The sequence below is a fragment of the Desertivibrio insolitus genome, assembly GCF_017355965.1.
Lineage (GTDB): Bacteria > Actinomycetota > Actinomycetes > Actinomycetales > Microbacteriaceae > JAFIQW01.
The window spans coordinates 56,122-112,968 of record NZ_JAFIQW010000006.1 but is presented as its reverse complement, the minus strand read 5'-3'; the positions used below and the strand labels follow the sequence as shown (position 1 = coordinate 112,968).

Genomic DNA, 56,847 nt, shown 5'->3' with positions numbered 1-56,847 from the left:
TCTCGTGTTCGACCAGCCGGACGGTGGTCGAGGCGGTGGGGCGGCCGAGGGCGCGGTACTCCCAACCGGCCGCGCGGTAGCGGTCGGCGTCGAGGGCGTGGCGACCGTCGACCACGGCGCGGTTCGCAACAAGGGCGCCGAGATGCTCCGGGTCGGCGTCGCGGAACTGCTGCCATTCGGTGAGGAGCACGACGACCTGCGCACCGGACACCGCCTCCGCGAGGGAGTCGGCGTAGTCGAGGTCGGGGTACGCCTTGTGCGCGTTCTCGTTGGCCTCGGGGTCGTACACGACGACAGAGGCTTCCTCCAGGTAGAGCAGCCTGGCGACGTCGAGCGCGGGGGCGTCGCGCACGTCGTCGGAGTTGGGCTTGAACGCGGCTCCGAGGGCGGCGACGCGGACGCCCTTGAGCGATCCGCCCGCGAGCTCGCGGACCAGGTCTACGGTGCGGGTGCGCCGGCGCGTGTTGATCGCATCGACCTCGCCGAGGAACGCGACCGCCTGCCCGACTCCGAGCTCTTCTGCGCGGTGCTTGAACGCACGGATGTCCTTCGGCAGGCAGCCGCCACCGAAGCCGAGGCCCGGCTTGAGGAAGCGTGAGCCGATGCGGTCGTCGTAGCCCAATGCCTGCGCGAGCACCTGCACGTCGGCACCGGTCGCCTCGCAGACCTCGGCCATCGCGTTGATGTAGGAGATCTTGGTGGCGAGGAAGGAGTTGGCCGCGACCTTCACCAGCTCCGCGGATGCGAGGTCCGCGACGACGAGCGGCGTTCCGGCCTCGAGGATCGGCGAGAACGCTGCGCGCAGCTGCGCCTCGGCCCACGCGGAGGCGACGCCGAACACCAGGCGATCCGGGTGCAGAGTGTCCTTGACCGCGAACCCCTCGCGCAGGAACTCGGGGTTCCAGGCGAGCTCGAGCTCCTGCCCGATCGGGGAGAGTCCGTGCACCATCTCGGTCAGGCGCTCCGCGGTGCCGATCGGGACGGTGGACTTGCCGATCAGCAGCGCCTTGCGATCGATGCGCTTCGCGAGCTCCGCGAATGCGGACTCGACGTAGCGGAGATCGGCGGCGTGCGAGCCCGGCGCCTGCGGAGTGCCGACGCACACGAAGTGCACGTCGCCGAAGGCGGCCGCCTCGTCGAACGAGGTCGTGAAGCGGAGCCGGCCGGACTCGAGAGCCTCGGTGAGCTTCTCGGGCAGGCCGGGCTCGTAGAACGGAACGGCGCCGGAGGCGAGGGCCTCCACCTTCCGAGGGTCGACGTCGACGCCGAGTACCTCGTAGCCGAGCACGGCCATGCAGATGGCATGCGTCGCGCCGAGATATCCGGTTCCGATCACGGTCATACGGGGGTGCGCCACGATGGGCGCGGGAAGAGCTGCGGTGCCAGGGAGCGGGTTCGCCACGAGGGCCTCCAAGCGGGTTGTGGTGTTTATCGGGTGAGCGCACGACCGTCGATCGGGTTACGGGCGTGCGCCCTCTCACTCGGGTCGTCGGCCGGGGCGGGCCCGGCCGGCTTCCGTCGCAGAGGTCTGTGCGTCTGAGCGCGACGGGCGGCCAGACGGAGTCGGGGTGAGGACCTCGGACGGTGTTTCGAGCAATCGCGCGACGACGCCACGCCGCACCGCGATAGCGGGATGCTGCGTGTGGGCGACCGGAACAGGGCGCGCTGAAGCAAGAGAGGACATGACCGGGTTTCCTCGGGGAGAAAGTGCAGGCGTGGTGCGGGATGACGCGATGGTCGTCGAAGGCTGTACGGGCACGGCGGATCGGCGACCGGCAGCCTCTCGTCGGATCGGGTTCCGAGCGGCCGGGGGAGCAACGGTTCTGTTCGGACGCTATGGGCTCCCCCGACCGGGGGTCAACGAACTTCCAAGCATTCATCAAGGAATTTACCGGCCGTTCACACGGGGTGCCCTAGCACGTAACAAAGGGGGCGCGGTCGCCGTGGCGTCCGCGCCCCCTTCGCGCTCTGCTGGGGCGTCGGCTCCCGATCAGCTGAACGCCCCAGCAGAGGTCTCGGTCACGAGAGCGTCAGCCGGGTGGCATCGGCCTCGTGTTCGACCAGCTGATGCGTGGCCGAGCCGTGAGGGCGACCGAGCGCGCGGTACTCCCAGCCGGCTGCGCGGTAGCGGTCGGCGTCGAGGGCGTGACGCCCGTCGACGACGGCGCGGGCGGCCACGAGCCGTCCGAGCGCCGCAGGGTCGGCGTCGCGGAACTGCTGCCACTCGGTCAGGAGCACGACGACGTCCGCTCCCACTACCGCCTGCTCGAGGGAGTCGGCGTAGTCGAGGTCGGGGTAGGCCCGATGCGCGTTGACGTTGGCCTCCGGGTCGAACACGACCACCGACGCTTCCTCGAGGTACAGCAGCCTGGCGACGTCGAGCGCGGGGGCGTCGCGCACGTCGTCGGAGTTCGGCTTGAACGCGGCTCCGAGCGCCGCGATCCTCTTGCCTCGCAGCGCGCCGCCGGCGAGTTCGCGGACGAGATCGACGGTGCGGGTGCGCCGGCGCGTGTTGATCGCGTCCACCTCGCCCAGGAACGCGACCGCCTGCCCGACACCCAGCTCTTCGGCACGGTGCTTGAACGCACGGATGTCCTTCGGCAGGCATCCACCGCCGAAGCCGAGACCCGGCTTGAGGAAGCGCGAGCCGATGCGGTCGTCGAACCCCAGCGCCTTCGCGAGCACCTGCACATCGGCACCGGTCGCCTCGCACACCTCCGCCATCGCGTTGATGTAGGAGATCTTGGTGGCGAGGAAGGAGTTCGCAGCCACCTTGACCAGCTCCGCGGAGGCCAGGTCCGCCACGACGAGCGGTGTCCCGGCGTCGAGGATCGGCGAGAACGCTGCGCGCAGCTGCGCCTCGGCCCACGCGGAGGCGACGCCGAACACCAGGCGATCCGGGTGCAGAGTGTCCTTGACCGCGAACCCCTCGCGCAGGAACTCGGGGTTCCAGGCGAGCTCGAGCTCCTGCCCGATCGGGGAGAGTTCGTGCACCATCTCGGTCAGGCGCTCCGCGGTGCCGATCGGGACGGTGGACTTGCCGATCAGCAGCGCCTTGCGATCGATGCGCTTCGCGAGCTCCGCGAATGCGGACTCGACGTAGCGGAGATCGGCGGCGTGCGAGCCCGGCGCCTGCGGAGTGCCGACGCACACGAAGTGCACGTCACCGAAGGCGGCCGCCTCGTCGAACGAGGTCGTGAAACGGAGCCGCCCGGACTCGAGAGCCTCGGCGAGCTTCTCCGGCAGTCCCGGCTCGAAGAAGGGAACCTCACCGGAGGCGAGGGCCTCCACCTTCCGAGGGTCGACGTCGACGCCGAGTACCTCGTAGCCGAGCACGGCCATGCAGATGGCATGGGTCGCGCCGAGGTATCCGGTCCCGATCACGGTCATACGGGGGTGCGCCACGATCGGCGCGGGGAGGGCGGCGGTGCTGGGGAGTGCGTTAGCCACGAGGGCCTCCATCAGGGTCGTTGTTCCTATCGGGTCACGTCGCGCGCGGGGATCGGGTTCCGCGGTCGGCGTCCTGTCGGTCATGGAGTGCAGTCGGTGTTCGCCGACCCCTCCCCCGCCGACGAGGTCTTATTGCTGCAGGAGACGACGTTGTCGCGCAGGGGGGTCAGGCTGAACCCGAAACCGGGTCCGTTGACGACGGCGGTGTTGCCTGCGAAGTGATTGCGGGTACCCCAGCCGTCGAGGATCTCGTGGGTCTGGAAGCCGTCGAGGGGCGAGTGCTCTCCGATGTTGGCCTCGATGAGCCAGTCGTTGCCCTTGACGTCGACCCATGAGTCGGCCTCGACGATCGCCGTTCCGTCGAAGGAGTTGCCTCGGAGCACTCCTCCGCTCGTGCCCTCCTTGATGTCGACGCTCTCGGCGGTCGTTCCGGAGATGACGTTGCCCTCGATGGTGTTCCCGTCGCTGCGGTCGGGCTCGCAGTCGGAGATGTCGCACCAGTTCGACTCCGCCGTGCCGATGTAGATGCCCTCGCCGAACTGCGGCTTCCGCAGCCCCGTGTCACTGATCGTCGAAGAACTGACGATGTTGCCGGTCGAGAACCGCCGCAGATGCAGGGCCTCGTCGCCGACGTGCGAGATCGCGAGGTCGTGGAAGACGCTGTCGACGGTGGCATCGGCCATCACGCCCTTCTGGCCGTTGCGGACGCTGAACCCGGAGAGGATCCAGTTGGACACCCCGTCGAGGTGCAACACGTATCCCTTCGAGATGTCGCCTCCGTCGAGCACGCTGTCCTCCGAGCCGCAGAGGCGGATCGGCTGGTCGGACGTGCCGCTCGCCGTGATGGTGAAGCGTCCGACGTAGTGGCCCGGGGCGAGTTCGATCGCGGAGCCGGGAGTCGCTGTGTCGAGGGCGGCCTGCAGCTGGCCCGACGTGGAGACGCCGGTGGCGCCGGCGGGGCAGCCGTACTCCCCGGGCGTGCCCGAGGCTACGGGCGACGGCGTCGCTTCCGCGGCCTCGGCCGTGGGGACAGCGCTCGGTGAGACAGCCTGGGGCGAACCGAGCAGACGAGTCGCAGCGAGGGCTGCGACGGCCAGCACGAGCGCAGCAGCGACGGTCACCACGACGAGGACGGGGCGGGGTAGCGCGCGCATCAGGAGGCCACCCGTCCCAGCGACTCGCGGGACACGACTCCGGGGGTGAGGGTCGTCAGGGGCGCGTGGTCCGCGTACGGGTTGCGCACGCCGGTGAATTGGCGGCCGCGACGAGTGAGCGCCGTGACGACGAGCACGAGGGCCAGCGTCAACCAGATGACGGTGAGCGGCTGGAACACGTCGCCCAGAACGCGGGTCACGGTCGCGGCCGGCAGCCAGTCCTCGAGGTCGTTGGCGACGACGCGGGCGCCCTCGGAGTCCTCGGTCCAGATCGCGATGGAACCGGAGCCGCCGATCGTGTTGGCTCTGACCACGACGTCGGAGGCGTCGCCCACGACGGTCACCCCGTGATTCATGATGTCGGCGAGTCGGTTGTCCTCCACCGTCGCGGCCGCGTTCCGCACGTAGACGCCGGTATCCCCACCCGCGATGGTGTTGTCGCGGATCTCGACGCCGCGCACGCCGTCGCGGATCGCGATGCCCTGGGTCACGTTGCCCACGAGCTCGTTTCCGGTGAGCAGCACGCTGTCGGCGTCCTGACCCACCACGATGCCGTTGTCGTTCGCCTCGATGAGGGCGTCACGCACCCGGGTGTCCACGCCGCCGTTGACCTCGACGCCGTACCGCCCGTTGTCGCGGAAGACGCCGCCGGAAATCTCGTTGTCCCCGAACTCCTCCACCGTGGTGCCGATCGCGCTGGGCCCGTCGGCGAGCGGCTGGGCGTCGAGGGAGACGCCGTTTCGGCCGTTTCCGGTCGCGACGACCCCGTCGAAGAGCACCTGCCGCGATGAACGTGCGAGGCTCAGCCCGTCGACCGCGTTGTCCTGCGACGTCGTGCCGGTCACTCGCGAGTCGGTGACGTGCCGATGGAAGGCGATGCCGTCGACGAGGCTGCCGGCGACGAGGGAGTCGGCGATCGTGACGTTCGTGGCGTTCGCGACGAAGACTCCGTAGGCGTTGCCGGTCGCGGTGACATCCGAGAGCTCCGCGGAGACCGTGGACAGGTCGACGGAGTCCGCGACGGCGACCTCGGTGAACTCCTCGGGAAGGGTCTGCGCCCCCGCGACCGGGGACGGAGCGACCCTGGCAGGGTCTCCGGCGAGCTCGACCTCGCCGCCGGTGCCCGTGAGGGCGAAGCCACCGGTGTTCCCGCTCCAGAATCCGAGGTCCGTGAGTTCGACGGACTGGACGGCGGCGTACCCTCCGAGCACCCGCAGGTAGGCCCGCCCGTCGACGGTGTTCGTGTCGGGCCCGGATGCGGCGGGGTCCCAACTGGTGATCGACACCGGGCGTTGCCCCGTTCCGGCGAGGTCGAGCGTGCCGCCGAGGCCGACGACGGAGGTGAAGCGCTCGGGCGTGCTCAGCAGGCGCAGTACGGTGCCCTCGGCGAGTGCGAGGGTCGCCCCGCTGGAGACCACCAGGTTCTCGGTGAGGAGGAACACGCCGGGTTCCTCCTCGACGAAGGTGTCAGGGGCGAGGGCCCGGAGATCCGCGACGGTGTACGGCTCCGGCCGGGCGGGGAGCACGAGCGTGTACTCGCCGTCGACGGTCATCCGGAACGGTCCGGCGACGATGAGGTCGTTCCAGGGCGCGGTCGACGCGACCGCCCGGACCGCCTCGATGCGGTCGTCCTCTTGCGCGACGAGGACGGCCTCGGCGACGGGATCGCCGGGGTAGAGCTCGCCCTGCACGGCGCCGTTGGCGGCGATTTCGTTCCGCCCACGGGCATCGGGTCCGCTCTCGCCGCTGGGAGCGAAGGTGATGAAGAGACCGGCGGCGAGCGTGGCCCCGGTGAGCAGCATGACGACGCAGAGCGCCGCGACGAGCCGTCCGCTCATGCCGCCACCGCCCTCGAGTCGCCGGCGAGACCGGCGGTTCCGGCGAGCGTCCGCGAGTCCTGCCCGTCGCCGCCCACCTGGTCCGCGTGCCGGGTCAGCCAGCCCTGCTTGTTCATCGTCGCGAACGCGTAGAGCTTGATGGGCAGCGCGACGAGGATCACCGTGAGCGCCAGCAGGGGCAGCAGCACGATGTCGCGCGGATGACGCCGCAGGTGCGAGATCCCGCGGACGCCGCGACCCAGCAGGAGCCACCCGACGGCCAGCGCGACGCCGAGCACGCTGAGCTCCAGCCGACTGAAGATCAGGTAGAAGATCGTGAGCCCCATGGTGACGGGCGTCAGCAGGATCTGAAGCACCGTGATCTTCGTGATGAAGGGCATCCGCCATAGCCATCCCTTGCCGATCGCGGTGAGGTAGCACCGGTACGAGTTGCGGCTCCAGCGCACGCGCTGCTTGACGAAGGCGCGGAAGCTCGACGGGAACATCGAGATCGCCTTCGCGGACGACTGGTGCACGGTCTTGTAGCCCGAAGCGAGGACGAGCCAGGTGAGCCGCCCGTCGTCGCCGGAGATGCAACGTTTGCCGAGGAAGAACTCGTTCTCGAGCTGCTCCAGCACCGGCATCACCGCGGAGCGGCGGTAGACCGCCGTCCGGCCCGAGACGCAGGGGACGGCGCCCGCCCGGCCCATCGCCGGCACGTAGTCGTAGTAGCGGAGGTTCACGAGCCAGTCGGCGATGCGCCGCCACACGCTCGTCTCGCGCTGGAAGACGTTCTGCTGGGTGCTGGTCGCGCCCACGAGGGGGTCGATGAACGGCTTCTGGACGTTCTCGAGCAGCCCCGGCGTCCAGGAGGTGTCGGAGTCGGTGAGCACGAGGATTTCGCTCGTCGCCAGACGGATGCCGGCGCCGAGAGCGGAACGCTTGCCCGCGTGATGGAACAGGATCGGCCGCACCTGCGGGTCGTCGAGGGCGCTGATCCTGTCGTACGCCTCGATGTCGGCGACGTCGAGCACAACGATGATCTCGGTGGGGTTCTGGGAGCGCCACGATTCGAGGCAGTCGAGCAGGATGTCGGGGTCCTCGTGGAACGAGGGCACGATCACCGACGTGGTGGTGCGGAAGTCGCTCTCGATCGGCTTCGCACGGCGGGACAGGACGAAGCGGTAGATCCAGAGAGCCCAGACGACGGTGCCGGCGATCGCCAGCGGGAAATAGACCTGCAGATCGCGGGCGACGAGTTGCAGGTGCTCCCACTCGGCCTGCACAGCGAGCGGCAGGTAGGGGAACCAGTCGGGTAGACGGCCCTCGGAGAGGCCTTCGAAATCGGAAACGAGCGCGACAAGGCGCGCCGAAGCGGCGGAGGACATGATCGGGAACCTCGGGAGACAGCAGCAGTGCGGGGGACGACGCACGCTCGGCCGACGAGGGTGTGGAGCTCGGTCGGCCGGTGCGGGAGGAACCACTCGTCTGATCGGGTCGGAGCGGCTGCGGGGAGCAACGGTTCTATTTCGGACCGTACGGACCCCTCGAACGGGGGTCAACCGATCGCCCCGAAGCTCAGGCCGATTTAACCCGCCGTTTACACGGGCCCGATAGCACCGCGCCGGCGACTACCGCTTCCTCAGAACGCGCGCGTGCCACACCCCGCCCGCGCCGTCAACGGGGCGTGCATTCAGACACGCCCGAGGGACCGCCCGTGTCCCCCGTTCCGGCGACCAGAAGAGTTGCCGTGGGGTCCGCGGCTCAGATCAGGCCGGCGTCCAGGCGCTGCTTCACGATCGCGCGCTCGTCGAGCGCAGGGACGGCGCAGACGTCGCCCTCGCAGACGACCGCGTCGGGGTCGCCGAGGAGGGTGAGCGCCGGGCGCTCGTCGCGTGCGGCATCCGTCATGTCAGGCGTCCGCCCCGGCCGGCACGACCTCGTCGCGCTGCGCGGCGACCTGCTGGAGCACGTTCGCGAACGTCGCGGCCTCCTGGGCGCCGGAGACGCCGAAGCGTCCCTCGAACACGAAGAACGGGACCCCGTTGATGCCCAGGTCACGAGCGGTTTTCTGGTCCTCGCGCACGTCGGCGAGGTGGCGCTCCTCGGTGAGGGCGGCGAGGGCTTCTGCGCGGTCGAGCCCGATCTCAGCGGCGAGGTCGGCGAGGTCCTCCACGCGACCGACGTGGCCGCCTTCGATGAAGTAGGCGCGCAGGAGGCGCCCCTTCATCTCGAGCTGCTTGCCGTGCGTCTTCGCGAAGTGCAGCAGCTCGTGCGCCTTCACGGTGTTGGTCTGACGGAGGGCGTCGTAGTCGTAGTCGAGTCCGACGGAGCGGGCGATCGTGACGACCCGCTCGATCATCTGCTCGACCTGAGCGAGGGGCAGCCCCTTGTACCCCGAGAGGAAGTCGGCGGCCGAGCCGTCGAAGTCGACGGGGGTGTCAGGCGAGAGCTCGAAGGAGTGGTACTCGACCTCGACCTCACCGCCGTACGCGGCCACCCCGGCCTCGAACTTGCGCTTGCCGATGTAGCACCAGGGGCAGGCGATGTCGGACCAGATGTCGACCTTGATGGGAGTCACCCCGAGGCCAACCCCCGCGGCCGCGGGCGTATTCCCGGGCCGCGCGGCATCCGCTCCGGTCACGCGCCGACGAGCTGCTCCGCGAGGTAACCGCGGAGCCGGTCGAGGGAGACGCGCTCCTGCTGCATCGTGTCGCGCTCGCGCACGGTGACGGCCTTGTCCTCGAGGGTGTCGAAGTCGACCGTGATCGCGAACGGGGTGCCGATCTCGTCCTGGCGGCGGTAGCGGCGACCGATCGCTCCGGCGTCGTCGAAGTCGACGTTCCACACCTTGCGCAGGTCGTCGGCAAGACCGCGGGCGACGGGCGAGAGCTGCTCGTTGCGCGACAGGGGCAGCACCGCGGCCTTGACCGGGGCGAGCCGGCGGTCGAGGCGCAGCACCGTGCGCTTGTCGACGCCACCCTTCGTGTTGGGCGCCTCGTCTTCGGCGTACGCCGCGACGAGGAACGCCATCAGGGCGCGGGTGAGACCGAAGGACGGCTCGATGACGTAGGGCACGTAGCGCTCGCCCGACGCCTGGTCGAAGTAGCGCAGGTCGGCGCCCGACTCGCGGATGTGGTTCGACAGGTCGAAGTCCGTGCGGTTCGCGATGCCCATGAGCTCCCCCCAGCCGTCGCCCGAGGCGAAGCCGAAGTCGAACTCGATGTCGGCGGTCGCCGCCGAGTAGTGGGCGCGCTCGCCGTCGGGCACGTCGAAGCGGCGGATGCTCGACTCCGGCAGCCCCAGGTCGAGGAACCAGTTGATCGACGCATCGACCCAATGGTCGAACCACTCCGGCGCCTCCTCCGGCGGGGTGAAGAACTCGATCTCCATCTGCTCGAACTCGCGGGTGCGGAAGATGAAGTTGCCGGGGGTGATCTCGTTGCGGAACGCCTTGCCCACCTGGCCGATGCCGAACGGGGGCTTCATGCGGCTCGCGGTGAGCACGTTGGCGAAGTCGACGAAGATGCCCTGGGCGGTCTCCGGACGGAGGAAGTGCAGGCCCTCCTCGTTGTCGACCGGCCCGAGGAAGGTCTTGAGCATGCCGGAGAAGTTCTGCGGCTCGGTCCACTGACCGCGCACACCGCAGTTGGGGCAGGCGACCTCGGCGAGACCGCCCTCGGGGGCGCGGCCCTTCTTCGCCTGGAACTCCTCGGTGAGGTGGTCGGCGCGGAAGCGCTTGTGGCAGTTCTGGCACTCCGTCAGCGGGTCCGTGAAGGTCGCGACGTGACCGGATGCCTCCCAGACCCGCTTCGGCAGGATGATCGCCGAGTCGAGGCCGACCATGTCGCCACGGCCGCGCACGAACGTCTGCCACCACTGGCGCTTGATGTTCTCCTTGAGCTCGACGCCGAGCGGCCCGTAGTCCCAGGCGGAGCGGGATCCGCCGTAGATCTCTCCGGATTGGAAGACGAAGCCGCGACGCTTCGCGAGGGAGATGACGGAATCGAGGGCTGAGTTGGCCACAGGTGCTCCAGGGGTCGGGCCGAGCTGGGTGCCCGGTCGAGGTTCGACAGGCAAGCTTAGTGAACGCGGCCGAGGGGGCGGCGCCGAGGCATCCGTCGGTCGGTTTTTGGTCGTTTATGTCGCGCCGGGGCCGACGCGTCAGGCGGTCGGGGCGTCGATCGCGCCGCCGAAGCGGCGGTCTCGCGATCCGTAGATGCGGATGGCGTCCCACAGGTGCGCGCGACGGAAGTCGGGCCACAGCGTGTCGAGGAAGACCATCTCGGCGTAGGCGCTCTGCCAGAGCAGGAAGTTCGAGGTGCGCTGCTCCCCCGAGCTACGCAGGAACAGGTCCACGTCGGGCAGCTCCGGCGTGTAGAGCCGCTTCGCGATCGTCTTCTCCGTCACGGCCGAGGGGCGCAGCCGGCCGGATGCCGCGTCGTCGGCGATCGAGCGCACGGCATCCGCGATCTCGGTGCGACCGCCGTAGTTCACGCACATCGTCAGCGTGAGCACGTCGTTGTGCGAGGTCATCCGCTCGGCGAACTGCAACTCCTTGATGACGCTCGTCCAGAGCCGGGGCTTGCGGCCCGCCCAGCGGATGCGGACGCCCCACTCGTTGAGCTGATCGCGGCGTCGGTGCAGCACCTCGCGGTTGAAGCCCATGAGGAAGCGCACCTCGTCGGGCGAGCGCACCCAGTTCTCGGTCGAGAACGCGTACACCGACAGGTGCTTGACCCCGATCTGGATCGCGCCGGCGACGACGTCGAGGAGGCTCGCCTCGCCCGCGCGGTGCCCCTCGATGCGGGTGAGCCCGCGCGCGTTGGCCCAGCGGCCGTTGCCGTCCATGACGATCGCGACGTGCTCGGGGATCTTCGGCAGCTGCGGCGGCTGCTCGCCGGTCCAGTCGAGCGGGCGGAACTCCGCGGCGTCCTTATGGGTCTTGGGCACAGTCGATTATCGCCGGTGCGGGCTAACCCGCTCCTCAGCGGACGGCGGCGGAGCGGTCGACGTGCTCGAGGCTGCGGAGCCCGCGCTCGAGGTGCCACTGCGTGTAGGCGGCGACGACTCCGGATGCCTGGTTGAGCGTGCGCTCGGCCGCGGCCTCGGCCACGGGCCAGTCGCCGGCGAGGAGGGAGGCGAGCAGCCGGAGCGTGTCGGCGTCGAGCCGCGGCGCCCCGGGAGGCGCGGCCTCGTCGCAGACGACGCCGCCCATCTGCACGACGAACGCGGAGTGCGGCCCCGGGACACCCGTGACGGCGCAGTCGACGAAGCTCGGCGCCCAGCCCGCGATCGACAGGGCGCGCAGCAGGTAGGAGTCGAGCGTCAGCCGCGGGGCGTGCTCGTGCCGCGACAGGGAGCGGAGGGCCCCCACGAGCAGCAGGTACTGCTGCAGGCTCGCGTCGGCATCCGTCAGCCGGTCCGCGGTCTCGACCATCGCGGACGCCGCGGTGTACGCGGCGTAGTCGGCCACGATCTCCGCCCCGTACGCGCCGAGCGACTCGACCTGCTGCACCGTGTGCAGCTGCGAGCGCCCCTCGTAGAACTGCACCTCGGCCACCATGAACGGCTCGAGCCGCGACCCGATCCGGCTGGCCGTCCGACGTACGCCCTTGGCGACGGCACGGATCTTGCCGTGCTGCCGGGACAGGCAGGTGACGATGCGGTCGGCCTCCCCCAGCTTGTGGGTGCGGAGGACGACGACTTCGTCCTTGTAGGTGCGCACGATCCATTATCGGCGGCGCGGGGCTCCGGATGCCGGGAGGCGCGGGCGTTAAGAAAAGGAGCCGGACCGATCCCGGCCCGGCTCCTTCCTTCCACCGCTACGCGTTGGCCTTGGCTGCCTTCTCCCGCTCCGCGATCTCCGCGAGGTGCGCGTCACGGGCGGCGCCCGGCGTCCACCCGCGGTCGACGACGCGACGCTGGAACACCGAGGCGGCGACGACCAGCACGACCGCGATCACGATGCTCAGCACGACGCCGATGGCCGGGCCGCCGAGCAGGCTGACGCCGATCAGCGTGCCGAACCAGCCGAAGTCGGCGTCGCCGAAGGTCGAGTTGGCGAAGCCGAACTCGCCGAGCACCAGCAGCAGCACGGCCGGCAGGATCGTGATGATCACGCCGTTGACGAAACCGCCGACCATCGCTCCGATGCGGCCGCCCGTCGCGTTGCCGAAGACGCCCGCGCCACCACCGGTGAAGAAGTGGGGCACCATGCCCGGCAGGATCAGCGCGAGCCCGAACACCGGGTTCAGCCAGATGGCGAGCACGGCGAGGGCGATGAGGCCGCCCGCGAAGGAGGAGAGGAAGCCGATCAGCACGGCGTTCGCACCGAACGGGAAGACGATCGGGATGTCCAGCGCGGGCTTGGCTCCCGGCACGACCTTCTCCGCGATGCCCTGGAAGGCGGGAACGAGCTCACCGAGCACGGTGCGCACACCGAACAGGATGACGGCGACACCGACACCGAACTGGAGGGCCAGCGCGAAGGCGTCCATGATGTACGCCCCGGCGTCCTCACTGCCGAAGAAGCCGAGCGCCTCCTCGAGAGGAAGAGCGATGAGACCCCAGATCGCGAAGACCAGGTAGATCAGCACCATCGACAGCGCGGTGGCGACCATCGAGTCGCGCAGGAACTTCATGCCCTGCGGGAAGCGGATCTCCTCGGTCGAGCGGCTGCGGCGACCGAGCGCCTGACCACTGGCACCGGCGGCGATGTAGCCGAGGGTGCCGAAGTGACCGATCGCGAGGCTGTCGTCACCGGTGATCTTGCGCATCCACGGCTGGGCGAATGCCGGCATCACGACCATGATGACGCCGAGCAGCAGCGCACCCACGAGCACGACGAGCCAGCCCAGCTCCTCGCCGAAGCCCACCGAGAGCACCACCGTCAGCAGCAGAGCCATGAACACCATGTGGTGACCGGTGAGGAAGATGTACTTCAGAGGCGTGAACCGCGCGAGCAGCAGCATCACGATGAAGCCGAGCACGAGCACGTAGGCGCTCTGCGCGCCGTACTGCTCGGAAGCGATGGCCGTGATCACCTCGTTAGTGGGGATGACGCCCTGCGCGCCCGTGACCGCGAGGATCAGGTTGCCGAGCGGCTCGAGCGACGCGACGACCACGCCGGCGCCGGCACCGAGGATCAGGAAGCCGAGGGCCGCCTTCAGGCCACCGCCGATCACCTGCCCCGCGGAGCGCTTGAGCGCGATGAGGCCGATCGCGGTGATGATGCCGATGAGGTACGCGGGCACGTTGAGGATCTGCTGCCCGATGAAGTTCAGGACGGCGACGAACCACTCCATTGAGGTCTCCTTCGTTGTCGTGTGGTGTGGCGGGTCAGGCGATGCTGCTCTGCAGCGCCTCGGTGATCTCGTTGACGTCGGTGAAGTTCTTGATGACGATGACCTTCGCCGGCACCTCCCCGATCTCCGGGGCGAGCTCGTCGGAGGTGAGCACGACGTCGGCGGTGCGCGCAGCGCCCCTGGCCGTCCCGATGTCGGCGGCCTCCACGTCGGCGTCGACTCCCATCGCGCGGAGCGCCTTCTCGGCGTTCATCTTGAGGAGCACCGAGGTGCCGATCCCCATGCCGCAGACTGCGACGATCTTCATTTCTCGCCCTTCCTGGCTCTTACTCGGTTTCGAGCTCGGCGAGACGTGCCCGCACCTGCTCTGGGGTTTCCGCCGCGATGAGTTCGCGGAGGACGTTCTCGTCCGCCAGCACGCCGGCGAGCGACGACATGACGGCGAGGTGGCTGTCGTGGTCCTGCGCCGCGAGCCCGACCACGAGGGTGACGGGGTCGTTGGCGGCGCTGCCGAAGGCGACGGGCTCCGCGAGCCCGACCCAGCTGATGCCGGTGCCGAGCACGGCGGGCGACGGCCGCGAGTGCGCGAGCGCGAAGCCGGGTGCGACGACGATGTAGGGCCCGTGCTTCTCGACGGCTTCGATCATCTCCGTCGTGTACTGCTCCGTCGCGACCCCGCCCGCGACGAGGCCGTCGCCGGCGAGGCGGATGGCCTCGCGCCAGTCCTTCGCCACCGCCTTCGTGGCGATGGTCCCTTCGGGCAGCTGGTCGGCCAGGCTCACGTCGTCTCCTTCGTCAGGTCGCTTGCGGCCTCAGCCTAGGGTCAGCGACCCCCTTTTGACCAACTCTGATCGAAAGACTACGGCGTGTCGAGGGGGGTTGCAGGAGCCTTGCTGAGGGCACTGACCCGCTCTGCGTCGAACAGCCGGTCCTGCGCCAGGAGCGACGCCCCGCGTACGCCCGCCTTGTCGCCGAGCCGTGCACGTTCGACGACGAGGCCCCGCCGGGTGAACTCGTGGGTGTTGGACAGCAGGGCCGAGCGGATGCCGGCCGTGAGCCGCTCCCCCGTCTCCGCGAGCGTGCCGCCGACGATGACGGCCTGTGGGTTCAGCAGCCCGGCGACATCCGCGAGGGCCTCGCCGATCTCCCGGCCGATCTCCTCCAGCATGCGGAGCACTCCTGGGTGGTGCTCCCGGGCGAGTCTCACGATGTCGGCGCTCGTGCGCACCTCGACACCGGACTCCTCGAGCTGCGACTGGATGATGCGGCCGCTCGCGATCGCCTCGAGCCGTTGAAGGGGTTGCCCGTTCGAGCGCGGGGCGCTCAGCTGTCCTGCTCCGCCTCGGCTCCCCCGGTAGATCCGCCCGTCGAGCACGAATGCGCAGCCGAGGCCCATGCCGACCTTGACGACGGTGAGGTCCCGGTACTCCGGCCAACTGAGCCGCGTCTCGCCGAGGGCCAGGATGTTGACGTCGCGATCGACCGCGAAGACCGCGTCGAAGCCCTTGAAGTAGTCGTCGACCCGCACCTCCTCCCAGCGGTGGTCGAGCTGGGGGCTGCCGAGTCGCCCGGTGACGGCGTCCACCGGACCGGGCACTCCCACCCCGATCGCCCTGACGTCGCTGCGGTCGCGGTCGAGGGCGTCGAGCAGGAAGTCGAAGACCTGGAGCGCCCATTCGAAGATGTCGTCGGGGCCGTCGTACAGACCGATGTCCGCCTCGTCCTCGCGCAGGACGTTCGACATGAGGTCGGTGATGCCGAGCCGTGTGTGGGAGCCGCCGATGTCCATCGCGAGGATCAGCCCGGCGTCCTTGTTGACCGCGAACTCCTCCGGAGGGCGGCCGCCGCTGGAGCTCAACTGGCCCGCGCGCACGATCAGACCGTGGGCGAGCAGCTCGTCCAGGCGCCGCGAGAGCGTGACCCGCGACCACCCCAGATGCTCGATCAGGTCCGATCTGGTCTTCGCCTCGCCACGGCGGATGAGCTCCAGTACGACACCGGAACCGGTGGTCGGCGTTCTCGGCACCGCGCCTCACCTTCGATTGACTTAGGGATATTTATATACCAAAGTGTCGGGCATGGCCATCGACGTCTTCTCCTCCTCGTCCGCCGCCGAGCACCGGGCGGTCGCCGCCGCCGTCGCCATCCCCGCGCACGTCGTGCAGGCCAAGGGACACGGGCACGCCGGCACCGCGATGGCCCTCGCTCCCCTCGCGCACGTGCTGTTCCAGCGGGTGCTCCGCCACGACCCCACCCGGCCCGACTGGGAGGGACGAGACCGCTTCATCCTGTCGGCCGGACACGCGAGCCTTCTGCTGTACACGCAGCTCCACCTGACCGGCTACGACCTCCAGCTCGAGGAACTCATGAAGAGCCGCAGCCTCGGCTCGCGCACCCCCGGTCATCCGGAACTCCACCACACCGCGGGAGTCGAGATGAGCACGGGACCGCTCGGGCAGGGAGTCGCGAGCGCCGTCGGCCTCGCGCTCGCGGCCCGTCGCGACAGCGCCCTGCACGGCGCCGGCACGGACGTCTTCGACCCGACCGTGTGGGTCGTCGCCGGAGACGGCTGCCTGCAGGAGGGCGTGTCGGCGGAGGCGTCGAGCTTCGCGGGGACCCAGGGCCTCGACAACCTCGTCGTGATCTGGGACGACAACCGGATCACGATCGACGGCCCCACCGGGATCACCTTCGGCGAGGACGTCCGCGCCCGCTACCGCGCCTACGGCTGGCGGGTGCTCGAGGCGCCCGACTTCCGCGACCTGGACGGGCTGGAGCGCGTGCTGCTCGAGGCCCGGTCGCGCACCGGCGCGCCGACCCTCGTGGCACTGCGCACCACGATCGGCTGGCCCTCCCCCTCCAAGCAGGCGACGCCGGCCGCGCACGCGGGCGGCTTCGGTGAGGAGGACGTGGCCGCGATCAAGAGCGGACTGGGCTTCGCACCGGATGCCGCGCTCGAGCAGCTCGTGCCGGACGAGGTGCTCGCGGTGACGCGGGCCGCGCTCGACCGTGGTCGCGCCCTCCGCGAGGACTGGGAGGAACGGCACGCGAGATGGCAGCAGGAGCACGCGGAACATGCCGAGCGCCGGAGGTCCATCGCCGTGGCCGACGGATCGGTGCTGGACGCGCTCGAGCTGCCCGCCGAGGGCGCCGCGGTGGCCACCCGGAAGACGAGCGGCGCAGCCCTCAAGGCGCTGCACGGCGCTGGAGTCCTCTTCGGGGGCTCCGCGGACCTGTCCGAGTCGACGAACGTCGCCGTGCCGGGCGTCGCGGTGTCGGCGGAGCATCCGGGCGGCGCGTTCATCCCCTTCGGCATTCGGGAGCACGCGATGGCCGCGATGCTCAGCGGGATCGCGCTGCACGGCCTCTGGCGCCCGTACGGCTCCACCTACCTCGTCTTCAGCGACTACCTGCGGCCGAGCCTGCGGCTCGCCGCCCTGATGGGGCTGCCGGTCGTCTACGTCTTCACCCACGACTCGGTCGCCGTCGGAGAGGACGGGCCGACGCACCAGCCGGTCGAGCAGGTGGCCTCGCTGCGGACGGTACCCGGACTCACGGTGCTCCGGCCCGCCGACGCGCACGAGGTCGTCGCCGCCTGGCGCGGCATCCTCGAACATCGAACGGGTCCGGTCGCCCTCGTGCTGTCGCGACAGGACGTGCCCGTGCTCCCCGTGCGCGACGACCTCGACCGGCGCGTGCGGGAGGGCGGCTACGTCGTGTGGCAGCACGGCGAGGGACGCGACCTCGCGCTGCTGGCCACCGGCAGTGAGGTGGCGCTCGCTCTCGAGGCCGGCCGACGGCTCGCGGAGGACGGCGTCGAGGTACGCGTGATCTCCGTGCCGAGCGTCGAGTGGTTCGCCGCGGCGGACGACGCGGTGCGCGAGGAGGTGTTGCCGCGCGGCATCCGTTCCCGCGTCGCGGTCGAAGCGGGGCGGGGCGACGCCTGGTACCGCTGGGTCGGACTCGAGGGGCGCGTAGTCTCGGTCGAGGAGTTCGGCGAGTCGGGGGCAGGGAAGGACATCCTGCGGCTGCGCGGGATCTCGCTCGACGCGGTGCTCAAGGCGGCGCGTGACACGCTGTCGGCGGAGCTGCCCGCTCGGTGATATGACTTCGGGGTGACCGAGCCCTTCCTCGTGCCGCTCTGGGCGGACGCCCTCGCCGTGGCCATCGGCGCGCTGCAGGGCGCGACCTTCGCCGCGGGATACCGCGACCGACGGCTCGACCTGCTCGGGGTCGGGATCATCGGCATCGCGACCGGCCTCGGCGGCGGTCTGCTGCGCGACCTGTTCCTCAACGTGACCCCGGCCGCGTTCTCGTCGAACTGGTTCCTGCTGTCGGCGACCCTCGCCGCCCTCGCGGGCATGGCGCTCGAGCGGCTGGTGCGCCGACTCGACACGGTCATCACGGTTCTCGACGCGCTCACGATCGGGTTGTTCTGCGCGATCGGAACGTCGAAGGCGCTCGCCGCCGGGCTGCCGGAGGTGCCCGCCGTGTTCATCGGGGTGCTCTCCGCCGTGGGCGGGAGCGTCATGCGCGACCTGCTGCTGAACTCCCCCATCGCGCTCATGCACGTCGGCTCGCTCTACGCGGTGGCGGCGGGCATCGGCGCGGTCATCGCGGTGACGCTGCCGGCCCTCGGCGCCGACCCCGTGTCGACCGCGATCGCGTGCGTGGCGGTCACGATGCTCGTGCGCCTGCTCGCGGTGCGCTTCGGATGGAGCCTGCCGGAGCAGCGCGCGTTCGGGCGGCCGCGGTTCCGGCGGCGGCGGTCGTCGGCGCAGTAGGTGCGCCGAGAGTGCGCGAACCGACCTAAGGCAGTTCGTTTGCGTCGATCTGCGCGCTCTCGCCGTACTGGGCGGCGCGGCGGAGGTAGCGCGCGCGGATGCGCTCGGCGGTGGCATCCGGCTCGAGCAGCAGGCCGCGACTTCTGATTCGGATGGTGTCGTAACCTTCGTCGGCGAAGGACTCGAGGCGACGGATGTCCCGCTCGTACTGCGTCAGGTCGCTGCGGTGCTGATCTCCGTCGTACTCGAGGATGAGGCGAAGCGTCGGCCACATCAGATCCGCGTAGCCGAGGAGACGCCCCCGGACCACGATCGGCACTCCGGGAAGCGGCTCCGGGAGTCCATCGCGGACGACGAGTAGTCTCAGCCTCGTCTCCATCGGAGACTCCACCCCTTCCCTGACCAGGGCGACGGCCTGTCGCGCCGTACGGCAACCGCGACTGCCCGACGCGGACGCCACCGCCTCGTGCAGGCGGGTCAACCGAACCATCGGACGCTGTCGGTTGCCGCTCGGCAGACGAGCCGAGAGCACGAGCGCGTCGCCTACGGCGACCAGGTCGTCCGGACTGAGCAGCGTCGCCAGCTCGCAGAACAGGGCGGTTGGAGAGGACACCGGGAGACCTTGGCGGTAGCGGATCTCGCTGTTCGCGTTTCGGCGCGAGCGGACATTGGGGCGTCTGACCTGAGTGAGTCCGACAGGAGCAGTGATGTCGACGATCGGATCCGGTGGCTCGAGCGGCAATGGAAGCCCGTACAGCGCGGCCGCGCTCACGTGCGAGAACCGCTCGCCGGGACGAAGCAGTGGTGCGTAGGCGCGACACAACTCCGCCAGCCGCGCGACCGCGGACTCGGGCGCGCCCCCGCGGACCTGTCGCACGCCGTGGAAGGTTCTGTCGAGATCGCGGCTCCGCAGCCGCCCTTCCCCCACTTGCGAGTCGTGCGCCTCCCGCACGAGAAAGGGTCTAGCCGAGAGCGTGGCCGGCAGGGAAACTCGACGTGGCACCCCATCACGATGCATCCGCAGGGCGCCCCAAGGGCTCTCGCCCTCCACAGGGGACGGCGAGAGCGCGCAAATCGACGCAACGGGGAGAGGTTGAGTCGATTCGCGCGCTCTCGGCGAAGCGTCGCGGGTGCCGCGGGGCTACACCGACGCGGCCAGCAGCTCCGCCTCGTCGACGGGGGCGCGCACCGCGCGGTTCACCGCTGACACGATGGCCTTGAGCGACGCCGTGGAGATGTCCGCGTCGATGCCGACACCCCACAGGCGGCGGCCGGCGACCTCGAGGTCGACGTACGCGGCGGCGAGGGCGTCACCGGAGGCGCTGAGCGCGTGCTCCACGTAGTCGAAGAGGCGCACCTCGATGCCGCGCTCCTGCAGGATCGCGAGGAATGCCGCGATGGGGCCGTTGCCGGTGGCCGTCTCGGGCGAGACCGACTCGCCGTCGCGGAGGTCCACCGTGAGGTGCACCTCTCCCCCGAGGTCGCTCGAGGTGCGGGTCGAGGTGATCTCGAACCGGCCCCACTTGTCCTCCACGTCACGGGCGGGCAGGTACTCGTCCTGGAAGATCCGCCAGATCTCGTCGCTCGTGACCTCGCCGCCCTCGGCATCCGTCTTCGCCTGCACGACGCCGGAGAACTCGATCTGCAGCTTGCGGGGTAGGTCGAGCGCGTGGTCGGTCTTCAGCAGGTAGGCGACGCCGCCCTTGCCCGACTGCGAGTTGACGCGGATGACGGCCTCGTACGTGCGGCCGAGGTCCTTCGGGTCGACGGGCAGGTACGGCACGGCCCAGACGAGATCCGAGAGCGGTTTGCCCGTGGCATCCGCCTCGGCCTGCATCGCCTCGAAGCCCTTCTTGATGGCGTCCTGGTGCGAGCCGCTGAAGGCGGTGTAGACGAGGTCGCCGGCCCAGGGGCTGCGCTCGTGCACCTTGAGCTGGTTGCAGTACTCCGCGGTGCGACGGATGCCGTCGAGGTCGGAGAAGTCGATCTGCGGGTCGATGCCCTGCGTGAACAGGTTGATGCCCAGCGCGACGAGGTCGACGTTGCCGGTGCGCTCGCCGTTGCCGAAGAGGCAGCCCTCGATGCGGTCGGCGCCGGCCAGGTAGCCGAGCTCGGCCGCGGCGATCGCGGTGCCGCGGTCGTTGTGCGGGTGCAGCGAGAGCAGCACGTTCTCGCGGTGGTTCAGGTGCCGCGACATCCACTCGATCGAGTCAGCGTAGACGTTGGGCGTCGCCATCTCGACGGTCGCGGGCAGGTTGATGATGACCTTGCGCTCGGGCGTCGGCTCGAAGACCTCGAGCACCTGGTTGCAGACGTCGACGGCGAACTCGAGCTCGGTGCCGGTGTAGCTCTCGGGCGAGTACTCGTGGTAGATCGCGGTGCCGGGCACGAGGGCTTCCATCTCACGGCACTTGCGCGCGCCGGCGAGGGCGATGTCGATGACGCCCTGGCGGTCGGTGCGGAACACGACCTCGCGCTGCAGGGTCGAGGTCGAGTTGTAGAGGTGCACGATCGCCTGCTTGGCGCCGCGCAGCGACTCGTAGGTGCGCTCGATCAGGTGGTCGCGCGCCTGCGTTAGCACCTGGATCGTGACGTCGTCGGGGATCGCGTCCTCTTCGATCAGCTGGCGCACGAAGTCGAAGTCGGTCTGGCTCGCGCTCGGGAAGCCGACCTCGATCTCCTTGAAGCCCATGCGCACGAGCAGGTCGAACATGATGCGCTTGCGCTCGGGGCTCATCGGGTCGATGAGCGCCTGGTTGCCGTCGCGCAGATCGACCGCGCACCAGCGCGGGGCCGTCTCGATGCGCTTCGTCGGCCAGGTGCGGTCGGGCAGCTCCACGCGGAACTGCTCGTGGTACGGGCGGTACCGGTGGATCGGCATGCCCGAGGGCTGCTGCTGGTTCTTCACTATCTCTCTCCTTGTCGCTTGCGTGTCAGCCGATGACGAAACTCCGCGACGAGGGAGGCCTGGATCTAGGACTCGTCGCGGCGACTAAGGAGAAGCGCACCGAACAGCACGAGTCGAGGGTAGCAAAGGCTCCCGGATGACGGGAACGGCCGCCCCCGGAAAGGGAGCGGCCGTTCGGTTGGCCCGGCGTTGCGGGCGCTGGCTCAGTCCACCGCGAGCGCGGTCACCGGCGAGACTGTCGTCGCGCGGCGGGCGGGGGTGACGGATGCCGCGATGGTCAGCACCGCGGCGGCGACCGCTATCACCGCGACGAGCGGCCACGGCACGGCCGGCACGAGGGCGGCGAGATCGACGCTGCCGAGGAGCGACGCGGCGCCCGCCCAGCCGAAGACGATGCCGAGCAGGAGGCCGACCGCGATCGCGGCGAACGTGAGCTGCGCGGCCTCCGCCACGATCATGAGGCGGATCTGACGGCGAGTGAAGCCGAGCGCCCGCAGCAGGCCGAGCTCGCGGGTGCGCTGCAGCACGGTCATCGAAAGGTTGTTCACCATGCCGATCGCGGCGATGACGGCGCTGTAGCCGACGAGCACCGCGAAGACGGCGACGGTCGAGCCGAACGCCACGTCGACGGCCTGCCGCACGACCGGGCTGTCGCCGACGGAGGCGAGCACCGTGGCGCGGTAGCCCTCCATCGCGACCGCGAGCGTCGTGATGAGGGTGACCCCGATCACGAGGCCGATCGTGGTGCGGGTGCTGCGCTCCGGGTTGCGGAGCGCGTTCTCGGCGGCGAGCCGCGCGGCGGCGGAGGAGCCGAAGGCGCGCCCGATGAGGCGGAGCGCCCGCGGCATGACGAGGTGCGCGCCGAGGACGACGCCCGTGAACGCGAGCAGCCCGCCGGGGAACGCGATGAGCACCCCGAGCGGCGTGAGCAGACCGACCGCGACGCCGACGCCGAGCAGCAGGAGCCCGAGCACGGCGAGGCCGAGCGCGAGCGCCGTACGGACCGGGCGACGGGTGAGGTCGTCGATGCCCCGCTCGGCGGAGCCGCCGAGCGCCTGCACGGGCGTCACGGCGAGCACCCGCCGGGAGCCGGCCCACGCGGCGAGCCAGGTGCTCAGCACGACGGCGACGATCGGCACGAGCAGCACCGGGTCGGCCCAGCCGTGCGGTACGGCCTCGAGCAGGCCGGACGCGTCGCCGGCGACCTCGAGCCCCCAGGCCGCGGCGGTGCCGAGGACCGTGCCGATGAGGGCGCCGGCCGCGCCGGCCACGAGGCCCTCCTTCGCGATGGCGCGCCGCTCCGCGACCGCGCTCGAGCCCAGCAGCCGCATGAGCGCGATCGTGCGGACGCGGCCCGCGACGACGGTCGCCACCGTGTTGGCGGTGACGATGGAGCCCACGTACGTCGCGAGCAGCAGGAACACGATGGAGAGCGCCTGCAGCATCGTCTGCACCGTCGCGAACTCCGACACGTCGTCGGCGGCGATCATCGCCGTGATCATCCCGCTGACCTGGAGCAGGAACACCCCGAAAGCGCTCGCGAGCACGGCGACGAGGAGGGTCGAGGCGAGGTCGCGGAGCTTCGAGCGGGTCACGCGACCGTCTCCATGGCGAGCATGCGGGTGGCGACGTCGGCGGCGGCCATGCGGCCGGTGTCCTCGACGACGGAGCCGTCGGCGAGGAACACGATGCGGTCGGCGTGGCTCGCCGCGACGGGGTCGTGCGTGACCATCGCGATGCTCTGGCCGGACTCGCGGACGCTCGCGGCGAGGATGCCGAGCACCTCGCGGCTCGTGCGCGAGTCGAGGTTGCCCGTGGGTTCGTCGGCGAAGATCAGGTCGGGCCGGGTGGCGAGGGCGCGGGCGATCGCGACGCGCTGCTGCTGGCCGCCGGAGAGCTCGTGCGGGCGGTGCGTGAGGCGCTGCCGCAGCCCGAGGGCGTCGATCAGCTGCTCGATGCGCCTCGAGTCGTCCGCGGTCGGGCGGCGGCCGTCGAGGTCGAACGGCAGCAGGATGTTCGCCCTGACGTCGAGGGTCGGCACGAGGTTGAACGCCTGGAAGACGAAGCCGATCCGCCGGCGGCGGAGCACCGTGAGCTCCGCGTCGCTCATGCCCGTGATCTCGGTGTCGCCGACGAAGGCACGGCCGGAAGTCGGCGAGTCGAGGCCGGCCATGATGTGCATGAGCGTGCTCTTGCCGGAGCCGGACGGGCCCATGATCGCGGTGAACTCGCCCTCGCGCAGGCCGAGCGTCACCCCGTCGAGGGCGACGACGCGGGAGGCGCCCTCTCCGTAGGACTTCGCGAGGTCGGTGACGCGGGCGACGAACCCGCGGGTCGTGGTGGTTGTCATGCCTCCAGCCTCGCGAGGCACCGGCGGAGGCGGATCGGGCCGCGGGCTGAACCGGGTGCGACGAGCGGATGACTCCGTGTCATCCGCCCGGCGCGGGGATCAGCGCGTGGGCAGCAGCCCGTGCTCGAACGCGAAGACGACGAGCTGCACGCGGTCGCGCAGGCCGAGCTTGCCGAGCACGCGGCTGACGTGGGTCTTGACCGTCGCCTCGCTCAGGAACTCCTTCTCGGCGATCTCTGCGTTGCTGAGCCCCTTCGCGGCGAGGGTGAAGATCTCGCGCTCGCGGGCCGTGAGCTCGGCGAACTGCGCCGGGAGCTCCCGGCGGGGCTCGCCGCCGGCGAAGTGCTCGAACAGCTCGGCGGTGGCGCTCGCGGCGATGACGGATGCCCCGGAGTGCACCGTACGGATCGCGGCGAGCAGGAACTCGGGGTCGGCGTCCTTCAGCACGAAGCCGCTCGCCCCGCCGCGGATCGCCCGCGTCGCGGCGGCGTCGAGGTCGAACGTCGTGAGCACGATGATGCGGGGAGGGCGGCGCGCGGCGGCATCCGCGGCCCGCAGGATCTGCTCCGTCGCGGCGATGCCGTCCATGACCGGCATCCGGATGTCCATGAGGACGACGTCGGGCCGCGCCTTCTCGACCATCGCGATCGCCTCGCGCCCGTCGCCCGCCTCGCCCACGAACTCGAGGTCGGGCTGCGAGGAGAGCAGCATGCGCAGGCCGGTGCGGAAGAGGGCCTGATCGTCGACGAGGGCGACGCGGATGGGTTCGGTCACGGGTTGACGACCTCCAGGACGCCCGTGGGCGTGTTCGTGCGGGGCAGGGCGAAGTGGACGCGGAACGAGCCGTCGGACTCGCCCGCCCAGAGCCGGCCGCCGACGAGGGCGGCGCGCTCGGTCATGCCGGGGAGGCCGTGGCCGAGGGTGTTGGGCTGCGGACTGTCGGGCGCGATGGCGTTGACGACCTCGACGACGAGCTCGTCGGGGCGCCAGTCGAAGAGGGCGGTCGCCGGATGGGCGGGGTCGCCGTGCCGGAGCGCGTTCGTGAGCGCCTCCTGCACGATGCGGTAGACGGCGAGCTGACGGGCGGGCCCGAGCGGGAAGGGCTCCCCCGCCTGCTGCAGGTCGACGTGCAGTCCGGATGCGGCGAGACTCGCGACGAGCTGCGGGATGTCGGCCATGACCGGCTGGGGGCGCTCGCCGTCGCTGTGCCGGAGCCCGGCGAGCAGCGACCGCACCTCGGCGAGCGACTGCCGGGCGGTGTCGGAGATCGTCGCGAACGCGTCCTCGGCGACCGCGGGATCGACGCGGGAGGCGTAGCGGGCGCCGTCGGCCTGCGCGATCACGACGGCGAGCGAGTGCGCGACGACGTCGTGCACCTCACGCGCGATCCGATTGCGCTCCTGCTCGACGACGACGTCGCGCTCGGCCCGGGCGGCGCCGAGTTCGGCGACGGCCCGCGCCTCCGCGCTCGCCGCCGCCTGCACCCGGGCTCGCACCGCGAGCCCCGCGAGCCACGGCAGGCCGAGGATCGCGGCGAGCATGACGAACGTGACGACGGCGGCGAGGAAGCCGAACGCGACCGCGGGCACTCCCCCGTTGGAGAACGAGATCGAGAAGCCCTGCACGGTGATGTAGAGCGCACCGATCGCGGCGCCGGCGCCGACCGAGATGAGTCCCGCCCAGCGCACGCGGCTCGTGCCGTACGCGGCCGTGCAGTAGAGCACGCCGCAGATCGCGAGGTTGGCCGGTTGCGGCTGCGCGAGCGTCGCCATCTGGACGAGGGCGGTGATCCAGGCGAGGGAGAGCGCGGGGCCAGGGGCGAGCCGGCGCAGGGCGAGCGGCACGACCATCCCGAGGACGATCAGCAGGTCGAGCGGGAACACCATCGACACGGTGGCCGCGGGCAGCACGACGAGGCCGAAGACGACCGCGACGAGCACGTCGACGGCGATCTGGTACCGCTGCAGCGGGCGCACCGACGAGCGCAGCCACGCCGTCACCAGCTCCACCCCTCTGCGCATGGCGTCAAGGGTACGGGCGTGGGGGTGTCGCGCTCAGCGGCGGGAGCGGAGATCACTCCGAGGCCGCACCCCGTGTCATCCGCTGGATGTACGTCGTCAGAAGCCGAGGCGGCCGAGCTGCTTCGGGTCGCGCTGCCAGTCCTTCGCGACCTTCACCCGGAGCGAGAGGAAGACCTTCTTGCCGACGAGCGGCTCGATCTGCTCGCGGGCGGCGGCGCCCACCTCGCGCAGGCGGGAGCCGCCCTTGCCGATGATGATGCCGCGCTGGCTGTCGCGCTCGACGAAGAGGTTCGCGTAGATCTCGACGAGCTCCTTGTCGTCGCGCTCGATCATGTCGTCGACCGTGACGGCGAGCGAGTGCGGCAGCTCGTCCTGCACGCCCTCGAGCGCGGCCTCGCGGATGAACTCGGAGATGCGGTCCTCGAGGCCCTCCTCGGTCACCGCCTCGTCGGGGTAGAGCTTCGGCGACACGGGCAGCAGCTTGATGAGCTCGCTCGTCAGCACGTCGAGCTGGATCGCGCTCGCGGCCGAGACCGGGATGATCGTCTCCCACTCGCGCAGCTGGCTCACGGCGAGCAACTGCTCGGCGACGGCGGGCCGCGACGCGGCGTCGATCTTCGTGACGATCGCGACCTTCTTCGCCCGCGGGAACTGGTCGAGCTGCTCGTTGATGAACCGGTCACCGGGGCCGAGCTTCTCGTTGGCCGGCACGCAGAAGCCGATGACGTCGACGTCGCCGAGCGTCGCCGTGACGACCTCGTTGAGCCGCTCGCCGAGCAGCGTGCGGGGGCGGTGGATGCCGGGGGTGTCGACGAGCACGAGCTGCCCCGCCTTCTGGTGCACGATGCCCCGGATGGCCCGGCGGGTGGTCTGCGGCTTCGAGGAGGTGATCGCCACCTTCTCGCCGACGAGCGCGTTCGTCAGGGTCGACTTGCCCACGTTGGGGCGGCCGACGAAGGAGACGAAGCCTGCGCGGTGCTCGGGTTCGGTCATCGGGTCCTCCCGGTGGTTCGGTGGGCGGGGGTGCCGTCCTCTGAGGGGATAGTGCCCGCCGGGTCGGCGGCGTCGGCGTCGACGGTCGTCGCGATGACGGCCGCGTTCGACCCGATGCGGGTCGGGCCGGTCGACGTGCTCTCGGCGCTCTCGTCCTCGGGCTCGGGCGCGCGCTCGACGAGCACGGTGCGCAGCCGCTTGCGGCGGCCCTCGACGCGCTCGGCGGTGAGCACGAGGCCGGAGACCGTGGCGGAGTCGCCCTTCTCCGGCAGGCGGTCGAGCGCCTTGCCGAGCAGGCCGCCGACGCTGTCGACGTCGTCGTCGTCGAGCTCGATGTCGAAGAGGTCGCCGAGCTCGTCGGTGGGCAGGCGCGCGCTGACCCGCCAGATGCCGTCGGCGATCTGCTCGTGCTCGACGACGCTGCGGTCGTACTCGTCGCTGATGTCGCCGACGAGCTCCTCGATCACGTCCTCGAGGGTCACGAGGCCCGCGATGCCGCCGTACTCGTCGACGACCATCGCGAGGTGGTTCGACTCGAGCTGCATCTGGCGCAGCAGGCTGTCGACCTTCTGCGACTCCGGCACGAAGACGGCGGGACGGGCGAGGTCCGCGGCCGTGACGGTCGTCAGGCGGTCGGGCTGCTCGTGGTTCAGCCGGGCGACGTCGCGCAGGTAGGCGATGCCGAGAATGTCGTCGGTGTCGCGTCCGAGCACGGGCACGCGCGAGACGCCGCGGCCGAGGAACACGGCGAGCACCTCCTCGGCGGTGTCCGACGCGTCGACCGTGATCATGTCGGTGCGGGGCAGCATGACCTCGCGCACGACCGTGTCGTTGAACTCGAAGATCGAGTGGATGAGCTCGCGGTCGTCCTCCTCGAGCAGGTCGAGCTCGGTCGCCTCGTCGACCATGCTGAGCAGCTGCTCCTCGGAGGTGAAGACCGCCGCCTCGGGCCGGCCGGGGGTGACGCGGTTGCCGATCAGCACGAGCGCGTCGGCGAGCGGACCGAGGAGCACCCGGATGGCTCGCACGAGCGGCGCCGCGAACGCGAGCACGCCGCGGGCGTGGGCCCGGCCGACGCTGCGGGGGCTCGACCCGACGAGCACGAACGACACCGCGGTCATGATGAGCGCGGAGACGAGGAGGGTCAGCCACCAGGGCTCGAGCAGGCTGACGAGGCTCAGCGTGACGAGCACGGCCGCGGTCGTCTCGGCGACGATGCGCATGAAGTTCGTCGCGTTGACGTGCGCGCCGACGTCCTCCGAGATCGCGACGAGCGACTTCTTGGCGCGCGAGGTCGTCGCGAGCTCGCCGATGTCGGCGCGGCTCAGCGAGCCGAGGGCGGAGTCGGCGGCGGCGAGGAGGCCGCCGAGCGCGACGAGCACCCCGGCGACGAGGAGGAAGACGACTGTCACGTGGGTCAGCGCCGCCGCTCGTCGAGCGCGAAGCCGACGAGGAGGTCACGCTGGAGACCGAACATCTCCTTCTCCTCCTCCGGCTCGGCGTGGTCGAAGCCGAGCAGGTGCAGGATGCCGTGCGTCGTGAGCAGGAGCAGCTCCTCGAGCAGCGAGTGGCCGGCGGTCTCCGCCTGCGCGGCGGCGACCTGCGGGCAGAGCACGATGTCGCCGAGGAGGCCGGGCGGAGTCACCGCGTCCTCCGTGCCAGGGCGCAGCTCGTCCATGGGGAAGCTCAGCACGTCGGTGGGCCCGGGCTCGTCCATCCACTGCACGTGCAGCTGCTCCATGGCGGCCTCGTCGACGAGCACGATCGCGAGGTCGGCGTCGGGATGCACGTGGAGCTGGTCGAGCGCGTAGACGGCGAGCCGCTGGAGGGCGGCCTCGTCGACGGGGATCGCGGACTCGTTGCTGATCTCGATGCTCATGGCCTACCTGCCCCAGCGTCGCTCGGGCCGCGGCGACCGCGGCTGGTGGTCCTGCGGGGCGTGTCCGCGGCGCTCGGCGCGGTTGCCAGAGGCATCCGTACCGTCGCGCTCGAAGCGGCGGGCCTGCTGCTCCGCGTCGTACTTGGTGTACGCGTCGACGATGCGGCCGACGAGCGTGTGCCGCACGACGTCCTCGCTGCCGAGGCGCGCGAAGTGGATGTCGTCGATGCTGCCGAGCACGCGGGTGACGAGCTGGAGGCCGCTCGCGCCGTTAGGCAGGTCGACCTGCGTGATGTCGCCGGTCACGACCATCTTCGAACCGAAGCCGAGACGGGTGAGGAACATCTTCATCTGCTCGGGCGTCGTGTTCTGCGCCTCGTCGAGGATGATGAACGAGTCGTTGAGCGTGCGGCCGCGCATGTAGGCGAGGGGGGCGACCTCGACCGTGCCGGCGGCGAGGAGCTTGGGCACGAGCTCGGGGTCCATCATCTCGTTGAGCGCGTCGTAGAGCGGGCGCAGGTACGGGTCGATCTTGTCGGTCAGCGTGCCGGGCAGGAAGCCGAGCCGCTCCCCCGCCTCGACGGCCGGACGCGTGAGGATGATCCGGTTGACCTCCTTGCGCTGGAGGGCCTGCACGGCCTTCGCCATCGCGAGGTAGGTCTTGCCGGTACCGGCGGGGCCGATGCCGAAGACGATCGTGTTGTCGTCGATCGCGTCGACGTACTGCTTCTGTCCGAGGGTCTTGGGGCGAATCGTCTTGCCGCGGCTCGACACGATCGCCTGGCTCAGCACGTCGGCCGGCTTGCCGGTGCCCTCGTCGAGCATCCGCGCCGAGGCCTGCACCTCGACCGGACCGATCTCCTGTCCGTTGCGCACCATCTCCACCAGTTCCTCGACGAGCTGTCTCGCCGCTCGCACCTCGCCGGCGTCTCCGACGAGGCTCAATTCATTGCCCCTGGCGAGCACGCGCACGCCGGGGAACTGCTTCTCGATCGTGGTCAGCAGCCGGTCCTGAGGCCCGAGCAGGCGCACCATGGCGACGCCGTCCACCCGGATGTCGGCCCGTTCCTCGCCCGGGCCGGGGCTGAACGTGGAGTCGCTAGTGACCAAGGGTGCCTTCCGGGAGACCGCCACCGAGCAGGTGGGCGTGGACGTGGAACACGGTCTGTCCGGCGGACGCGCCCGTGTTGAAGACGAGACGGAACTCGCCGCCGGTGTGCTCGTCGGCGAGCCGCTTCGCCGTGGCGACGATCTCGGCGAGCAAGGCCGGGTCGCCCGCGGCGAGCTCGACAACGTCGCGGTAGCGCTCGGTCTTCGGCACGACGAGCAGGTGCACGGGTGCCTGCGGCGCGATGTCGCGGAACGCGACGACGGCATCGCTCTCGAACACGACGTCGGCGGGGATCTCGCGCGCGATGATGCGGGAGAAGACCGACGGCTCGTTGCTCATGGAGTCCATCTTATTGACGCGGCCCGACGGGGGCCGGGGCTGGTCACCAGCGGCCGAGTCGCATAGAGAGCACCGCGAGCGCGGCCGGTCCGGCGGTCGAGGTGCGCAGCACCGTGTCGCCGAGCCGGACGAGGGCGGCGCCGGCCGCCTCGAAGGTCTCGAGCTCCTGCGGGGCGATGCCGCCCTCCGGCCCGACGACGAGCACGAGCTCGCCCTCCGTGCCGAGGTCGACGGCGGAGAGCGGGACCGTCGCGGTGGGCTCGAGCACGAGCACCGTGGCATCCGGAGCGAGAGCGGCGACCTGCTTGGTCGAGGCGAGCTCGCCGATCGCGGGCACCCGCGCGCGCAGCGACTGCTTCGACGCCTCGTGCACGATCGACGCCCAGCGGTCGCGGCCCTTGGCGACCTTCGCGCCCTCCCAGCGCGCGACCGACCGGGCCGCGGCCCACGGGGTGACGGCGTCGACGCCGAGCTCGGTGGCGGCCTGGATCGCGAGCTCGTCGCGGTCGCCCTTCGCGAGCGCCTGCACGAGACGGATGCCTCGGGCGGGCGCCTCGTCGCGGCGCACCGACGCGAGGCGCACCTCGAGCGCCTGCGGTGTCGCCGTCACGACCGAGCCCCAGCCGAGGAGCCCGGCGCCGTCCCCGACGAGCACGTCCTCGCCGGGCCGGAGCCGGCTGACCGTCACGGCGTGCTTCGCCTCGGCGCCGGTGAGCACGACCGTGTCGCCCGCGGCGAACGGCGGGAGCGCCGGGTCGATGTAGAGGTGCGCCACTAGAAGTTGAGGAAGCGGTCGCGGAGCTTGCCGAACAGGCCCTGCTGGAAGTGCGCGAGCTCGGGCGCCTTGGCGCGGCGGCCGTGCGCGAACTGCTCGATGAGCTTCTGCTCCTTGTGGCTGAGCTTCGTCGGGGTGACGACCTGGACGCCGATCTTGAGGTCGCCGCGCCCGGTGCCGCGGAGGCGGGTGATGCCGCGCTCGCGGACGGTGATGATCTCGCCGCTCTGCGTGCCGGGCCGGATCTCGACCGGCACCTCGCCGTCGAGCGCGGTGATCGTCGTCGTGGTGCCGAGGATCGCGTCGGTCATCTGCACCTCGAGGGTCGCGAGCAGGTCGTCGCCGTTGCGACTGAAGACGTCGTGGTGGCGCACCTTGATCTCGAGGTAGAGGTCGCCGTGCGGGCCGCCGGCCTGGCCGATCTCGCCCTGGCCGGGGAGCTGGAGGCGCACACCGGTCTCGACGCCCGCGGGGATCTCGACGGGGATCTGGCGGCGGGCGCGCACGCGGCCCTGGCCGGAGCACGTGGGGCAGGGGTTCGGGATGACGGTGCCGTAGCCGCGGCAGGTGCCGCAGGGGCTCGACGTCATGACGTTGCCGAGGAGGCTGCGCACGGTGCGCTGCACCTGTCCGCTGCCCCGGCAGATGTCGCAGGTGACCGCGCTCGTGCCGGGCGCCGCGCAGGAGCCCTGGCAGGTCTCGCAGAGCACGGCGGTGTCGACGTCGACCGTTCGGGTCGTGCCGAACACGACCTCCTCGAGGTCGACCTCGATGCGCAGCAGCGCGTCCTGGCCGCGCTCGCGACGCGATCGCGGGCCCCGCCCGCCGCCACCGCCGGCGGCGCCGCCGAAGAAGGTGTCGAAGATGTCGCCGAAGCCGAAGCCGCCCTGACCTCCGAAGCCGCCCTGGCCGCCGAGGTCGTACTGCTGGCGCTGCTGCGGGTCGCTCAGCACGTCGTAGGCGTGCGTGACCTCCTTGAACCGCTCGGCCGCGTCGGCCCCGGGGTTCACGTCGGGGTGCAGTTCACGGGCGAGGCGCCGGTACGCCTTCTTGATCTCGTCCGGGGTCGCGTTCCGGTCGACACCGAGTACCTGGTAGTGGTCTGCCACGAAGTCGTCTAGTCCTCACCCAGCAGCCGCGTGAGGTAGCGGGCAACTGCCCGCACGGCCGCCATGTTGTTCGAATAGTCCATCCGGGTCGGTCCGAGGACCCCCACCCGCGCGAGCTCGCCGCCGGGCGAGCCGTAGCCGCTGATCACGACGCTCGTCTCGGGGAGACCGAACGACGCGTTCTCGCGGCCGATGCTCGCCGAGACCCCGCGCTCGTCGGGCTCCATCTCGGCGAAGAGGCGCAGCAGCGTCACCTGCTCCTCGATCGCCTCGAGGACAGGGTAGATGCTGCCGCTGAAGTCCCGCTCCGTGCGCACGAGGTTCGCGGTGCCCGCCATGACGAGGCGCTCGTGCCGGTTCGCGGCGAGCTGCTCGACGAGGGCGCCGACGAGGGCCGCGACGAGCTCCCGGCGCTCGGGCGCCACCGACTCGGCGAAGGAGCGGAGGGTCGCCGCGGCATCCGCCATCGTCTGCCCGCCGAGCGCGGTGTTGAGCCGCGCGCGCAGTTCGGCGAGCACCTCGGGGTCGAGGCCCTGCACCTCGAGCACGCGCTGCTCGACGTGACCGGTATCGGTGATGAGCACGCTCAGCAGTCGGCTGTCGCTGAGCGGCACGAGTTCGACGTGGCGCACCCGGGCGCGCGAGAGCGAGGGGTACTGCACGAGCGCGACCTGGTTGGTCAGCTGCGAGAGCAGCCGCACGGTGCGCGCGAGCACGTCGTCGAGGTCGGCGGAGTTGCCGAGGAAGGTCTCGATCGCCTGCCGCTGCGCCGGCGAGAGCGGGCGCAGGTCGGCGAGCTGGTCGACGAAGACGCGGTAGCCCTTGTCGGTCGGCACGCGTCCGGAGGAGGTGTGGGGAGCGACGATGAGCTCCTCCTCCTCGAGCTGGGCCATGTCGTTGCGGATCGTCGCGGCCGAGACGCCGAAGGAGTGGCGCTCGACGATCGACTTCGATCCGACGGGCTCGCGCGAGGCGACGTAGTCGGTGACGATCGCGCGGAGGACGTCGAGTCCGCGTCCTGTGACCATTCGAACCTCCCTCTTGGCACTCGACCGGCAGGACTGCCAATTCTAGCGCGACACACCGTTCACATCCCGTTGCGACGCCGTCGGGGAGGCACTACTTTTCACCTGACTCGCGCGGCATCCCGGGGGCTGCCGGTGTCGCGAGCGATTCGCAGCATCGCCCCCGCGACAGAAAGGCCAGCTCGTGAGCTCCCAGTACCCCGGCGACCCCTACCAGCCCGGTGGCTCCACCCCTCCCCCGCCGCCGCCCGGCGGGCAGCCCTACGGCCAGCCGTACGGCCAGGCCGCGGGGGCTCCGCTGTCGGCGCAGGAGGACCGCCAGTGGGCGATGTTCTCGCACCTGTTCAGCGTGATCGCCTACGTCATCACGTCCGGCACGCTCGGCTGGGCGCCGGCGCTCGTGATCTACCTGATCTTCAAGGACCGCGGCCGCTTCACCCGCGAGCAGGCCAAGGAGGCCCTGAACTTCCACATCACCGTCGTGATCGCGGCGATCGCCCTCGTGATCCTCACGATCGTGCTGACGCTCGTGACGTTCGGCCTCTTCGGGTTCGTCGCGCCCGTGCTCTTCGTCGCGCTCGGCATCTACGCGCTCGTCTTCGGCATCATCGCGACGGTCCGCGCCAACCGCGGCGAGGCGTACCGCTACCCGGCGACGATCCGCTTCGTCAAGTAGCCCGAATCGCGAAGGGGCTCGGCGTCGGCCGGGCCCCTTCGTCGTTCCCGGGCTCCGGATGCCGGATGGTTCTCCACAGAGCGGCGGGGCGCATACCACGACGGATCCCGTCGGGAAGAACGATTAGAACCGCGAAACTCTTGGCCGTCTAGCGAAAGCCGGGTTGATCTCCGTCGCGGGCGTGCTATGGCGGCCGGTGTTCCCCACAGGGTTATCCACAGCCTCCGATGTGCTACTCGTCGAGCAGTCGGCGCACCACGGCGTCGGCGAGGAGCCGCCCCCGCAGCGTGAGCACGACGACACCGCGGAGCGCCGCCGCCGGCTCGACGAGCCCGTCGGCGATGAGTCCCGCGACCGCCCTCCGGCCCGCCTCGTCGAGGGCGGACGTCGGCAGGCCGTCGCGCACGCGGGTCTCGAGGAGCACGCGCTCCACGCGCCGCGTCTCGGTGTCGAGGGTCTCACGACCCGCGGCGGGCGACGCCCCTGCGGTCACCCTGTCCGCGTAGGCCGCCGGGTGCTTGACGTTCCACCAGCGCACGCCGCCGACGTGGCTGTGCGCGCCGGGCCCGACGCCCCACCAGTCGGCGCCCTGCCAGTAGGACAGATTGTGCCGCGAGCGGTGCTCGGGCGAGCGCGACCAGTTGCTGACCTCGTACCAGCCGTAGCCGGCATCCGTCATGGCCGCGTCGGCGAGCTCGTACATGTCGGCCGACAGGTCGTCGTCGGGCTCGGCCACCTCGCCGCGGCGGATCTGCCGAGCGAGCTTCGTGCCGTCCTCGACGATGAGCGCGTAGGCGCTGAGGTGGTCGGGCTCCTGAGCGAGGGCGTGCTCGAGCGAGCGGCGCCAGTCGTCGAGGCTCTCCCCCGGCGTGCCGTAGATCAGGTCGAGGCTCACGTCGAGCCCCGCTTCGCGCGCCCAGCGCACGACGAGCGGGATCCGCGCCGGGTCGTGGGTGCGCTCGAGCGTCGCGAGCACATGCGGCACGGCCGACTGCATCCCGAACGAGACGCGGGTGAAGCCCGCCTCGCGGAGCGTCGCAAGGTACTCGGGGTCGACCGAGTCGGGGTTCGCCTCGGTCGTGACCTCGACCCCGGGGGCGAGACCCCACGTGTCACGCACGGCGGCGAGCATGCCCGCGAGGTCGCCGGCGGGCAGCATCGTCGGGGTGCCGCCGCCGAAGAAGACGGTGGATGCCGGGCGCGCGGGCACCGCGGCATCCGTCAGCACCTGTGCCGCGAGCGCGATCTCCCGCGCGGCCTGGGCCGGGTAGTCCTCGCGCCGCACCCCGCGGAGCTCCGTGGCCGTGTAGGTGTTGAAGTCGCAGTAGCCGCAGCGGACGCGGCAGAAGGGCACGTGCAGGTAGACGCCGAACGCGCGCTCATCCGCTCCGTCGGCCACCGAGGCCGGCAGTGCGCCGTCGGCAGGGGCCGGGTCGGCGAGGGGCAGGGCGCTGGGCATGGCGCACGATTCTCGCAGATCCGCGCGCCCGCGGCACGGTCAGGACGGGATCGGACCGGTCAGCGCGCGCAGGAATCGCTGCACCGCGATCCGATGCGCCAGGGCGAGCACGGGAGTCGCGAGCGCCCAGAACGCGTTCGACGGGCGCCAGACGCTGCGTACCTCGAGCCACACCGAGCCGTCCGGTCGCCGGGTGACCAGGAAGGCGTACTCCGCGTGCACCGGATGCCCGGCGAGCGTGCCGTAGGCGAAGCCGCGCTCGTCGGCTTCGTCGAGGACGTAGATGACGCGCACGGCGCCGTGAACCGGCAGCGGGCCGAGCCTGCCCTGGAGCACGGCGGTGTCGCCGGGCACCGCGAGACGCTCTCCGTTCGGCCCGTACTGAGTGGGCGCGGCGTCGACGACGGCGGGCTCGACGGGGGTTCCCTCCTCGTCGAAGCCGACGGGGCTGTAGGTGCCCTCGGTGACGGCGGCGGGTGGCTCGACGACCTCGACGCGGAGGTCGGACCGGCGCTGCACCTCCCAGGTCAGCACGGCAGTCGTCGCCCACTCCCAGCGCGCGTCGCCGTGCCCGATGCGGGCGCTGGCGATGCCGGGCCGGTAACCGGCCGGCGGATAGCCGAGCAGGTCCGGGGCCTTCGTCGCGCCGACGGCGCCGTAGCTGACCGGCCGCTCCCAGAGCGGCGTCTCGGTCACGGCGTGCCGCCCGGGCGGCTGTCACCGCGCAGGCGTGGGGCTCCTCTGCGCATGTATCCACCTTACGCAAGGGCGAACGGGGGCAGATTCCCACGGCTCGAGAGCCGCTCGGAACGCGACCTGTTCCAGCAGTGCATCGTCTCGGTTATGCCCTCCGTCATTCAGCAGGCGGAACTGCCGCCGCTCACGGACGCGCTGAGGAACTCGTCGAGGTCATGGACGACGAGGGCTTCGACCCGACGAAGGTGCGCGAGACCGTCGGGCTGCTCCGCGAGGCGACGCGTCGTCTGCTGCCCAAGCCCTCGGACGAGCCGGACGCCGCGCACCCGCAGTGACGGGGCCGGCGCGTCCTTCACGTTCTCGGTGTCAGTGCCGCGCTCGGTCGGGACATGAGCACGTCCTCAGCCCTCGATCAGGCTGACCTTCCAGGCTTCGCCGTCCGCCGCGGCCTGCAAGCTGCTCTCAGGCGTCCACCCGCGGGGAGGGCTGATCACCGTAGTGGTCTGGGCCAGATCGTCGGTGCACGCATACGCGGGCTCGGGTTCGATGGTCAGCAGGACCCCGCCCGCGTCCGGAAGCAGGCGAGACGGAACCTTCGGGCAGGTGCCGCTCCACCATGTGCTGACGGCGAATGTCCCGTCCGTCAACCAGGCCAACTCCAGCCGTTCCGCTTCGGGCACCTCTGCGTCCGGTGGGAACACGTGCGAGGCGATCACCTCCGTCTGAGCCGGACGGCCCCGATACTGATCGACGACCTCGACCGGCTCGCCGGCGGTCCCGCTGCAACCCGTGATGAGGGTCACCGCGGACGCGACCCCGAGAAGGGCACGGAAGCGCACAGCCATGGACGAACGCTAGCCGCTACTACTTCTTGGCCTTGTCCTTCGTCTCGGTGTCGCCCGAGAGCGCGGCGATGAACGCCTCCTGGGGCACTTCCACGCGGCCGACCATCTTCATGCGCTTCTTGCCCTCCTTCTGCTTCTCGAGCAGCTTGCGCTTACGCGTGATGTCACCGCCGTAGCACTTGGCGAGCACGTCCTTCCGCATCGCGCGGATGTTCTCGCGCGCGATGATCCGGGCGCCGATCGCGGCCTGGATGGGCACCTCGAACTGCTGACGCGGGATCAGCTCGCGCAGGCGGCCGGCCATCATCGTGCCGTAGGCGTACGCCTTGTCCTTGTGAACGATCGCGCTGAACGCGTCGACCTGCTCGCCCTGCAGCAGGATGTCGACCTTGACCAGGTCGGCCTCCTGCTCGCCCGCGGGCTCGTAGTCGAGGCTCGCGTAGCCCTGGGTGCGGCTCTTCAGCTGGTCGAAGAAGTCGAACACGATCTCGCCGAGCGGCAGCGTGTACTTCAGCTCCACCCGGTCCTCGCCGAGGTAGTCCATGCTGCGCAGCGTGCCGCGGCGGGTCTGGCAGAGGTCCATGATGGCGCCGACGTAGTCCTTCGGCGCGAGCACCGAGGCGTTCACGACCGGCTCGAGCACCTTGTCGACCTTGCCGGTCGGATACTCGCTCGGGTTGGTCACCGTGACGGTCTTCTTGTCCTCGGTGGTCACCTGGTACGGCACGCTCGGCGCGGTCGTGATCAGGTCGAGGTCGAACTCGCGGCGCAGGCGCTCGGTGACGATCTCGAGGTGCAGCAGCCCGAGGAAGCCGCAGCGGAAACCGAAGCCCAGAGCGACGGATGTCTCGGGCTCGTACTGCAGCGCGGCATCCGACAGCTTGAGCTTGTCGAGCGCCTCGCGCAGGTCGGGGTAGTCGCCGCCGTCGATCGGGTAGATGCCCGAGAAGACCATGGGCAGCGGGTCGGTGTAGCCGGCGAGCGGCTCCTGCGCGGGCTTCGCCGCGCTGGTGACGGTGTCGCCGACCTTCGACTGGCGGACGTCCTTGACGCCCGTGATGAGGTAGCCGACCTCGCCGACCGCGAGGCCCTTGGTGGCGCTCGGCTCTGGCGAGCTGACGCCGATCTCGAGGATCTCGTGGGTCGCGCGGGTCGACATCATCTGGATGCGCTCGCGCGGGTTGAGCTTGCCGTCGATCATCCGTACGTAGGTGACGACGCCGCGGTAGGCGTCGTAGACGGAGTCGAAGATCATGGCGCGGGCCGCGGCGTCGGGGTCGCCGACCGGGGCGGGGATGCGCTCGACCACCCGGTCGAGCAGCTCCTCGACGCCCATGCCGGTCTTGCCGGACACGCGGAGCACGTCGTCGGGGTCGCCGCCGATGAGCTGCGCGAGCTCGCGGGCGTACTTCTCCGGGTCGGCCGCGGGGAGGTCGATCTTGTTCAGGACGGGAATGATCTCGAGGTCGTTCTCGAGCGCGAGGTAGAGATTCGCGAGCGTCTGCGCCTCGATGCCCTGCGCGGCGTCGACGAGCAGGATCGCGCCCTCGCAGGCGGCGAGCGAGCGGGACACCTCGTACGTGAAGTCGACGTGGCCGGGGGTGTCGATCATGTTGAGCGCGTAGGAGGTGTCGCCGACCTGCCACGGCATGCGCACCGCCTGGCTTTTGATCGTGATGCCGCGCTCGCGCTCGATGTCCATCCGGTCGAGGTACTGGGCGCGCATGTCGCGGTCGGAGACCACGCCGGTGATCTGCAGCATGCGGTCGGCGAGGGTCGACTTGCCGTGGTCGATGTGCGCGATGATGCAGAAGTTGCGCAGCACCGACGGGTCGGTCGAGGCCGGTACGGGGGCCGAAAGTGCTCGGGGGCTCACGCGTTCCTAACGCAGCAGGGACTGGACGGGGAGCAATTGTCCCATGCTTCCGCGTTCAGGCCGGCGGCGCCGGAATCCGCGACAACCCCTCGAGGATGTGCTCCCGGCGCGAGGCGAGCGACACCCGCACCCAGCCCTCGCCGCTCCGTCCGAAGGCGCTGCCGGGCGCGAGCGCGACGCGCTGCTCGACGACGAAGCCCTCGCACCACTGCGCGACGTCGCCGCCCGACACATGCGAGACGTCGACCCACAGGTAGAAGGCGCCCGTCGGCCTGAGGTAGCGGATGCCCCTGGCATCCAGCGCCGCGCACGCCGCCTCGAGGTTCTCCAGGTAGTGCCGCTTCGCCGCCGCCACGTGCTCCTGCTCCCCCTCGAGCGCGGCGACCGCGGCGCGCTGGTCGGGCACGGAGACGCAACTGATCGTCGTCTCCTGCACCGTGCGCATCGTCTCGGCGAGACCGTGCGGCGTCACGAGATAGCCGACGCGGAGGCCCGTCATCGCGTAGCTCTTCGAGAACGAGAACGCGGTGAACACGCGGTCGTCCTCGTCGAGCGAGGCGATCGAGACGTGCGGATCGGCGTACGTGAAGTGCTCGTAGACCTCGTCGGAGATGATCCACAGGTCGTGCTCGCGGGCGAACTCGAGCAGCTCGCGCAGCGTTCGCTCGGGGAACACGCGACCGAGCGGATTGGACGGCGAGTTGACGATGAGCACGCGGGTGCGGTCGGTCACGAGGTGCTCGAGCTCCTCGACCGAGGGCAGGAACTCCCGGTCGGGGCGCAGCGTGTACGGCACGGGCACGGCGTCGAGCAGGCGGGTGCTCATCGTGAAGCTCGTGTAGCCGGGGTCGGGCACGAGCACTTCGTCGCCGGCGCGGACGAGCAGTCCGAGCGCCTGGTGCAGCGCCTGCACGGCGCCGACGGTGACCCAGACCTGCTCGACGTCGACGTGCAGCCCGTTGCGTTCGGCGAGCTTCCGCACGATCGCCCGGCGGAGCGGCGCGATGCCGCCGTTCGCCGTGTAGTTCGTGTCGTCCTCGGCCCACGCCTGGCGCGCGGCCTCGATGATGTGCGGCGCGACGGGCAGGTCGGGCTCGCCGACGTGTAGTCCGATGACGTCGTCGAGGCGCGAGGCGACCTCGAAGATGCGGCGGATGCCGGAGGCCGGAACGGCGGGGATGTGCGAGGCGAGGGTCGGCATGGCCGGATCAGACTATGACCGCGCGGCATCCGCTCCCGGAAGCGCGGCTAGCGTGGCTGACGTGGAACCGAAGTCCGTCGTGCTCGTCCACGCCCTGCGCACGTCGTCGACGATGTGGCGCGGGCAGCGCGAGCTGCTCGAGTCGCGGGGTCATCACGTGCACACGCCGGACCTTCCCGGGCACGGCGCCCGCATGGGCGAGAGGTTCACCGTCGCCGGGGCCGTCGAGACCATCCACGACGCGGTCACCCGCGCCGACGAGGAGAGCGACGGCGGGGCGTTCCTCGTCGGGCTCTCGCTCGGCGGCTACCTCGCCACCCACTACGCCGGGCTCGAGCCCCGCCGCATCCGGGGCATGCTGCTCGCCTCCTGCGGCACCCAGCCCTACCGGGTGGCCCTCGAGGCGTGGCGGCTCGCGGCCAAGGTGATCGCCCGGTTCCCCGACCGGGGTCGGGCGCTCAACGACTTCGCCGTGCGCCTCGCGGTGCGCGACCCCGAGCTCGCCCAGGACGTGCTGCGCGGCGGGATCGCGCTCGACGTGATGGACGACGTGCTGCGCGAGTTCGCGACGCTCGACGTGCGCGGGTCGCTCGCCCGCATCGACGCCCCCGTCTGGTTCGTGAACGGCCAGTGGGACCACTTCCGCATCGAGGAGCGGAGGGCGCTGCGGGCGGCGAGGAACGGCCGGCTGGTGCGGGTGGTCGGGGCCAACCACCTCGTCAACCTGTCCCGGCCGGGAGTGTTCAACAGGGTGCTGCTGACGGCCCTCGAGCAGAGCTGACGCGCCGTTGCCGGGGCACCCGGCTGCTGGTATCGTTTCCTGTTGGCTTTCGCGCGGCATCCCCGTGTCGCGTGCGCGCGAGCCGGTCGGCGAACCCTCTGATCCCGGCGCGGCCGCTCCCACACCCATCGACCAGGAAGACACACATGGCGAACATCAAGTCGCAGCTCAAGCGCATCATCACCAACAAGAAGGCCCACGACCGCAACAAGGCCGTCAAGAGCGAGCTCAAGACCGCCGTCCGTATGACCCGCGAGGCCGTCGTCGCCGGCGACAAGGACAAGGCCGTCGCCGCTCTCGCCGTCGCGACCAAGAAGCTCGACAAGGCCGTCTCCAAGGGCGTCATCCACAAGAACCAGGCGGCGAACCGCAAGTCGGCCATCGCCAAGCAGGTCGCCTCGCTCTGAGTCGCACCCAGCGCTTCTCGGCCCCGTCGGATCTCCGACGGGGCCGATCGCGTTAACGGGCCGGTCGCTGTGCGGGGCAGGTGCGGGCGCCGCTCGGCCGTCCAGACGGCTCACTGCCCGCGCTCACCGGGTTCCCTATCGCCGCACATCCGGCGCTGCCTAATGTGAGGGTATGGCGCGGACGATCGTGATCACGGGGGCGACGAGCGGGATCGGGCGGGCGCTGGCCCTGCACGTCGCCCGGGAGTACGACCGGATGCTGCTCATCGGCCGCTCGGAGGAGCGCGGCCGGGAGATCTCCGACGCCGTGCACTGCGACGACGTGCGCTTCGCCTCGATCGACCTCGCCTCGCTCGCCGGCATGACCGAGGCCGTCCGGTTCGTCGGCGGCGCGACGGGCTCCGTCGATGCCTTCGTGCACGCGGCGGGCGTCATGCCGCGCGAGCGTCACGTCACCGCCGACGGCCACGAGCTCGCGTTCGCCGTGCACCACCTCGCCGCGTTCGCGCTCACGCGCGGTCTGCTCGGGCGGATGCCGCTGGAGGCGTCGATCGTGCACGTCAACTCGGTCGGGCACCGCTGGCCCCTCGCGAGCTTCCGCCCGCTGACGCTGCCGTTCGACGATCTCGACTACGCCCGCGACTACCACCCCTACGAGGCGTACAGCCGCTCGAAACTCGCCAACCTGCTCGCCCTGCTGGCCTGGGCGCGCCGGCTGCCCGACGGACCCGTGATCAACGCGCTGCATCCCGGGCTCGTGCGCTCCAACATCGCGCGCGAGCAGCCGCGCCTGCTCGCCGCCGCCTACAACGCGATCGCGGTGCCGGACTGGCACGCGGCCGCCCACGCGGCGCGGCTGCTGCGGCTGGGCCCGGCCGCCGGTACCGGACAGTACGTGAACCGCGAGCGCGTCGACCGGCCGTCGCCGCAGGCCCGGGACGTGCCGAACCAGGAGCGGTTGTGGCACCTGACCGACGAGCTGCTGGAGAGCGTCCCGGTGCTGTAGCCGGCGCCCCTTCGTGACGGGCCGCCCTTCAGCACGCGAGCGACGAGCGGCTGCCCGGTCAGTGGCCGCGGCGGCTGACCTCGACGACCAGGCGCTCGAGGGCGTACACGGGGTCGCGCGCGGCGCCCTTGATGGCCGCGTCGGTCTCGGCGAGCAGCTCGATGATGCGGCCGAGTCCCTCGTCGTCCCAGCCCTGCAGGTCCCGGCGGGCGCGGTCGACCTGCCACGGCGCGAGCCCGAGCTGCGACGCCACCTGGCCCTGAGCGCCCCGGGAGCCCGCGACCTTCGCCATCGTGCGGATCTTCGAGGCGAACGCGGCGACCATCGGCACGGGGTCGGCGCCCGAGGCGAGGGCGTGCCGCAGGAGTCCGAGCGCCTCGCCCTGGCGCGACGCGATCGCGGCATCCGCGACCTTGAACGAGTTCGTCTCGACGCGGCCGCCGTAGTAGCGCTCCACGGTCGCCTCGGTGATCTCGGCCGTCGCATCGGAGAGCAGCTGCTGGCACGCTCCGGCGAGCTCGGCGAGGTCGTCGGCGAACGCGGCGACGAGGGCGCGGATGGCGCCGGGCGTCACCCTCCGGTCGGCCGCGCGGAACTCGGCGACGACGAAGTCGTAGCGCTCCGCCTCCTTCTTGATCTCGGCGCAGACGATCTCGATGCCGCCGCCAGTGCCGGCGCGCACGGCGTCGAGCAGCTTCTTGCCGCGCACGCCGCCGCCGTGCCGCAGCACGAGCACGGTGTCGTCGGCGGGGGCGGCGAGGTACGCAATGGCCTCCTCGAGGAAGGCGTCCGTCGCCTTCTCGACGGTGGCGACGCGGATGAGTCGGGGCTCGCCGAACAGCGACGGACTCGCCAGCGTGAGCAGCTCGCCGGGCAGGTAGGTGTCGGCGGAGAGGTCGTGCACCTCGAGGCTCGGGTCCTCGTCGCGCAGTCGGTCGCGCAGCATCCGCATCGCCCGGTCGGCGAGGAAGGTCTCGGGACCGCTGACGAGCACGACCGGGGCGGGGCCGACGCGGTCCCAGGTGAGCTGGGGGATGACCGCCTTCGCGCTCGATCGCGACGACGACTTCGAGGCCGTCGACCTGCTCGCGGCTCGCGCCATGGCACCTCCCGTTCCGACGGGACAGCCTAACCGCCGCCTCCGACGCCGTCGGTCCAGACCCGGACCGCCCCGTCAGTGCCGGGAGCGACGAGCACGAGGCCGTCGACGTCGGAGCGCAGCGGCGCCGTGCCCGCCGAGGCGAGCATCCCGAGGAGCTCCGGGGTCGGATGCCCGTAGTCGTTGTCCGCGCCGACGCCGATCAGCCCGACCGTTCCACCCAGGGCCGCGTACAGCTCGGCGTCCTGGTCGGCGGAGCCGTGGTGCGCGACCTTCACCACGTCGACCGGCGCCGGACGCGCGGCGCGGGCGAGGGCCGCCTGCGCGGACTCCCCCAGGTCGCCGAGGAGCAGCGCGGAGAGGCATCCGGCGCGGCAGGCACCGACCCCGGTGAGGGCGAGCACGACGCTCGCGTCGTTGCCCGGCTCCGGTGCACCGATCGCAGGCGGCCAGAGCACGCGCCAGCGCAGCTCGCCGAGCAGCCCCTGCTCCCCCGCCGCGACCTCGCGCACCTGCGCGCCGCCGGCTCGGAGGTCGTCGAGCAGGCGCCGGTCCGCTTCCTCGCCGACCGGACCGCTGAGCACGACGTCGGCCGTGCCGACGACGGCGGACGCGCCTCCGACGTGATCGTGGTCGAAGTGCGTCAGCACGACGAGGTCGAGCCGGTCGATCCCGAGGTCGTCGAGGCAGGCGGCGAGCCGCTCGGGCTCCTGCCCCGTGTCGACGAGGGCGGTCGCGCCGGCGCTGCGGACGAGCAGGGCGTCGCCCTGTCCGACGTCGCACTGCGCGAACTGCCAGTCCGCCGGCATCCCGAGCCGTCGTACTAGCCCCGAGGTGCCGACCGCCGCGACGTGGCAGACGAGCGCCGCCGCGAGCACCGACGCCACCGCGAGCCGGAGCTTCGGCCGCCGCCGGGCGAGCAGGCACACGAGTGCGAGGACGGTCGCCCCCGCCAGCAGCGCGACCCCGGTCGGCCCGGCGGGCCACGGCAGCCGCGAGAACGGCAGCTGCTCGACGAAGCGGGCGACCGCGACGATCCACGCGGCGGGGAGCCAGGCGAGGGCGGTCGCCGCGGCGCCGAGCGGAGGCGCGACGACGAGCAGCACGCACCCGGCGAGCCCGACCACCGTCGCGACGGGAGCGGCGGGGGCCGCGAGCACGTTGGCGAGCACGCCGTAGACCGGGATGGTGGGCTCGAGCGTGAGCAGCACGGGCTGACAGGCGAGCTGGGCCGCGACGGGCACCGCGAGCGTGGCGGCCAGCGGGGTCGGCATGACCCGGGAGAGCAGCGCGGTGAGCGGCGCCGCGATGACGAGCAGTCCCGCCGTCGCGAGCACCGAGAGCGTGAACGCGTAGTCGCGGGCGAGCCACGGGTCGGCGACGAGCAGCCCGAGCACGGTCAGCGCGAGCACGGGCACACCGGCGGCCGGGCGGCCCGACGCGAGCGCCCCGAGCACGACAGCCGCCATCACCGCCGCGCGCATCACGCTCGGCTCCGGGGTGACGAGCACGACGAACGCGCCGAGCGCGGCGAGGGCCACCGCCACCCGCAGCGGCCGGCGGAGGCCGGCGGCCCCCGCTGCGGCGAGGGCGAACCCCACGACGATCGCGCAGTTCGCGCCCGACACGGCGGTGAGGTGGGTGAGCGAGCTCACGGTCATCGCCGCGTCCAGATCGTCGCCCACCGCGGAGGTGTCGCCGATCGCGAGGCCGGGCAGCAGGTCGCCGCCCTCGCCGGGCAGTGTCGCCGCGCGCTCGCGGAGACCCGCCCGCCACTCCCCCGCCCACGCCAGCCAGCCCGAGGGCCCGGTGACCAGCTCGGTCCCGCCGTCGGCGAAGGCGAGCACCACGGCACCGTCGCCGGGCTCGGTCGGCACGAGCTCCACCCGCGCCGCGACGGTCGAGCCGACCTCGACCGGCGCCGATCCCTCGGCGAAGAGCACGGCGGGAAGCTCCGTCGCGCTGCCGTCGATCGCGACGATCGTCACGTCCGTCGGGCCCTTCGAGCGCTCGTGCACGACGGCGGCGATCTCGGCGCCGCCCGCCTCGAGCGCGGCGTCGAGCGCGGGCGGGGACCGCTCCGGCAGCCGCACGGCGGCGGAGCACAGCACGAGCGAGGCGGCCGCAGCCGCCACCGCCGGCAGCGCGAGCACCTTCGGCCCGAGCCGGGTTGCGAACAGCGCGAGACAGACCAGCGCGACGACCGCGGCGCCGCCGGCGGCGGGCGGCAGCGCTGCGGGCGCGCCGAGCCCGAGCGCGAGGGCCGACCAGGCGACGGCGGCCGGAACGGCGAGGCGGAGATCGACGCCGCCGGCCCTCACAGGGTCACCAGCGGCTCGAGCTCGGCGAAGGTCTTCTCGCCGATGCCGGGCACGTCCTTCAGCTCGTCGACCGACCCGAAGCCGCCGTGCTCGTCGCGGTAGTCGATGATGCGCTGCGCGAGCGTCGGCCCCACGCCCGGCAGGGTGTCGAGCTCGGCGAGGTCGGCGGCGTTCAGCCGCACGAGGGACTCGCCGCCCGCGCCGGTCGCGGACGGCGGGGGCTCGGCGCCGACGGCGGGCACGAGGATCTGCTCCCCGTCGACGACGAAGCGGGCGAGATTGAGTTGCGCCTGATCGGCGGCGTCGGTGAACCCGCCCGCGGCCGCGACGACATCGACCGCCCGAGCGCCCGCCGGCACCTCGTAGAGCCCCGGGGCCGCGACCTCGCCGAGGATGTGCACGTAGAGCACGCCGGACGGCCCCGCGGACGGCTCGGCGGCCGTCGTCGGCGGCGCGACCGTGGTGGTCTGCCCGGTGGGGCGCGTCGCGGTGACGAGCACCGCGACCGCGACCGCGACGAGGACGAGCACGACGGCGGCGCCCGCGCCGAGCCTCAGCCCGCGAGCGCGCGGCGGCTCAGTCGGCAGGGACATGGGGCGACGCTAGGTCGCCCCCGCCCCGCCGACCGGGCGGGCAGGTTGTGCTGTGGGCGGATCAGCCCTTGGTCGCGATGTTGACGACCCGCGGCGCGCGCACGATCACGTTGACGACCTGGCGGTCGCCGATCGCGCGCTTCACGGCCTCCGAGGAGCGGGCGAGGGCCTCGAGGTCCTCGGGCGAGATCGTCGGCGCCACGTCGACGCGGTCGCGCACCTTGCCGTCGACCTGCACGATCGCGGTGACCTGCGACTCGACGAGGAGCTTCGGGTTGGCCTTGCGCCAGCCGTGCGACGAGATGGAGTCGGTGTACCCGAGCCGCTCCCACATCTCCTCCGCGACGTGCGGCGCGAAGAGGCTCAGCACGAGGGCGATCGCCTCGGTGGCCTCGCGCACCGCGGCATCCGCCGGCCCCACTCCGGAGTCGACTGCCTTGCGGGTCGTGTTGACGAGCTCCATGAGGCGGGCGACCACGACGTTGAACTTGAACGCCTCGGTGAGGCCGGGAGCGTCCTGCAGGAAGCGGTGGGTCGCACGACGCAGGGCCGCGTCGCCGGTCTTCCAGTCGACGTCGACCGGGCTCGTCACGTCGCCGGAGAGCCGCCAGGCACGGGCGAGGAACTTCGAGGCACCGGCCGGCGAGACGTCCGCCCAGTCGATGTCGTCCTCCGGCGGACCGGCGAAGGCCATCGTCAGGCGCAGCGCATCAGCGCCGTACGACGTCAGCTCGCTCGCGAACTCGACGAGGTTGCCGCGCGACTTGGACATCTTCTCGCCGTCCATCAGCACCATGCCCTGGTTGAGCACGGCGCTGAACGGCTCGGTGAAGTTGATGTAGCCGAGGTCGAACAGCACCTTGGTGACGAAGCGGGCGTAAAGCAGGTGCAGGATCGCGTGCTCGACACCGCCGACGTACTGGTCGACGGGGGCCCAGCGGTCGGCCTCCTCGGGGTCGAACGCCTGGGAGTCGTCGTTCGCGGACAGGAAGCGCAGGAAGTACCACGAGCTGTCGACGAACGTGTCCATCGTGTCGGGGTCGCGGCGCGCGGGGCTGCCGTCGACGGGGTTCTCGACGGTCACCCAGTCGGTCGCCGCGGCGAGCGGCGACTGGCCCTTGGGCTTGAGGTCGAGACCCTCGGTGCGCGGCAGCACGACGGGCAGCTGGTCCTCCGGCACGGGGTGCAGGCTGCCGTCCTCGCCGTGGATGATCGGGATCGGCGTGCCCCAGAACCGCTGCCGGCTGATCAGCCAGTCGCGCAGGCGGTAGGTCTTCGCGGCGCGGCCGGTCCCTGCCGCCTCGAGCTGCTCGATGATGCGGCGGATGGCGTTCTGCTTGCTCAGCCCGTCGAGCGGTCCGGAGTTCACGAGGCGCCCGTCGCCGGTCAGGGCGACGCCCGTCACGGCGGGGTCGATCGTGTCGGTCTCGTCGACGCCGTTCTCGATGTCGGCGAGGCTGATGGCACCGGTGACCGGGGCCAGCGTGTCGACGACGACGCGGATCGGCAGACCGAACGTCCGGGCGAAGTCGAGGTCGCGCTGGTCGTGCGCGGGCACGGCCATGACGGCGCCGTGACCGTAGTCGGCGAGCACGTAGTCGGCCGCCCAGATCGGGATGCGCTCGCCGTTGGCGGGGTTGATCGCGTACCGGTCGAGCGGGATGCCGGTCTTCGGCCGCGACGCGTCCTGGCGCTCGATCTCGGTCGTGCGCTGAACCTGCTCGAGGTAGTCCTGGAAGCGCATCCGCACCTCGGCGGACGAGCCCGCGACGAGCTCCGCCGCGAGGTCGCTGTCGGGCGCGACGACCATGAACGTGACGCCGTAGAGGGTGTCGGGACGCGTCGTGAAGACGGTGACCTTCTCGCTGCGGCCCTCGATCTCGAAGTCGACGTCGGCACCGGTCGAGCGGCCGATCCAGTTGCGCTGCATCGCGAGCACCTTCGAGGGCCAGCGGCCCTCGAGCTGGTTCAGGTCATCGAGCAGCCGGTCGGCGTAGTCGGTGATCTTGAAGTACCACTGCGTCAGCTTCTTCTTGACGACCATGGCGCCGGAGCGCTCGGACGTGCCGTCGGGCAGCACCTGCTCGTTGGCGAGCACGGTCTGGTCCACCGGGTCCCAGTTGACCCAGCTGTCCTTCCGGTACGCGAGGCCCTTCTCGTACATCTTGAGGAACAGCCACTGGTTCCACTTGTAGTACTCGGGGTCCGAGGTGTGCAGCTCGCGCGTCCAGTCGAAGCTCGCGCCGTAGCGCTTGAAGCTCGTCTTCTGCTGGTCGATGTTCGCGTAGGTCCACTCGCGCGGGTCGACGCCGCGCTTGATCGCCGCGTTCTCGGCGGGCAGGCCGAAGGAGTCCCAGCCGATGGGGTGCAGCACGTTGAAGCCCTGCTGGCGCCAGTAGCGGGCGACGATGTCGCCGAACGCGAAGGCCTCGGCGTGACCCATGTGCAGGTCGCCCGAGGGGTACGGGAACATGTCGAGCACGTACTTGCGGGGGCGGCGGTCGGAGGGGTCGACCTGGAAGGTCCCCTCCTCCTCCCAGCGCTTCTGCCACTTCTCCTGGATGCGGGCGAAGTCGTACGTCTCCTGCTCGCGGGTCTCTACGTCAGTCATGGCAGCGTCCAGCGGTGTTCGGGGATGGGGATGGCGGCGAGATGTCGCGGCGCCGGGGAACAGCGTACTTAACGCGCTCGAAACATCGCACGTTCCCCCGATCGCTCAGGCGGCGGTGCTACACCTCGAGCATGAGACTGAGGCTGGCCGTGGTCTACGGAGTCGTGCTCGCGGGCATCGGCGCGATCGTCGCGGCCTCGCGACGGCGCGGCGGCACCGAGCCGACGGATGCGCTGCGTCCGGACGAGCGCCTGCTGCGCACCGGCGGCAGGCACGCCGCGGTTCCGGATGCCGCGGAGCGCGACGCCGCGGAACCGATGGACGAGACCCAGTCCGGCACCGCAGCGCCGGCCGGGAGACACCGCGCGGCGGACGACCAGGGCGAGCGTCACCTCTGACGCTCGCCGCCCTGCCTGAACGCCGCCCGGATACATCCGTCGGCGGAGGCGGAACACCAGGTCGCGTCCCTATGCTTCGAGCGAGATGAACGACGTGCTCGACGCGATCCTGCAGGCGGTGCAGAGCGTCGATCCCGTGCTCCGGACCGTGCTCGCCGGACTCGCGATCATGCTCGAGACCTCGATCCTCGTCGGGCTCGTCGTGCCGGGCGACACGGTCGTCATCGTCGCCTCGACCGCGGTCGTGAATCCGCTCGTCGACCCGGTGGAGGCGATCGCGCTCGCGATCGCGGTCGTGCTCGGCGCGCTCGTCGGCGAGAGCATCGGCTTCTGGCTCGGGCGCGTGTTCGGCCCCCGCATCAGGGCGTCGCGTCTCGGCGCCCGCATCGGCGAGCGCAACTGGGCGAGGGCGGAGCGCTACCTCGCGCGACGCGGCGGCATCGCCGTGTTCGTCTCGCGGTTCCTGCCCGTGCTGCACTCCCTCGTGCCGCTCACGGTGGGGATGAGCCCGATGTCGTACCGCCGGTTCCTGTCGTGGACCGCCCCGGCGTGCGTGCTCTGGGCGGCGCTCTACGTCGGCGTCGGCTCCCTCGCCGCCGGCACCTACCGGGAACTGTCGGACCGGATCCACGGCGCCGGCTACGTGTTCGTCGCGATCCTCGTGGCCTTCTCGGTGCTCGTGCTCGGCGGCAAGAAGCTGCTGCAGCGCCTCGAGCGCCGGCACATGCACGAGGACGAGAACGCGGAGGGGTAGGGGCCGGTATGCCGCGGGCGGCGTCGCCGAGGCGGCGCCGCGAACGCGAGACGCCCGCCCCTTCCCAGGAAGAGGCGGGCGCCCAGGCATCCGTCAGCGGGTCAGACGAGCCCCTTCTCCGAGAGCCAGTCCGACGCGATCTGGTCGGCGGACTGCTCCTCGTCGACGCTCAGCGCGTTGAGGGCGACGAGGTCCTCCGCCGTCAGCGCGGCCTGCACCTCGTTGATGACGTCCTCGACGTCACCGGCGATCTCCTCGTTCACGAGCGGCACGACGTGGGAGGCGAGGAAGAGTCCCTCGGGATCGTCGAGTGCGACAAGGTCGTTCGTCGCGATGGCGGGGCTGCCGGTGTAGATGTTCGCCACATCGGCGTCGCCGTTCACGAGCGCCTCGATCGTGAGCGGTCCGCCCGAGTCCTCGATCGCGATCCACTCGGCGACGGTCACGCCGTAGACGTCGCGGAGCCCGATCTCACCGTAGGCGCGCGCCTTCAACTCCGAGTTGCCGGCGATCGCGAGGTCGGGCACGGAGGCGAGGTCGCCGATGGACGTCAATCCGTTCGCCTCGGCGAAATCCGTGGTGACGACGTACGAGTCCTGGTCGGTCGCTTCGGCCTGGTCGAGCACCGTCAGGTTGTCCGGGAGCGCCTCCTGCAGGGCGGCGTAAACGTCCTCGGAGGTCCGGGCAGTCGTGTCGGGGTCGAAACCCTCCTGCAGCAGGTTGCCGGTGTACTCCGGGAACAGGTCGATCGCACCCGACTCGACCTCCGGGAGATATGCCTTGCGCTGGCCGATGTTGAACTGACGCTCGACCGTGAGGCCGGCGTTCTCGAGGGCTTGGGCGTAGATCTCGGCGATGATCTCGTTCGAGTAGTACGCCTGCGAGCCGATGACGATGGTCTCGTCGTCGCCGCCTCCGGAGCCGCCCGAACCGCTGGCGAGCGGATCGCTCGAGCCGCACCCTGACAGGGCCAATGACACCCCGACCGCGGCCGCGGCGAGCGCGAACCGGCCCTTGTTCCTTGCTGTGATCATGATCATTCCTTCTTCTGAGTCGGCGGAGGTTTCCGCCACCGCGCCCGGCCGACCGCCGGAGCGGACGTCTAGGTGCGGCTCGCCGCGACCCCTCGCGGCACGGCGAGGTGCTGCAGGAGCGCGAACACGCCCTCGAGCACGAGGGCCAGCGCGGTCACGAGCAACGCGCCTGCGAGCATCTGGGGGAAGTCACGAAGCGCGAGCCCAGCCTGGATGTAGCCACCGAGTCCCCCGAGGCCGATGAACGCCGCGAGCGTCGCGGTCGCGACGACCTGAAGCGCGGCACTGCGGATGCCACCGAGCAGCAGCGGCAGCCCGAGCGGCACCTCCACCTTCATGAGGATCTGCCACTCGGTCATCCCCATGGCACGTCCGGCGTCGACGGTGCGCCGATCGACGGCCTCGAGCCCTGAGTAGGCGCCGGCGAGGATCGGCGGGATGGCGAGCACCACGAAGACGAGGAGCCCGACCGCGAGCGAGCGCCCGGCGAGCAACGCGACGAAGAACAGCAGCCCGAGCGTCGGCAGGGCCCGTGCGGCGCCGGAGAGCCCGACGGCCAGTTCGCGGCCGCGTCCGGTGTGGCCGATGAGCCAGCCGAGCGGGATCGCGATGGCGGCGGCGATCGCGACCGAGAGGAGGGTGAGGAAGAGGTGCTGCGTCAGCCGCTGGCCGACCGTCTCACTGACGGGGCCGCTCAGGATCGACGCGATCGCCTCGGCGAAGAGGTTCACGAGACCGCCACCTCTCTGGCCTGCCGCCGGAGCGAGACCTTCGACGTCGCCGTGCCACGGGTCCACGGCATGAGCAGCCGACCGGCGAGCACGAGCGCGGCGTCGAGCAGCAGCGCGACGACGACGGTCATGACGATGCCCGAGAGGATCTCGACCGGGATGTTGCGCTGGAAGCCGTTGGTGAAGAGGTAGCCGAGGCTCTGCACCCCGACGAGGATGCCGACGGTGACGAGGCTCACGGTGCTGACCGCGACGACGCGCAGCCCCGCGAGCATGACCGGACCGGCGAGGGGGAACTCGACCTGCCAGAACCGGCGCCAGGGCGAGTAGCCCATCGCGGTGGCGGCCTGCCTCACGTCCGGGTCGACGGAGTCGAGACCCTCGCAGACGGAGCGCACCATGAGCGCGACGGCGTAGATGGTGAGCGTGACGAGGAGGTTCGTCTCGCTGAGGGCGCTGATGCCCACCGCGGCCGGCAGCAGCACGAGCAGCGCGAGCGACGGGATCGTGTACAGCAGCCCGACGAGCGTCAGCAGCAGCTCACGCCCCCAGCGGAAGCGGTGCGCGACCCAGCCGAGCGGCAGCGCGACGAGGAAGCCGAGCAGGATCGGCGGGATGCTGAGCCGCACGTGATCGAGCGTCAGGGCGAGGATCAGGTCGAGGTTCGACCAGAGCCACGTCACGACGCTCGCTCACCCTGCGCCGGAGCACCCACGCCGCGGAACGGCGTGGCCTTTGTTTGTCCCGTAAGGACACCCGCCGGCCGACCGTCGGAGTCGACGACGACGTCGCCCTCCGGGGTCGAGCGGATGCTGAGGGCGCGCTTGCCGCGGTCCGCCCCGATGAAGCTCGCGACGAAGTCGCTCGCGGGGTTCGTGAGGATCTGCTCGGGGGTGCCGACCTGGGCGACGCGACCGCCGCGCTCGAGGATGCAGATCTGGTCGCCGAGCAGGAGGGCCTCGTCGATGTCGTGGGTGACGAAGACGACGGTCTTGCCGAGTTCGGACTGCAGGCGGTGCAGTTCGCGCTGCAGGTCGGCGCGGACGATCGGGTCCACGGCGCCGAACGGCTCGTCCATCAGCAGGATGTTCGGGTCGACCGCGAGTCCGCGGGCGACGCCGACGCGCTGCTGCTGGCCGCCCGACAGCTGGCTCGGGTAGCGGTCGGCGAGTGACCGGTCGAGCCCGACGGTGTCGAGCAGCTCGAGGGCGCGCGCGTACGCGTCCTTCTTCTTCACCCCGGTCAGCAACGGCACCGTCGCGACGTTGTCGATGACCTTGCGGTGCGGCAGCAGCCCGGAGTTCTGCATGACGTAGCCGATGCGGCGGCGCAGGCCCACGGGCGGGATGCCCGAGATGTCCTCCCCGTCGATCTCGATCGTGCCCGAGGTCGGCTCGACCATGCGGTTGATCATCCGGAGCAGGGTCGTCTTGCCCGAACCCGACGAGCCCACGAGCACGGTCGTCTTGTGCGACGGCAGCACGAGACTGAACTCCTCGACCGCCTGCGTCCCGTCCGGGTACCGCTTGGTGACGGATCGGAACTCGATCATGGTCGGCTCATTCCTCGCGGTCGTTCCGCGGGTCGGGACCTGCCGGTCGGGCAACACACAAGCAGCATTCGGAGCCGGTCACAAGATCGTTCGTCATCCTGCTTCTTGTGGACACGCCGCCGGGGGTTCAGGCGGGCACCGGCTCGCCGTAGGTGAGGCTGAGGTGCGCCTTCAGGATGTCCCGGGCGCTCGAGATCAGGCGCTCGTCGCCCGTCGAATGAGCCGCGAACGCGCGGCTGACGAGGGCGTCGGCGATCTCGACCGAGACGCGCACGGCGTAGCGCACCTCGTCGTCGTCGCCGCCGCCGAACCGATCGTGCAGGGCGTCGGTCAGCACCGCCGCGATCCGCTCGTTGTTGGCGACCTCGGCGGGCGGGCGCACGTCGAGCCCGTCGCCGAAGCGAAGGCTGCGGAAGCCGGGCTCGTTGCGATACGCGTCGATGAAGACGTCGAGGACCGCCTCGTAGGCGTCCCACCAGGTGCTGTGCTCGTCGTCGCGCACCGTCTCGCCCACGCGGTCGGCGACCCGCTCGAGGTGCCGGCGGGCGAGGGCCTGCAGCACGGCGATGCGGTCGGGGAAGTAGCGGTAGACGGTGCCGATCGACGCTCCGGCGCGGGAGGCGACCATCGCGGTCGTCAGGCGCTCGTAGCCGACCTCGTCGATGACACCGGCGGCCGCATCGAGGAGTTCGTCGAGCCGGGCGGCGCTGCGGGCCTGCACCGGCGCGATCCGCAGGTCGGCCGGAGTCTGTCCGGAAGGGGTCGCCATCTCAGATCTCCTCACTCATCCCTTTCGGTGCGTCATGCTAGCGCCCCCTTCCTGGGGGCTTCAGGCACGACGGGTCACGATTTCACCGGGATGGTTCGGAGCAATCCTCGGGATCGTTCGGTCCGGAGGCAAGAGGACGTTCGGCCCGCCTCTGGCCCCGCCTCGCGTCGGGCCGAGCGCCCACCTGACAGAATGGAGCGCATGTGCGGACGCTTCGTGGTCGCCAGGGCGACGAGCGACCTCGTGGCTCTGTTCGACGTGGACGTCGCCGGTGAGTCGCTCGCCGAGCCGTCGTGGAACATCGCTCCGACCGATCGGATCAACGTCGTCATCGACACGCTGCCCCGCGACGATCCCGACGGCGAGCCGGTGCGCCGGCTCGAGAGCGCCCGCTGGGGCCTCGTGCCCGCGTGGGCCGAGAGCGTCGCCGGACCGCCGATGATCAACGCCCGCGCGGAGACGGTCACGACGAACCGGCTCTTCGCGGAGGCGGTCGCCAAGCGGCGCGCGTTCGTTCCGGCCTCCGGCTACTACGAGTGGACGACGGGCGACGGGCGCAAGGCCCCGCACTTCGTGCAGCTGCCCGAGGGCGAGCTCATGCTCTTCGCGGCCGTGTACTCCTGGTGGCGCGACCCCCGCCCGGCCCCCGGCGCCTCGCCGTGGCTGCTGTCCGCATCGGTGCTGACGCGCCAGGCGACCGGCCCGCTCGCCGAGATCCACGACCGGATGCCGGTGCTGCTCTCGGCCGAGTTCGCCGGCGAGTGGCTCGACCCGCACGAGGAGGCCACCGAGGACCTCGTCGAGGCCGTCAGCGAGGCCGCGACGGAGGTCGCCGAGCGCGCCGTCCACCACGAGGTCGGCCCCGACGTGGGCAACGTGCGCAACGACTCCCCCGAACTCGCCGACCCCATCGGAGCCCGATGAACCGAGGCAAGACCGGCGTCGCCGCCGCCGAGACCGAACTCATGCACCGCGCGGCCAGGATGGAGGACGCGTTCCACGAGTTCCGTGAGAAGCGCGCCCGACGCCGCGGTCTCACCTCGACGGTGATCCCCTACACCGGCTACGGAGCGCCGGGGTGGGTGCGCGTACTCGCCCGCGTGCTGCTGACCAAGCCCGAGCCGGCCAAGAGCGAGCGCAGCCGCTACGAGAACATCCGGGGCTGGCGCAGCTTCACGAGCGTGCCCGTCAACGACGTCGACGTCATCGTGCGCATCGGCGACGCCGAGCACACGGTGCGCGCCGACCGCGGCGGCGTCGTCGACGCCCGCCTCGAGGCGGACCTCTCGCCCGGCTGGCACGAGATCCACGTGCGCACCGACGAGTCGGACTGGGTGCTGGCGAAGGTCGTCGTGACCGATCCGGCGGTCGATTTCGGGGTCATCTCCGACATCGACGACACCGTGATGGTGACCGCGCTCCCCCGTCCGTTCCTCGCGGCGTGGAACACCTTCGTGCTCGACGAGCACGCCCGGCGCGCGGTCGCGGGAATGGCGGTGCTCTACGAGCGCCTCACCCGGGAGCACGACGGCACGCCCGTGATCTACCTCTCGACCGGGGCGTGGAACGTCGCTCCCACCCTCTCCCGCTTCCTCGGCCGGAATCTCTACCCCGCCGGCCCGCTGCTGCTGACCGACTGGGGTCCCACGCACGACCGCATCTTCCGCAGCGGCAAGCTGCACAAGAAGGAGACGCTCGAGCGGATCGCCCAGGAGTTCCCGGAGATGCGCTGGCTGCTCGTCGGCGACGACGGCCAGCACGACGAGGAGCTCTACGGCGCCTTCGTCCGCAGCCACCCCCAGAACGTCGTCGCGGTCGCGATCCGTCAGCTGTCCACGAGCGAGGCCGTCCTCGCCGGTGGCCGCAGCCGCGGCGAGGAGCAGTCCCGCACGTCGAACATCCCCTGGATCTACGCGCCGGACGGCGCAGGGCTCAGCGACCAGCTCGAGGAGCTGGGGCTGCTCGGCAACCGGCCCTCCGAGACGTCCTGAGGCTCCCGCGTCCCCGCTCCCTCGTGCCCCGATCCTCGAAGTCCTAGGAGAAGTGTGATCACTCCCGGTCAGACCGTGCGCCACGAACTCGCGATGCGGCGGCTCACCGTCGCCGCCGCCGATCGCGTCACGCCCGGCTTCGTTCGGGTGACGCTGGCCGGCGACGATCTCGCCTCGTTCCGGTCGCTCGGTCCCGCGGATCACGTCAAGGCCTTCTTCCCCGGCCCGGACGGGATCATCCGCACACCGACGGTCGGGCCCGACGGCATCCGTCAGCGCCCGGAGGGCGTCGTGACCCGCGACTACACCCCGCGCCGGCACACCGCCGACCGGCTCGAGATCGACTTCGCCGTGCACGGCGGCGAGGGCCCCGCCACCGCGTGGGCGCTGCGGGCGGAACCGGGCGACGAGCTCGTCGTCGGCGGCCCCCGGGGCTCGCACCTGCCGCCGACCGGGATGACCAGGGTCGTGCTCGGCTCCGACGCGTCGGCCCTCCCGGCGCTCGCGCGCTGGATCGAGCTGCTGCCCGCCGACGTCGAGATCCTCGCGCTCGTGGAACTCGAGGACGAGGCCGACCGCGCCTACCTCGAGCCGGAGCTCGTCGAGCGCGCGCGGGTGCACTGGGTGCCGGCGACGACGAAGGGGCCGACCGGCATCGAGACCGCGGTGCGGTCGCTCGCGTTCGACGAGGACACGTTCGTCTGGCTCGCCGGTGAGGCCGGCGGCCTCGTGCCGGTGCGCCGCTACCTGCGCCGCCAGCTGGGGCTGCCGAAGGAGCAGGTCGTGGTCGACGGCTACTGGCGCATCGGCGTCGTCGCCCTCGACCACCACGCTCCGCTCGATCCGTTCGACCCGATGGACTGACTCCCCACGTTCTCCCGGACGGCGACCGGTAGAACTGGAACATGGCGCTGCGCATCGAGGACTACGCCCTGATCGGCGACTGCCACACGGGTGCGCTCGTCGGCATCGACGGGTCGATCGACTGGTTCTGTCTCCCCCGGTTCGACTCCGAGTCGATCTTC

General features: G+C 71.2%; 54 protein-coding genes (2 of these 54 cut by a window edge). 12 read left to right on the top strand and 42 right to left on the bottom strand.

The window, feature by feature from the left end:
* From JUB10_RS13510 to JUB10_RS13445, 14 genes are all read right to left on the bottom strand, one after another.
* On the bottom strand, positions 1–1,342 hold the 5' portion of the coding sequence (locus JUB10_RS13510; RefSeq protein ID WP_207457560.1) for a UDP-glucose dehydrogenase family protein. The gene continues 29 nt to the left of window position 1, outside the view; 1,342 of the gene's 1,371 nt are visible here — the first part of the coding sequence; its start codon is at positions 1,340–1,342; the stop codon falls past the left edge of the window.
* Between the two features lie 677 nt (positions 1,343–2,019).
* Positions 2,020–3,390: a UDP-glucose dehydrogenase family protein gene (locus tag JUB10_RS13505; RefSeq protein WP_242682678.1), complete on the bottom strand. Its 1,371-nt coding sequence runs from the start codon at positions 3,388–3,390 to the stop codon at positions 2,020–2,022.
* A 140-nt stretch (positions 3,391–3,530) separates the two neighbouring features.
* Positions 3,531–4,604 carry a right-handed parallel beta-helix repeat-containing protein gene (locus JUB10_RS13500; RefSeq protein ID WP_207457557.1) on the bottom strand — a complete coding sequence of 358 codons (1,074 nt, stop codon included), beginning with the start codon at positions 4,602–4,604 and terminating at the stop codon, positions 3,531–3,533.
* A complete protein-coding gene (locus JUB10_RS13495; RefSeq protein WP_207457555.1) occupies positions 4,604–6,442 on the bottom strand; it encodes a right-handed parallel beta-helix repeat-containing protein in 1,839 nt (612 codons plus the stop codon). Before JUB10_RS13495 ends, JUB10_RS13500 begins: the two co-directional genes overlap by 1 nt.
* On the bottom strand, positions 6,439–7,809 hold the full coding sequence (locus tag JUB10_RS13490; protein ID WP_207457553.1) for a glycosyltransferase: 1,371 nt from the start codon (positions 7,807–7,809) through the stop codon (positions 6,439–6,441). The genes JUB10_RS13495 and JUB10_RS13490 overlap by 4 nt, the downstream gene beginning before the upstream one ends.
* 376 nt (positions 7,810–8,185) lie before the next feature.
* Entirely contained in the window at positions 8,186–8,332 is a 147-nt protein-coding gene (locus tag JUB10_RS13485) for a hypothetical protein (protein WP_207457551.1), read from the bottom strand.
* 1 nt (position 8,333) lies between these two features.
* On the bottom strand, positions 8,334–9,002 hold the full coding sequence (locus JUB10_RS13480; protein ID WP_207457549.1) for a DsbA family oxidoreductase: 669 nt from the start codon (positions 9,000–9,002) through the stop codon (positions 8,334–8,336).
* Positions 9,003–9,061: 59 nt separating this feature from the next.
* Entirely contained in the window at positions 9,062–10,447 is a 1,386-nt protein-coding gene (locus tag JUB10_RS13475; RefSeq protein ID WP_207457547.1) for a glycine--tRNA ligase, read from the bottom strand.
* 138 nt (positions 10,448–10,585) lie between these two features.
* Positions 10,586–11,374: an isoprenyl transferase gene (locus JUB10_RS13470; protein ID WP_207457545.1), complete on the bottom strand. Its 789-nt coding sequence runs from the start codon at positions 11,372–11,374 to the stop codon at positions 10,586–10,588.
* Between the two features lie 34 nt (positions 11,375–11,408).
* Positions 11,409–12,149, bottom strand: a complete 741-nt coding sequence (gene recO, locus JUB10_RS13465; RefSeq protein ID WP_207457544.1) for a DNA repair protein RecO — start codon at positions 12,147–12,149, stop codon at positions 11,409–11,411.
* 97 nt (positions 12,150–12,246) lie between these two features.
* A complete protein-coding gene (locus JUB10_RS13460; protein WP_207457542.1) occupies positions 12,247–13,728 on the bottom strand; it encodes a PTS ascorbate transporter subunit IIC in 1,482 nt (493 codons plus the stop codon).
* Positions 13,729–13,762: 34 nt separating this feature from the next.
* Positions 13,763–14,035, bottom strand: coding sequence for a PTS sugar transporter subunit IIB (locus JUB10_RS13455; RefSeq protein WP_207457540.1), 273 nt, complete (start codon positions 14,033–14,035; stop codon positions 13,763–13,765).
* A 19-nt stretch (positions 14,036–14,054) separates the two neighbouring features.
* The gene (locus tag JUB10_RS13450; protein WP_207457538.1) at positions 14,055–14,510 is read right to left on the bottom strand and encodes a PTS sugar transporter subunit IIA; all 456 of its coding nucleotides are present in this window, start codon (positions 14,508–14,510) and stop codon (positions 14,055–14,057) included.
* A gap of 77 nt (positions 14,511–14,587) precedes the next feature.
* Positions 14,588–15,754: an ROK family protein gene (locus JUB10_RS13445; RefSeq protein WP_207457536.1), complete on the bottom strand. Its 1,167-nt coding sequence runs from the start codon at positions 15,752–15,754 to the stop codon at positions 14,588–14,590.
* Between the two features lie 52 nt (positions 15,755–15,806).
* Here JUB10_RS13445 and JUB10_RS13440 point away from each other — a divergent pair, with 52 nt between their 5' ends.
* The gene (locus JUB10_RS13440) at positions 15,807–17,831 is read left to right on the top strand and encodes a transketolase family protein (protein ID WP_207457534.1); all 2,025 of its coding nucleotides are present in this window, start codon (positions 15,807–15,809) and stop codon (positions 17,829–17,831) included.
* Positions 17,832–17,843: 12 nt separating this feature from the next.
* A complete protein-coding gene (locus JUB10_RS13435) occupies positions 17,844–18,512 on the top strand; it encodes a trimeric intracellular cation channel family protein (protein WP_207457532.1) in 669 nt (222 codons plus the stop codon).
* Between the two features lie 25 nt (positions 18,513–18,537).
* Here the strand turns inward: JUB10_RS13435 and JUB10_RS15110 are convergent, their stop codons facing one another.
* The 14 genes from JUB10_RS15110 to hrcA form a co-directional block, all read right to left on the bottom strand.
* A complete protein-coding gene (locus JUB10_RS15110) occupies positions 18,538–19,464 on the bottom strand; it encodes a DUF559 domain-containing protein (protein WP_207457530.1) in 927 nt (308 codons plus the stop codon).
* Positions 19,465–19,653: 189 nt separating this feature from the next.
* A complete protein-coding gene (gene leuA, locus JUB10_RS13425; protein WP_207457528.1) occupies positions 19,654–21,420 on the bottom strand; it encodes a 2-isopropylmalate synthase in 1,767 nt (588 codons plus the stop codon).
* A gap of 203 nt (positions 21,421–21,623) precedes the next feature.
* Complete coding sequence (locus tag JUB10_RS13420) at positions 21,624–23,015, bottom strand: ABC transporter permease (protein ID WP_307859236.1); 1,392 nt, start codon at positions 23,013–23,015, stop codon at positions 21,624–21,626.
* Positions 23,012–23,770 (bottom strand): ABC transporter ATP-binding protein, encoded by a 759-nt coding sequence (locus tag JUB10_RS13415; protein WP_207457526.1) that lies wholly within the window; start codon positions 23,768–23,770, stop codon positions 23,012–23,014. The genes JUB10_RS13420 and JUB10_RS13415 overlap by 4 nt, the downstream gene beginning before the upstream one ends.
* Before the next feature lie 99 nt (positions 23,771–23,869).
* A complete protein-coding gene (locus JUB10_RS13410; protein WP_207457525.1) occupies positions 23,870–24,544 on the bottom strand; it encodes a response regulator in 675 nt (224 codons plus the stop codon).
* Positions 24,541–25,791: a sensor histidine kinase gene (locus JUB10_RS13405; protein WP_207457523.1), complete on the bottom strand. Its 1,251-nt coding sequence runs from the start codon at positions 25,789–25,791 to the stop codon at positions 24,541–24,543. The genes JUB10_RS13410 and JUB10_RS13405 overlap by 4 nt, the downstream gene beginning before the upstream one ends.
* A 96-nt stretch (positions 25,792–25,887) precedes the next feature.
* Positions 25,888–26,784 carry a GTPase Era gene (gene era / locus JUB10_RS13400; RefSeq protein ID WP_207457521.1) on the bottom strand — a complete coding sequence of 299 codons (897 nt, stop codon included), beginning with the start codon at positions 26,782–26,784 and terminating at the stop codon, positions 25,888–25,890.
* Positions 26,781–28,196 carry a hemolysin family protein gene (locus JUB10_RS13395; RefSeq protein ID WP_207457519.1) on the bottom strand — a complete coding sequence of 472 codons (1,416 nt, stop codon included), beginning with the start codon at positions 28,194–28,196 and terminating at the stop codon, positions 26,781–26,783. The genes era and JUB10_RS13395 overlap by 4 nt, the downstream gene beginning before the upstream one ends.
* A 5-nt stretch (positions 28,197–28,201) precedes the next feature.
* Positions 28,202–28,663, bottom strand: a complete 462-nt coding sequence (gene ybeY, locus JUB10_RS13390) for an rRNA maturation RNase YbeY (protein ID WP_207457517.1) — start codon at positions 28,661–28,663, stop codon at positions 28,202–28,204.
* Positions 28,664–28,666: 3 nt separating this feature from the next.
* Complete coding sequence (locus tag JUB10_RS13385) at positions 28,667–29,698, bottom strand: PhoH family protein (protein ID WP_207457644.1); 1,032 nt, start codon at positions 29,696–29,698, stop codon at positions 28,667–28,669.
* A gap of 64 nt (positions 29,699–29,762) precedes the next feature.
* The gene (locus tag JUB10_RS13380; protein WP_207457515.1) at positions 29,763–30,113 is read right to left on the bottom strand and encodes a histidine triad nucleotide-binding protein; all 351 of its coding nucleotides are present in this window, start codon (positions 30,111–30,113) and stop codon (positions 29,763–29,765) included.
* 43 nt (positions 30,114–30,156) lie between these two features.
* On the bottom strand, positions 30,157–30,888 hold the full coding sequence (locus JUB10_RS13375) for a 16S rRNA (uracil(1498)-N(3))-methyltransferase (protein WP_207457513.1): 732 nt from the start codon (positions 30,886–30,888) through the stop codon (positions 30,157–30,159).
* The gene (gene dnaJ / locus JUB10_RS13370; RefSeq protein ID WP_207457511.1) at positions 30,888–31,997 is read right to left on the bottom strand and encodes a molecular chaperone DnaJ; all 1,110 of its coding nucleotides are present in this window, start codon (positions 31,995–31,997) and stop codon (positions 30,888–30,890) included. The genes JUB10_RS13375 and dnaJ overlap by 1 nt, the downstream gene beginning before the upstream one ends.
* An 8-nt stretch (positions 31,998–32,005) precedes the next feature.
* Positions 32,006–33,025: a heat-inducible transcriptional repressor HrcA gene (gene hrcA, locus JUB10_RS13365; protein ID WP_207457509.1), complete on the bottom strand. Its 1,020-nt coding sequence runs from the start codon at positions 33,023–33,025 to the stop codon at positions 32,006–32,008.
* A 181-nt stretch (positions 33,026–33,206) separates the two neighbouring features.
* Between hrcA and JUB10_RS13360 the strand changes: the two genes are divergently transcribed.
* Entirely contained in the window at positions 33,207–33,698 is a 492-nt protein-coding gene (locus JUB10_RS13360) for a DUF4870 domain-containing protein (RefSeq protein ID WP_307859235.1), read from the top strand.
* A gap of 232 nt (positions 33,699–33,930) precedes the next feature.
* On the opposite strand, the gene hemW is transcribed toward JUB10_RS13360, so the two are convergent.
* The 5 genes from hemW to JUB10_RS13335 form a co-directional block, all read right to left on the bottom strand.
* A complete protein-coding gene (gene hemW, locus JUB10_RS13355; RefSeq protein WP_207457507.1) occupies positions 33,931–35,157 on the bottom strand; it encodes a radical SAM family heme chaperone HemW in 1,227 nt (408 codons plus the stop codon).
* A gap of 39 nt (positions 35,158–35,196) precedes the next feature.
* Entirely contained in the window at positions 35,197–35,853 is a 657-nt protein-coding gene (locus JUB10_RS13350; RefSeq protein ID WP_207457505.1) for a DUF1990 family protein, read from the bottom strand.
* A gap of 401 nt (positions 35,854–36,254) precedes the next feature.
* Positions 36,255–36,698: a hypothetical protein gene (locus JUB10_RS13345; RefSeq protein WP_207457503.1), complete on the bottom strand. Its 444-nt coding sequence runs from the start codon at positions 36,696–36,698 to the stop codon at positions 36,255–36,257.
* A gap of 19 nt (positions 36,699–36,717) precedes the next feature.
* Positions 36,718–38,574, bottom strand: coding sequence for a translation elongation factor 4 (gene lepA, locus JUB10_RS13340; RefSeq protein WP_207457502.1), 1,857 nt, complete (start codon positions 38,572–38,574; stop codon positions 36,718–36,720).
* Between the two features lie 55 nt (positions 38,575–38,629).
* Positions 38,630–39,775, bottom strand: a complete 1,146-nt coding sequence (locus JUB10_RS13335; RefSeq protein ID WP_207457501.1) for a pyridoxal phosphate-dependent aminotransferase — start codon at positions 39,773–39,775, stop codon at positions 38,630–38,632.
* Between the two features lie 61 nt (positions 39,776–39,836).
* Here JUB10_RS13335 and JUB10_RS13330 point away from each other — a divergent pair, with 61 nt between their 5' ends.
* The 3 genes from JUB10_RS13330 to JUB10_RS13320 all read left to right on the top strand — a co-directional run bounded on the left by JUB10_RS13330 (position 39,837) and on the right by JUB10_RS13320 (position 41,969).
* Positions 39,837–40,556 carry an alpha/beta fold hydrolase gene (locus tag JUB10_RS13330; RefSeq protein WP_307859234.1) on the top strand — a complete coding sequence of 240 codons (720 nt, stop codon included), beginning with the start codon at positions 39,837–39,839 and terminating at the stop codon, positions 40,554–40,556.
* Positions 40,557–40,702: 146 nt separating this feature from the next.
* Positions 40,703–40,963 (top strand): 30S ribosomal protein S20, encoded by a 261-nt coding sequence (rpsT, locus tag JUB10_RS13325; RefSeq protein WP_207457499.1) that lies wholly within the window; start codon positions 40,703–40,705, stop codon positions 40,961–40,963.
* Between the two features lie 172 nt (positions 40,964–41,135).
* Positions 41,136–41,969: an SDR family NAD(P)-dependent oxidoreductase gene (locus JUB10_RS13320; RefSeq protein ID WP_207457498.1), complete on the top strand. Its 834-nt coding sequence runs from the start codon at positions 41,136–41,138 to the stop codon at positions 41,967–41,969.
* Positions 41,970–42,027: 58 nt separating this feature from the next.
* Here the strand turns inward: JUB10_RS13320 and holA are convergent, their stop codons facing one another.
* The 4 genes from holA to leuS form a co-directional block, all read right to left on the bottom strand.
* Positions 42,028–43,071, bottom strand: a complete 1,044-nt coding sequence (gene holA / locus JUB10_RS13315) for a DNA polymerase III subunit delta (protein WP_207457497.1) — start codon at positions 43,069–43,071, stop codon at positions 42,028–42,030.
* Between the two features lie 26 nt (positions 43,072–43,097).
* On the bottom strand, positions 43,098–45,389 hold the full coding sequence (locus tag JUB10_RS13310; RefSeq protein WP_207457496.1) for a ComEC/Rec2 family competence protein: 2,292 nt from the start codon (positions 45,387–45,389) through the stop codon (positions 43,098–43,100).
* Positions 45,386–45,982, bottom strand: coding sequence for a ComEA family DNA-binding protein (locus JUB10_RS13305; protein ID WP_207457494.1), 597 nt, complete (start codon positions 45,980–45,982; stop codon positions 45,386–45,388). The genes JUB10_RS13310 and JUB10_RS13305 overlap by 4 nt, the downstream gene beginning before the upstream one ends.
* A gap of 61 nt (positions 45,983–46,043) precedes the next feature.
* Positions 46,044–48,593 carry a leucine--tRNA ligase gene (gene leuS, locus JUB10_RS13300; RefSeq protein ID WP_207457492.1) on the bottom strand — a complete coding sequence of 850 codons (2,550 nt, stop codon included), beginning with the start codon at positions 48,591–48,593 and terminating at the stop codon, positions 46,044–46,046.
* 131 nt (positions 48,594–48,724) lie between these two features.
* Between leuS and JUB10_RS13295 the strand changes: the two genes are divergently transcribed.
* Both JUB10_RS13295 and JUB10_RS13290 read left to right on the top strand, forming a co-directional pair.
* Entirely contained in the window at positions 48,725–48,991 is a 267-nt protein-coding gene (locus JUB10_RS13295) for a hypothetical protein (RefSeq protein ID WP_207457490.1), read from the top strand.
* 85 nt (positions 48,992–49,076) lie between these two features.
* On the top strand, positions 49,077–49,745 hold the full coding sequence (locus JUB10_RS13290) for a DedA family protein (RefSeq protein WP_207457488.1): 669 nt from the start codon (positions 49,077–49,079) through the stop codon (positions 49,743–49,745).
* Between the two features lie 101 nt (positions 49,746–49,846).
* Here JUB10_RS13290 and JUB10_RS13285 read toward each other — a convergent pair whose 3' ends face one another.
* From JUB10_RS13285 to JUB10_RS13265, 5 genes are all read right to left on the bottom strand, one after another.
* Positions 49,847–50,779 carry an ABC transporter substrate-binding protein gene (locus tag JUB10_RS13285; RefSeq protein ID WP_207457486.1) on the bottom strand — a complete coding sequence of 311 codons (933 nt, stop codon included), beginning with the start codon at positions 50,777–50,779 and terminating at the stop codon, positions 49,847–49,849.
* A gap of 68 nt (positions 50,780–50,847) precedes the next feature.
* Complete coding sequence (locus JUB10_RS13280) at positions 50,848–51,510, bottom strand: ABC transporter permease (RefSeq protein WP_207457484.1); 663 nt, start codon at positions 51,508–51,510, stop codon at positions 50,848–50,850.
* Positions 51,507–52,193: an ABC transporter permease gene (locus JUB10_RS13275; RefSeq protein ID WP_207457482.1), complete on the bottom strand. Its 687-nt coding sequence runs from the start codon at positions 52,191–52,193 to the stop codon at positions 51,507–51,509. The genes JUB10_RS13280 and JUB10_RS13275 overlap by 4 nt, the downstream gene beginning before the upstream one ends.
* Positions 52,190–53,062: an ABC transporter ATP-binding protein gene (locus JUB10_RS13270; protein ID WP_207457480.1), complete on the bottom strand. Its 873-nt coding sequence runs from the start codon at positions 53,060–53,062 to the stop codon at positions 52,190–52,192. The genes JUB10_RS13275 and JUB10_RS13270 overlap by 4 nt, the downstream gene beginning before the upstream one ends.
* A gap of 127 nt (positions 53,063–53,189) precedes the next feature.
* Complete coding sequence (locus JUB10_RS13265) at positions 53,190–53,831, bottom strand: TetR/AcrR family transcriptional regulator (RefSeq protein WP_207457478.1); 642 nt, start codon at positions 53,829–53,831, stop codon at positions 53,190–53,192.
* A 201-nt stretch (positions 53,832–54,032) separates the two neighbouring features.
* On the opposite strand from JUB10_RS13265, the gene JUB10_RS13260 reads away from it, so the two are divergent.
* The 4 genes in view from JUB10_RS13260 to JUB10_RS13245 are tightly spaced (at most 54 nt apart) and all read left to right on the top strand, a layout consistent with a single transcriptional unit that may run on beyond the window.
* Positions 54,033–54,755 (top strand): SOS response-associated peptidase, encoded by a 723-nt coding sequence (locus tag JUB10_RS13260; RefSeq protein WP_207457476.1) that lies wholly within the window; start codon positions 54,033–54,035, stop codon positions 54,753–54,755.
* The gene (locus JUB10_RS13255) at positions 54,752–55,822 is read left to right on the top strand and encodes an App1 family protein (RefSeq protein ID WP_242682630.1); all 1,071 of its coding nucleotides are present in this window, start codon (positions 54,752–54,754) and stop codon (positions 55,820–55,822) included. The genes JUB10_RS13260 and JUB10_RS13255 overlap by 4 nt, the downstream gene beginning before the upstream one ends.
* A 54-nt stretch (positions 55,823–55,876) precedes the next feature.
* A complete protein-coding gene (locus JUB10_RS13250) occupies positions 55,877–56,686 on the top strand; it encodes a siderophore-interacting protein (RefSeq protein WP_207457475.1) in 810 nt (269 codons plus the stop codon).
* A gap of 41 nt (positions 56,687–56,727) precedes the next feature.
* On the top strand, positions 56,728–56,847 hold the 5' portion of the coding sequence (locus JUB10_RS13245; RefSeq protein ID WP_207457473.1) for a glycoside hydrolase family 15 protein. 1,701 nt of this gene lie beyond the right edge of the window; only the first 120 of its 1,821 coding nucleotides appear in the window; its start codon is at positions 56,728–56,730; its stop codon lies beyond the right edge, outside the window.

Bases quoted from the DNA above. Each gene is read 5' to 3' on its own strand.
- JUB10_RS13505 (WP_242682678.1), bottom strand. From the start codon at position 3,390: ATGACCGTGATCGGGACCGGATACCTCGGCGCGACCCATGCCATCTGC.
- JUB10_RS13500 (WP_207457557.1), bottom strand. From the start codon at position 4,604: ATGCGCGCGCTACCCCGCCCCGTCCTCGTCGTGGTGACCGTCGCTGCT.
- JUB10_RS13495 (WP_207457555.1), bottom strand. From the start codon at position 6,442: ATGAGCGGACGGCTCGTCGCGGCGCTCTGCGTCGTCATGCTGCTCACC.
- JUB10_RS13490 (WP_207457553.1), bottom strand. From the start codon at position 7,809: ATGTCCTCCGCCGCTTCGGCGCGCCTTGTCGCGCTCGTTTCCGATTTC.
- JUB10_RS13485 (WP_207457551.1), bottom strand. From the start codon at position 8,332: ATGACGGATGCCGCACGCGACGAGCGCCCGGCGCTCACCCTCCTCGGC.
- JUB10_RS13460 (WP_207457542.1), bottom strand. From the start codon at position 13,728: ATGGAGTGGTTCGTCGCCGTCCTGAACTTCATCGGGCAGCAGATCCTC.
- JUB10_RS13455 (WP_207457540.1), bottom strand. From the start codon at position 14,035: ATGAAGATCGTCGCAGTCTGCGGCATGGGGATCGGCACCTCGGTGCTC.
- JUB10_RS13440 (WP_207457534.1), top strand. From the start codon at position 15,807: ATGGCCATCGACGTCTTCTCCTCCTCGTCCGCCGCCGAGCACCGGGCG.
- JUB10_RS13415 (WP_207457526.1), bottom strand. From the start codon at position 23,770: ATGACAACCACCACGACCCGCGGGTTCGTCGCCCGCGTCACCGACCTC.
- JUB10_RS13405 (WP_207457523.1), bottom strand. From the start codon at position 25,791: ATGCGCAGAGGGGTGGAGCTGGTGACGGCGTGGCTGCGCTCGTCGGTG.
- era (WP_207457521.1), bottom strand. From the start codon at position 26,784: ATGACCGAACCCGAGCACCGCGCAGGCTTCGTCTCCTTCGTCGGCCGC.
- ybeY (WP_207457517.1), bottom strand. From the start codon at position 28,663: ATGAGCATCGAGATCAGCAACGAGTCCGCGATCCCCGTCGACGAGGCC.
- JUB10_RS13385 (WP_207457644.1), bottom strand. From the start codon at position 29,698: ATGGTGCGCCTGCTCGGGCCTCAGGACCGGCTGCTGACCACGATCGAG.
- JUB10_RS13380 (WP_207457515.1), bottom strand. From the start codon at position 30,113: ATGAGCAACGAGCCGTCGGTCTTCTCCCGCATCATCGCGCGCGAGATC.
- hrcA (WP_207457509.1), bottom strand. From the start codon at position 33,025: ATGGTCACAGGACGCGGACTCGACGTCCTCCGCGCGATCGTCACCGAC.
- hemW (WP_207457507.1), bottom strand. From the start codon at position 35,157: ATGCCCAGCGCCCTGCCCCTCGCCGACCCGGCCCCTGCCGACGGCGCA.
- JUB10_RS13345 (WP_207457503.1), bottom strand. From the start codon at position 36,698: ATGGCTGTGCGCTTCCGTGCCCTTCTCGGGGTCGCGTCCGCGGTGACC.
- JUB10_RS13335 (WP_207457501.1), bottom strand. From the start codon at position 39,775: ATGCCGACCCTCGCCTCGCACATCCCCGCCGTTCCGGCCTCCGGCATC.
- rpsT (WP_207457499.1), top strand. From the start codon at position 40,703: ATGGCGAACATCAAGTCGCAGCTCAAGCGCATCATCACCAACAAGAAG.
- JUB10_RS13320 (WP_207457498.1), top strand. From the start codon at position 41,136: ATGGCGCGGACGATCGTGATCACGGGGGCGACGAGCGGGATCGGGCGG.
- holA (WP_207457497.1), bottom strand. From the start codon at position 43,071: ATGGCGCGAGCCGCGAGCAGGTCGACGGCCTCGAAGTCGTCGTCGCGA.
- JUB10_RS13305 (WP_207457494.1), bottom strand. From the start codon at position 45,982: ATGTCCCTGCCGACTGAGCCGCCGCGCGCTCGCGGGCTGAGGCTCGGC.
- leuS (WP_207457492.1), bottom strand. From the start codon at position 48,593: ATGACTGACGTAGAGACCCGCGAGCAGGAGACGTACGACTTCGCCCGC.
- JUB10_RS13295 (WP_207457490.1), top strand. From the start codon at position 48,725: ATGAGACTGAGGCTGGCCGTGGTCTACGGAGTCGTGCTCGCGGGCATC.
- JUB10_RS13290 (WP_207457488.1), top strand. From the start codon at position 49,077: ATGAACGACGTGCTCGACGCGATCCTGCAGGCGGTGCAGAGCGTCGAT.
- JUB10_RS13285 (WP_207457486.1), bottom strand. From the start codon at position 50,779: ATGATCACAGCAAGGAACAAGGGCCGGTTCGCGCTCGCCGCGGCCGCG.
- JUB10_RS13270 (WP_207457480.1), bottom strand. From the start codon at position 53,062: ATGATCGAGTTCCGATCCGTCACCAAGCGGTACCCGGACGGGACGCAG.
- JUB10_RS13265 (WP_207457478.1), bottom strand. From the start codon at position 53,831: ATGGCGACCCCTTCCGGACAGACTCCGGCCGACCTGCGGATCGCGCCG.
- JUB10_RS13260 (WP_207457476.1), top strand. From the start codon at position 54,033: ATGTGCGGACGCTTCGTGGTCGCCAGGGCGACGAGCGACCTCGTGGCT.
- JUB10_RS13255 (WP_242682630.1), top strand. From the start codon at position 54,752: ATGAACCGAGGCAAGACCGGCGTCGCCGCCGCCGAGACCGAACTCATG.